Below are 54,238 nucleotides of genomic sequence, written 5' to 3' on the forward strand. Positions count from 1 at the left end.
CTCACGCTCGCCGCGTGACCAATAACCGCGTGCCCACCTTCGTGGGGGAAGGCCCGCTCTCGCCCGGCCCTCTCGGCGTCGGTCAAGCCACCGCCCTGCGGATATCTCACCCCACCAGGACTACCTAAGCCACCCGCATGCTGTCCGGCGAACAGCCCGACATCACCCGATCAAGTTCAATACTGGAACCTGACAGCGGTCCCTGGCGACTGATGACCTGCCCCACGTCCCTGCGCGAGGTGGAACCGCCGATCCGGCTGATCTTCTCCGGTGAGGCCGCGGTCGAGGGGGACGAACCACCCTTCGCCCCCGCCCCCGCCCCCAGCCCGACGACAGCGCACCCTCAAGCGACCCGGACCCGTAAGAGAACGCATGACCAGCCCCGCCCCTCAGGCTCTGCGCGTCGGGGAGCTTCGCCCCAGTCAGCTCCTCCACACTTATGGCATCGGCGCCGTTACCGATCTGCCAAACCTGTCCACCATGGTCATGGGCCTGGACGACTGGGATCCGATCCGGGCCCGGGTACTGTCGGAGGACCGGCTCCTGGCCGCCGTCCGCCGCCGTCTCGGCACCCAGGTAGCCGTACTGCGTACGCCACCCCACCTGCCGGAGAATCCAGCCGATCCGTACGGTGACTGGACTAGGACGGGGGTACCGGTCGGCCTCTTCCCCCGGTGGCTGCGCTGTTCACGCGAGCGGTGCAATCAGCTCGCCCCGGCGAGCAGCGGCCTCTTCCAGCTCCGCCCGAACCTCTACCGCCCCGAGAAGACCAAGTATGTGCACACCAACTGCGGCGGCGGAGGCAAGGGCCAACCCACCGCGTGGCCTGCACGCTTTCTGGTCGCCTGCCCCGACGGGCACATGGACGACTTCCCCTGGGTCTACTTTGTTCACGGCGGCACGGCCCCCTGCGAGGGCGGTACGCTCACGCTCACTGAGTCCGGCACCACCGGCGAAGCCGCCAACGTCTTCGTCCGCTGCACCTGCGACAGGGTCCGCTCCATGGCGGACGCCCTCGGACAGGCCGGTGAGCGCAATCTGCCCGCGTGCCGGGGTCACCATCCGCATCTCGGCACGTTCGCCCAGAATGGCTGCGGAGAACACGCCAGGACCATGGCGCTGGGCGCCACCAACAGCTGGTTCGCCTCACAGCTGCGGGTCTTCAGCATCCCCCGCGCCGACGAACCACTCGATCAGGCCGTGCGAGAACACTGGGCACTGCTCTTTCCCTCGGCAGCGGTACCTGCCGATGCGGCCAAGATGCTGCTCGCCACTCAGGCCTGCTGGCCGGAGCTGGAGCAGTACGGAACCGACGCGGTGTGGACCGCGATCACCAAAGAAGCCCGAACACTCAACACCGGGCAGGAGGACGAGGCCGATGAATTCGACCTCAGTACCCCCGAGTGGAAGGCATTCACCCAGCCACGCGACCAGGCGCTGCCCAACTTCACGACCGTACGCGAACGCCAAGTACCAGAGGGGACAACGGACTGGCTGGACAGCGTCGTCCTCGTTCACAGACTCCGCAAGGTCTCGGCTCTCACCGGCTTCACTCCTATCGAAGCTCCCGAATGGCTGCCGGAGGAGGAGTCTCAGACGCGTGGGGGCGCTCCGCTCAGCCGCACGGACCCCACCTGAGTCCCATGTGCCGAACTCCGCGGCGAAGGCGTATTCCTCGCTCTCAACGAAGAGAAGCTCGCCGAGTGGGAGCGGCAAGGATCCGCGCTCGCCCGTGAGCGTGTCCTCCAGGCAGCTCACGTGGACTGGTGTCTCGCGCGCCGTGTGGAGCCTCGCTGGCCTGGCATCCGTTACGTACTCCTGCACACACTGGCGCATGTACTCAATCGCCAATTCGCCCTGGAACGCGGCTATGGGGCCTCAGGAATAGCGGAGCGTATCTACGCACGCTCCGGTCCTGATCCCATGTCGGGGATCCTGCTGGACACGGCCGCGCCGGATAGCGAGGGAACCCTGGGCGGGCTGGTCTCCCTCGGTCGTAGTGACCGCCTCGGGCCGACTGTCTCCCAGGCTCTGGACGAGGCGAGGCTGTGCGGTTCGCCCCCATGTGCGCCGAGCACGATCCACGTGTACACGCTCGGCTACACGGGCCGCATGCCACGCCTGCCTGTTCGCGGCGGAGACCTCCTGTGAGCGGGGCAACCACTACTTGGACAGGGCTCTTCTGGTCGAGACGCTGGCGGACAACGCTTGCGCGTTCCGCCCATGAGCGAGAACTTTCCCGGACAGCGCAGTTCATCCGATTCGCTCCCCGTCCCCCGAGAGTGGCTTGGTTCTCCGCGGTTGCCCCACCTCCTGGCCGCGCTGCACGATCGGCTGCCCCGTGAGCAAGCGATCGCTTGGGAAGGCGTTCTGGAGCAGGCCATTGGACCGGAAGACCCCGAGCTTTCACGCTTCGCCTTCGCTCAGCCGGCGGCTGGGCTCGCCGAGCAGCTGGGCACAGCGATACGCGCCTGGGCCGCAGAGTGCCCCGACCTACCAGGTGCCGCACTGTCCCTTGCCATGAAGGCCATCGGCGAAACCGCGCATCCGCCTCTGGCGCAGCCAGTCGTCAGCGGACCTGTCAGTCCCTCAGTTCCTGCACGGCTGACGAGCGGTATAGCCCTGGAAGTCATCCGGTCGGCATCCTCTTCGCTGTTGATTTCCAGCTTCGCCGCCCGCGACGCAGAAGCGATCATCGCCGAGATCACCGATGCGGCTCGCCGTGGGGTGCAGGTAGATCTGCTCCTCGAAGAGACCACCTCTGCAGCACGCGCCTTCGTCGCGCTGCCGAGTGACGTCCGCGTCTGGCACCGACTCAGCGGCTCCGGCGTGCTTCACGCCAAGCTCATAGCCGCCGACCGAGACACTGCAGTCCTCGGTAGCGCGAACCTCACCGACCGCGCGTCGACGGACAACATCGAGTTGGGGATCATTTTGCGTGACCCTGCTGTAGTGGGACCGCTGGTCGATCATTTCCGCTGGCTCATCTCACCGCAGGCACACATCATGCGCCGCTCCAACGCGTAAACACTCGCTGTATGCAGCTGCCCCCGCCCCCTCGCGGGTGAACAGAACATGTACGCGCATGGAACCCGACGCCCCGCCCGCCCCTCTAGCCAGGTGAAAAACCTGAACAGAGGCGCGCGACAGACCGACCGCTGCCTCGCCAGCGGACGGAGTGAGCGTCACCGTGCGGAAGCGACCTGCGATATCTGGGTCCGAAAAGCCCCTTAAGAGAAGTTCCGAGCAGGGGCTCGTGCCGGGTCTGTCGCGGCGCGGGCTGCTCGCCGGCGGCGCCCTCGCCGCGGTCGGCTCCCTCAGCGCCTGCTCCCGCGTCGCCCCCGCACCCCCGCCGCACACCACCGCCCCCTCCCCCGCGACCGGCCGCCCCGCCGCCCAGGCCGAGCGCGCCCTGCTCCTCCAGGTCCTCGCCCACCCCGACGACGACCTGTACTTCATGAACCCCGACACGCAGCACTCGCTCGACGCCGGCACCCCGCTCGTCTGCGTGTACGTCACGGCCGGCGAGGCCAACGGCATGAACAAATCGGCGACCGACCGCGCGCCCCGCCCCGACAAGGCGGCCTACTCCGCGGCCCGCCACCAAGGCCTGCGCCAGTCGTACGCGACCCAGCTCGGCCTGCCCGTCTTCACCCGCTGGAACACGAGCGTCACCCGCTTCCGCAACGGGTTCCAGGCCGAGGTCAGCACCCTGGAGAACCGGGGCCGCCGCGTCGAGCTGGTCCATCTCAACCTCGCGATGCACACCCCGGCCGGACACATGGGCGTACCCGCTCTGTGGCGCGACCGCGGTCTGCTGCTGCGCACCCTCCTCCCGGAGGGCTCGCCGCTGCGCACGGTCCAGACGTACGACTACGAGTCCCTGGTCGGCGTCCTCGTGGAGCTCTTCGAGCGCTACCGGCCGACGCTCGTGCAGACCCTCGACCCGGATCCCGACATCCAGGACAGCGACCGGATCACCCAGATCCGCGACAGCGAGCAGATCGGTTTCTCCGACCACGCCGACCACACCGCGGTGGCCTGCTTCAGCTGGGCCGCGCTGATCCGCTGGGCGCAGCAGACGAAGGGCGGCCCGCCCGCGTTCGTGGCCACCGCCTTCCGCGGCTACTACAACCACCACTGGCCGAAGAACCTCCCGCCGCAGGTCCTCGACCAGAAGGCCGCGCACCTGGTCCCGTACGGCGCGGCGCCCGACTGGAGCTGCGGCAACCCGGCGGGCTGCGGCGACTACAACGTCGGCGGCGACCGCCCCCTCACCAACCGCAAGGGCTGGGTCCGCTCGACCCACTACCGCTACCCCGGCCCGCGCCTCGCCCTCGCGCCGGACGCCGACGGACGGCTCACCGCGTACGGCGTCCTCGGCCTGCGCGCGGTCCGCTACGACGAGCAGGCGGACGGGGCGTTCGGCGCCCCGGTCGACCTCGGCGGCGGCCCCCTCGCCCCGGTCCTGGGCAGCACCGCGCTCCCCGACGGCCGCACGCTGCTGTTCGGGCTCCGTCTCTCCGCGATCGAGGGCAGGGGCGCGAGCGACCTCCGCGAGATCGTGCTCCTGGAGCAGCGCGGCCCGCGCAAGTACGGCTCCTGGACGAGCCTGGGCAACCCCGAGGCCGACGCCGACCGCGGCCGCCGCATCGGCGTCCCGGTGGCGGTCACCGCTCCCGACGGCCGCGTCCACCTCTTCGTACGCAACGCCGACCAGGGCATCAGCACGCGGATCCGCGAGACGTCCGGCACCTGGTCGCCCTGGCGCGACCTCGGCGGCGGCCCGGTCCAGGACGGCCTCACGGCCGTGATCGGCGACGACCGGCAGGTGCACGTGTACGCCCCCGGGCACTACACCGTCCACCACTGGACCCCGGAAGGCCCCGACCCGCTCACCGGCCTGCCCACCCCGGCGGACGCGATAGCCGCGGCGGGCGACCGCCTCTACTACCGCCCGCCGGCCTCCGCCCGCCTGCTCTCCCCGGGCGGCCCTGCCGTGCACTTCCCCGGCTACGGCCCGGTGACCGCGGCAGGCCCCTACCTCCTCGGCCGCGACACCACCGGCAGCGTCCAGCTCCTCCACAACGGCCGCACCACGCGCCCGGCCACCGCCCCGACCACCCTGGACGGCCCGGCACTGAGCGCGGGCCGACGCGGCCCCACCGCCGCCGGCCTCTCCCCGGACGCCCGCCCGTGGCTGTGGCGCCCGACGCAGGCGAAGGCCTGACAGGTACACGGTTTGCAACACAACGGTGACGCTCCGGGGGCTCCCGCGGCCGCCGTCCTGCTGCCATGGTCGCTTGATGATCCGTCACGGGGGCGGACGACAAGGGGGACGCCATGTCATTCGACGAGGAGTGGGCCCAATTGAAGGCCGACGCCCAGGAGCGGCGCTCGACCGGGATGCGGCTCAACCATCTGCCGCCGGAGGCCGGAGCAGACGGCGCCCCGGCGGCGGGCACGCTCATCGCCAAGGCCACGTCCATCAACGGCAACGCGAACCTGCTGATCGAGATCGCCGGCCTGCTGCACGAGGGCCGGCCCGACGCCGAACTCACCACGCTGGCCCGCGACCCCCGGGCCCACGAGGACGTCGCCGCGCAGGTGACCCGGTTCGCCGCGTTCGCCGGTGACCAGTACCTGGACGCCGTCGCCCTGTTCGCGGCCCTGTCCACCAAGCTGCGCACCGCCGGCGGCGACTTCGTGAAGATCGAGGACGACACGGCGCAGCGGTTCCTGCAGCAGGTCCTCGACGGCAGCTACCTCTCCCCGGAGGCGCGATGAGCCAGGGCATCAGTCACCGCAAGGACGTCGAGTTTTTGGAGAGCTGCAGCCCGGCGCTCGTCGAGCGCAACGCCGATGAGTTCAAGCGCGTACACGACCTGCTCACGTCGACGGACCCCGCCGCCGAGCGGGCCGAGAAGCACACGCAGTGGAAGAGCGAGGGCAGCACCCACTACGAGGGCCGTCTCCGCGAGAGCCGCAAACTCCTGACGCTGCTCGCCGACGGCTACGAAAAGGCGGCGACCGCCCTGCGCGACTACGCGACCGCGCTGGAGGCCGCCAAGAGCCACTACTCCAACGGCAAGTCGAACGAGCAGGCTCTCGCCGACCTGATCCACACCAAGGGCACCGCCATCACCCGTGAGGCCCAGGAGGCCGAGCCCATGCGGCAGTGGGAGGACATGCGGGCCACCACCGGCGTCATGGACTTCTTCGCCGAACTCACCATGGACATCGACGACATCAAGGACGAGGCGAACCGGCTGCACGACGCGGCGGGCGGCGACTTCCACCTGGCCGGGACCACCGAGAAGGAGGCCCGCGACCTCTGTGTGCACCGGCTGAAGCAGGGGTACGACATGCTGCCGGAGTTCCGTACGTACATGACGGGCCGCGCCGACCTCGTGGCGGCCATCCCCGAGCTGCGCCGGGAGGCGGCCGAAGCGAGCTCGAACCCGCTCATGCACCTGCCCGGCAGCGGCCCCAAGCAGGACTACTACCCCATCGCCGGGGACGAGATCGTGTCGCCGACGCTGCGCGACATCCGCCTCCAGGTCGCAAGCCTGCCCGGCGCCCGCGACAACTACTGGAACCCGCCGGGCAGCGCGCAGGAGCGCGCCGATTGGATCACGGCGAACAAGGACATCATCAACGCCGCGGCCCGCAACTCGGGGCTGCCGCCCGACATGGTCGCCGGTATCGCCTGGCAGGAGATCGGTGGACAGCCCGGCATCCTCGACGACCTGACCGACACCATCCGCGAGCAGGCCGACTCCCCGCTGAGCCCGATCACCCCGGAGAACCTGCCCTGGCGGCTCGGCGGCGACCCCGACAACACGTCGATGGGGCCCATCGCCATCCAGGTGCGCCGCGGCGCCGAGGTCCTCGGCTACGATCCCGACCACCTCACCGACCAGCAGCGCGGCATGGTGGAGGAGGCGCTCCAGGACCCCGCGCAGAACATGTTCATCGCCTCCGAGTACCTGGCCCAGCTGAAGGCGGAGAGCGAGTTCGCGAACGTACCGCCGGAGGAGATGACCCAGGCCCAGTACCAGGAGCTCGCCGCCCGTTACAACGGCGGCCCGTACTGGGAGTCCGACGACGCCCAGGCCTACGGGCGGGGCTTCAGCAACGATCTGGACGACGCGAGGAGAGCGCTGCGCCCATGAGCCACCCCGACGCCCACCCGGACGACGCCGACCGCGGCTGTCTGCGCGTCGTCCTCGCCGTCCCCTTCGCCGCACTCACGCTGCTCGCGGCCTGGTTCTGCTGGATGGCCGTGACGATCCGCCCGTCGGGCGCCTGGGACGACGACGCCTACCGCGGCATCGAGGTGTCGTGTCTCGCCACCCTGGCCCTGGCCGGCGCGGTCGCCGTCCTGTGGCTGCTGCCCTCGGTGCGCCGGGTCATGGCCTGGCCGTGGGTGGTGCCGGCCGCGGCCCTCGTGGTGATCGCCGCGGTGCGCTGGGCGACGGGCACCTGAGCCGGACCGGCCGAACATGCGAAAGGGCCCGTACGACCGAAGTCGTACGGGCCCTTTCAGAGCTCTTGGGAGCTACCAGGCAACAAGCCCAGCAAGTAAGCGGACTTACTTGTTGATCTTGGTGACCTGGCCGGCGCCGACGGTCCGGCCACCCTCACGGATGGCGAACTTCAGGCCCTCTTCCATGGCGACGGGCTGGATGAGCTCAACGGTCATCTCAGTGTTGTCACCCGGCATGACCATCTCGGTGCCCTCGGGGAGGGTCACGACGCCGGTCACGTCCGTGGTACGGAAGTAGAACTGCGGGCGGTAGTTGTTGAAGAAGGGGGTGTGACGGCCACCCTCGTCCTTCGACAGGATGTACGCCTGCGCCTCGAACTCGGTGTGCGGCGTGACCGAACCCGGCTTGATGATGACCTGGCCGCGCTCGACGTCCTCGCGCTTGATGCCACGGAGGAGCAGACCGACGTTCTCACCGGCCTGGCCCTCGTCGAGCAGCTTGCGGAACATCTCGATGCCGGTGACCGTGGTGGTGGTCTTCTCCTGCTTGATGCCCACGATGTCAACGGTCTCGTTGACCTTGAGGATGCCGCGCTCGATACGACCGGTGACGACCGTGCCACGACCGGTGATCGTGAAGACGTCCTCGATCGGCATCAGGAACGGCTTGTCGACGTCGCGCTCGGGCTGCGGGATGTTCTCGTCCACGGCCTTCATGAGCTCGAGGACCGAGTTGCCCCACTCCTTGTCGCCCTCAAGGGCCTTCAGAGCGGAGACCTTGACGACCGGCAGGTCGTCGCCCGGGAACTCGTACTCGGAGAGGAGCTCACGCACCTCGAGCTCGACGAGCTCCAGGATCTCCTCGTCGTCCACCATGTCGGCCTTGTTCAGGGCGACGACGATGTACGGAACGCCGACCTGGCGGGCCAGGAGCACGTGCTCCTTGGTCTGCGGCATCGGGCCGTCGGTGGCGGCGACCACGAGGATGGCGCCGTCCATCTGCGCGGCACCCGTGATCATGTTCTTGATGTAGTCCGCGTGACCGGGGCAGTCGACGTGCGCGTAGTGACGCGTCTCCGTCTGGTACTCGACGTGCGCGATCGAGATGGTGATACCGCGCTGGCGCTCCTCGGGAGCCTTGTCGATCTGGTCGAAGGCCGAGGCCTCGTTCAGGTCCGGGTACGCGTCGTGCAGCACCTTGGTAATGGCGGCCGTGAGGGTCGTCTTACCGTGGTCGATGTGACCGATGGTGCCGATGTTGACGTGCGGCTTAGTCCGCTCGAACTTTGCCTTCGCCACTGAATCCTCCTGCGGAGTGGTTCTGTACGCCTTGCTTCATCGGCGCCAGGTGATCTTTGCTGGAAAGCCCGGGCCCCGGGGCATTTCCCGATGGTTGTCGGCAAATGCCCCAAGAGGCTCCGGAGTCAAGCCTAAAGCGTGAACTCGATTGAGTTACTCGCCCTTGGCCTTCGCGATGATCTCCTCGGCGACGTTCCGCGGAACCTCGGCGTAGGAGTCGAACTGCATTGAGTAGCTTGCGCGACCCGACGTCTTGCTGCGGAGGTCTCCGACGTAGCCGAACATCTCCGAGAGGGGCACGAGGCCCTTCACGACGCGAGCGCCGCTGCGCTCCTCCATGGCCTGGATCTGGCCACGGCGGGAGTTGATGTCACCGATGACATCGCCCATGTAGTCCTCGGGCGTGGTGACCTCGACGGCCATCATCGGCTCGAGCAGCACGGGCTTTGCCTTGCGCGCACCCTCCTTGAACGCCTGCGAACCGGCGATCTTGAAGGCGAGCTCGGAGGAGTCGACCTCGTGGTAGGCACCGTCGAGAAGCGTGATGCGCACACCAGTCATCTCGTACCCGGCGAGGATGCCGAACTGCATGGCCTCCTGCGCACCGGCGTCCACCGACGGGATGTACTCCCGCGGGATACGGCCACCGGTGACCTTGTTCACGAACTCGTACGCCGGGCCGTCGGCCTCGGTGATGGGCTCGATCGCGATCTGCACCTTGGCGAACTGACCGGTACCACCGGTCTGCTTCTTGTGGGTGTAGTCCACGCGCTCGACGGCCTGACGGATCGTCTCGCGGTACGCGACCTGCGGCTTGCCGACGTTCGCCTCGACGCGGAACTCGCGCTTCATGCGGTCGACGAGCACCTCGAGGTGAAGCTCGCCCATACCACCGATGATGGTCTGGCCGGTCTCCTCGTCCGAGTGAACCTGGAAGGAGGGGTCCTCCTCCGAGAGACGCTGGATGGCGACACCCAGCTTCTCCTGGTCACCCTTGGACTTCGGCTCGATGGCGACCTGGATGACAGGCGCCGGGAAGTCCATGGACTCCAGGATCACCTGCTGCTTGTCGTCACAGAGCGTCTCGCCCGTGGTGGTCTGCTTCAGACCCATGACGGCGACGATGTCACCGGCGCCCACCGACTCGATCTCCTCACGCTTGTTCGCGTGCATACGGTAGATCTTGCCGATGCGCTCCTTCTTGCCCTTGACGGGGTTCAGCACAGCGGTGCCGGACTCCAGGCGGCCCGAGTAAACCCGGACGAAGGTGAGCTTGCCGAGGTGCGGGTCGCTCATGATCTTGAAGGCCAGAGCGGCCAGCGGCTCGTCGTCCGACGGCTTGCGCTTGACGACCAGCTCGGGGTCCTTCACGTCGTGGCCCTCGATGGCCTCGACGTCGAGCGGGGTCGGCAGGTAGCGCACGACGGCGTCGAGCAGGGGCTGAACGCCCTTGTTCTTGAACGCGGTGCCACAGAAGACGGGGGTGACGGTGGTGTCGCCGCCCTTGCCCGAGGCGATGGTGATGCGACGCACGGCGGCGTGCAGCTGCTCCACGGTGGGCTCGGTGCCCTCCAGGAACAGTTCCATCATCTCCTCGTCGTTCTCCGCGACGGCCTCGAGCAGCTTGCCGCGGTACTCCTCGGCAGCCTCGACGTGCGTGGCGGGGATGTCGACGATGTCGTAGGCCTCGCCCTTGGCGGCCTCGGCCGACCAGACGAACGCCTTCATCGTGACGAGGTCGACGACACCCTGGAAGTCGGCCTCGGCACCGATGGGCAGCTGCATGACGAGCGGGGTCGCACCGAGGCGGTCGACGATCATGTCGACGCAGCGGTGGAACTCGGCACCCGTACGGTCCAGCTTGTTCACGAAGCAGATACGCGGCACGCCGTAACGGTCGGCCTGACGCCACACCGTCTCGGACTGCGGCTCAACGCCGGCGACACCGTCGAACACCGTCACGGCACCATCGAGGACACGCAGGGAACGCTCCACCTCGACGGTGAAGTCGACGTGCCCCGGGGTGTCGATGATGTTGATCGTGTAGTCGTTGTCCTCGAGCGGCCAGTGACAGGTGGTGGCAGCAGAGGTGATCGTGATGCCACGCTCCTGCTCCTGCTCCATCCAGTCCATCGTGGCAGCGCCGTCGTGAACCTCACCGATCTTGTACGACACGCCGGTGTAGAACAGGATCCGCTCGGTCGTCGTCGTCTTGCCCGCGTCGATGTGGGCCATGATCCCGATGTTGCGGACCTTGGCCAGGTCAAGTGAAGTGGTAGCCATAAGGCTTCGGTCTTCTCTCGGTCTCGATGTGGGTAGCGACTACCAGCGGTAGTGCGCGAAGGCCTTGTTGGACTCGGCCATCTTGTGCGTGTCCTCGCGCTTCTTGACGGCCGCGCCGAGGCCGTTCGAGGCGTCGAGCAGCTCGTTCGTCAGACGCTCGGTCATCGTCTTCTCGCGACGGGCGCGGGAGTAGCCGACGAGCCAGCGGAGCGCGAGGGTGCTGGCGCGACCGGGCTTGACCTCGATCGGCACCTGGTAGGTGGCGCCACCGACACGGCGGGACTTGACCTCGAGGGTCGGCTTGATGTTCTCCAGCGCGCGCTTCAGCGTGATGACCGGGTCGTTGCCCGACTTCTCACGCAGACCCTCCATGGCGCCGTACACGATGCGCTCGGCGGTGGAGCGCTTGCCGTTCAGCAGCACCTTGTTGATGAGGGAGGTCACCAGAGGAGAACCGTAGACCGGGTCGATGATGACCGGGCGCTTCGGGGCGGGGCCCTTACGAGGCATTCTTACTTCTCCTTCTTGGCGCCGTAGCGGCTGCGGGCCTGCTTGCGGTTCTTGACACCCTGGGTGTCAAGCGAGCCGCGGATGATCTTGTAACGAACACCGGGCAGGTCCTTCACACGGCCGCCACGCACGAGCACGATGGAGTGCTCCTGCAGGTTGTGTCCCTCACCCGGGATGTAGGCCGTGACCTCGATGCCGGAGGTCAGACGCACACGCGCGACCTTACGGAGGGCCGAGTTCGGCTTCTTCGGGGTGGTCGTGAACACACGCGTGCAGACGCCACGGCGCTGGGGCGAACCCTCGAGCGCGGGCGTCTTGTTCTTCTCGACCTTGTCCTGCCGGCCCTTCCGGACCAGCTGCTGGATCGTAGGCACTACTTCTCCGGTTTCTGTGTGCCGAATAGTAAAGCTAACCTGGAACGCCCTCCGACCCACGCGGTCGGGTGTGTCGAACACTGCAGACCCCCGCGCAATGGCGGGAAGGCGGCAGATTGCGGTGACCTTGATCGAAATCGATCGGGACCCGCGGTGCGGTTGAAGACACGCACGCGAGCCCAGGCACACCCCAGGCACAAGGTCTGAGCGTACCTATCTCATACGCTGTGGTCAAAACAAATACCCCACAGCCAGGACACGCCGGGCGCAGCTCAGGCGCTGCCCGCGCTCGCGGCCACGATCACGAGCGTGAGGAACACCACCCAGATCGCGATCACGAGCCACCCGAGCACGATCCCGGCCACCGCCAGCCCGTCGCCCTGCTCGCCGCTCCGCTTGATCTCTTTGCGCGCCATGTGCCCGAGGACCACCGCGGGAATCGCGGTCGCGCCCACCGAAAAGAACGTCGACACCCCGCACACGAGCGCCCCCACGGCCTTCCCGTTGGTCGGCGCGGGCAGCGGCGGCGCCGGCAGGAACGTGCGCGGCACGGGCGCCATCATCGGCATCTGCTGCTGCGGTACGGGCCCCTGCGGCAGATCCGCGACCAGCACGCTCAGCTCACCCACGGTCCGCGCCTGATAGGCCCGCTCGACCCGCTTCTCGTACTCCCCCTGCGGCATCCGCCCCTCGGCGAAACCGGCCCGCAGCACATCGACGGCCCGCTCCCGGTCGGCGTGCGCGGCGAGCATCGACGGCTGCTGCCCCTGCTGCGGCGGCCAGGGCGCCGGCTGCCACGAAGAATTCGACACGAGACCACTCCCCCGGGACCCGGACACTTTGTGCATTCCATCATGCGGCAACGCGCCGCAGGGCGGCCACCCCGGGAAATCCCGGAGTGACCGCCCTGCGGTTCAAGCAGCTGCTCGCCTACTGGTTGTACGGACCGTAGTCGTAGTCCTCCAGCGGAACGGCCTGGCCGGAGCCGGTGCCGAACGGCGAGTAGTCGATGTCGTCGTAGCCGACGGCCGAGTACATCGCGGCCTTGGCCTCCTCGGTGGGCTCCACCCGGATGTTGCGGTAGCGGGACAGACCCGTACCGGCCGGGATGAGCTTACCGATGATGACGTTCTCCTTGAGGCCGATGAGGCTGTCGGACTTGGCGTTGATCGCCGCATCCGTCAGGACTCGGGTCGTCTCCTGGAAGGAGGCGGCCGACAGCCAGGATTCCGTCGCCAGCGAGGCCTTGGTGATACCCATCAGCTGCGGACGGCCGGAGGCGGGGTGACCGCCCTCGGTGACCACACGACGGTTCTCGGTCTCGAACTTCGAGCGCTCGACGAGCTCGCCCGGCAGCAGCTCCGCGTCGCCGGACTCGATGATCGTCACGCGGCGCAGCATCTGCCGGATGATGATCTCGATGTGCTTGTCGTGGATCGACACACCCTGCGAGTTGTAGACCTTCTGGACCTCGCCGACCAGGTGGACCTGGACGGCACGCTGGCCCAGAATGCGCAGCACGTCGTGCGGGTTGGTGGCACCCACGGTGAGCTTCTGGCCCACCTCGACGTGGTCGCCCTCGCCCACCAGCAGACGGGCACGCTTCGAGATCGGGAACGGCGTCTCGTCGCTGCCGTCGTCGGGGGTGACGACGAGCTTCTTGGTCTTCTCGGTCTCCTCGATGCGGACACGGCCCGCGGCCTCGGAGATCGGGGCGACACCCTTCGGCGTACGAGCCTCGAAGAGCTCGACGACACGGGGCAGACCCTGGGTGATGTCGTCACCCGCCACACCACCGGTGTGGAAGGTACGCATCGTCAGCTGGGTACCGGGCTCACCGATGGACTGGGCGGCGATGATGCCGACCGCCTCACCGATGTCGACCAGCTTGCCGGTGGCCAGCGAGCGGCCGTAGCAGTAGGCACAGGTGCCGACCGCGGACTCGCAGGTGAGCACCGAGCGGGTCTTGACGACCTCGACGCCGTGCGCGACCAGCTGGTCGATGAGCACGTCACCCAGGTCGACGTTGGCCGGCGCGATGACCTTGCCGTCGACGACGATGTCCTCGGCGAGCATACGGGCGTACACGCTGGTCTCGACGTCGTCCGTCTTGCGCAGGACGCCGTCGGCGCCGCGCTCGGCGATCGCGAGCTTGAGGCCACGGTCGGTGCCGCAGTCCTCCTCACGAATGATGACGTCCTGGGAGACGTCGACCAGACGACGGGTGAGGTAACCCGAGTCGGCGGTACGCAGAGCGGTGTCCGCCAGACCCTTACGAGCACCGTGAGTCGAGATGAAGTACTCGAGCACCGACAGGCCTTCACGGAAGGAGGCCTTGATGGGGCGCGGGATCGTCTCGTTCTTGGCGTTCGACACCAGACCACGCATACCGGCGATCTGACGCATCTGCATCATGTTTCCTCGGGCACCCGAGTCAACCATCATGAAGATGGGGTTGGTCTTCGGGAAGTTCGCGTTCATCGCCTCGGCAACCTCGTTGGTCGCCTTGGTCCAGATCGCGATGAGCTCCTGAGTGCGCTCTTCCTTCGTGATGAGACCGCGCTCGTACTGCTTCTGGACCTTCTCGTCCTGGGCCTCGTAGCCCTTGACGATCTCGACCTTCGCCTCGGGAACGACGATGTCGGAGATGGCCACGGTGACGCCGGAACGGGTCGCCCAGAAGAAGCCGGACGCCTTCAGGTTGTCGAGCGTCGCCGCCACGATGACCTTGGGGTAGCGCTCGGCCAGGTCGTTGACGATCTCGGAGAGCTGCTTCTTGCCCACCGAGTAGTCGACGAACGGGTAGTCCTCGGGCAGCAGCTCGTTGAAGAGCGCGCGGCCCAGGGACGTACGCAGCCGGAAGCTGTCGCCCGCCTGGTACTCCGGCTCGCCTTCCTCGGCGGCCGGCGGAGTCCAGCCACGCGGCGGGATGGTGCCCACCGGGAAGCGGATGTCCACCTGCGACTGCAGCGCGAGATCACCGGCGTCGAACGCCATGATCGCCTCGGCCGTGGAGCCGAACGACCGGCCCTCGCCCTTGGTGTCGCGCAGCTCGCCGTCCGTGGTGAGGAAGAACAGACCGAGGACCATGTCCTGGGTCGGCATCGTCACCGGGCGGCCGTCGGCGGGCTTCAGGATGTTGTTGGAGGACAGCATCAGGATGCGGGCCTCGGCCTGCGCCTCCGCGGAGAGCGGCAGGTGCACGGCCATCTGGTCACCGTCGAAGTCCGCGTTGAACGCGGTGCAGACGAGCGGGTGGATCTGGATGGCCTTGCCCTCGACCAGCTGCGGCTCGAAGGCCTGGATGCCGAGGCGGTGCAGCGTCGGCGCACGGTTCAGCAGAACCGGGTGCTCGGCGATGACCTCTTCCAGGACGTCGTACACGACCGTGCGGCCGCGCTCGACCATGCGCTTCGCCGACTTGATGTTCTGCGCGTGGTTCAGGTCCACCAGGCGCTTCATCACGAACGGCTTGAAGAGCTCCAGCGCCATGGCCTTCGGCAGACCACACTGGTGCAGCTTCAGCTGCGGGCCGACGACGATCACGGAACGCGCGGAGTAGTCCACACGCTTACCGAGAAGGTTCTGACGGAAACGGCCCTGCTTGCCCTTGAGCATGTCGCTCAGGGACTTCAGCGGACGGTTACCGGGACCGGTGACCGGGCGACCACGACGACCGTTGTCGAAGAGGGCGTCCACGGCCTCCTGGAGCATGCGCTTCTCGTTGTTCACGATGATCTCGGGGGCGCCGAGGTCGAGAAGCCGCTTCAGGCGGTTGTTGCGGTTGATCACGCGGCGGTACAGGTCGTTCAGGTCGGAGGTCGCGAAGCGGCCACCGTCCAGCTGCACCATCGGACGCAGGTCCGGCGGGATGACCGGCACGCAGTCGAGCACCATGCCCTTGGGGCTGTTGCTGGTCTGCAGGAACGCGGAGACGACCTTGAGGCGCTTGAGCGCACGGGTCTTCTTCTGGCCCTTGCCGGTACGGATGATCTCGCGGAGACGCTCGGCCTCTTCGTCGAGGTCGAAGGACTCCAGGCGCTTCTGCAGCGCCGCGGCACCCATCGAGCCGTCGAAGTACGTGCCGAAACGGTCACGCAGCTCGCGGTAGAGCAGCTCGTCGCCCTCGAGGTCCTGGACCTTGAGGTTCTTGAAGCGGCTCCACACCTCGTCGAGACGGTCGATCTCGCGCTGCGCACGGTCACGCAGCTGCTTCATCTCACGCTCGGCACCCTCGCGCACCTTGCGGCGCACGTCGGCCTTGGCACCCTCGGCCTCGAGCTCGGCCAGGTCGGTCTCGAGCTTCTTGGCGCGGGCCTCCAGGTCGGAGTCGCGACGGTTCTCGACCTGCTGACGCTCGACCTGGACGTGCGCCTCGAGGGAGGGCAGGTCACGGGTACGGCGCTCTTCGTCGACGAACGTGATCATGTACGCCGCGAAGTAGATGACCTTCTCGAGGTCCTTCGGAGCCAGGTCAAGGAGGTAGCCGAGCCGGCTCGGGACACCCTTGAAGTACCAGATGTGCGTGACGGGAGCGGCGAGCTCGATGTGGCCCATCCGCTCACGACGCACCTTGGCGCGGGTGACCTCGACGCCACAGCGCTCGCAGATGATGCCCTTGAAGCGGACACGCTTGTACTTGCCGCAGTAGCACTCCCAGTCCCGGGTGGGGCCGAAGATCTTCTCGCAGAAGAGCCCGTCCTTTTCCGGCTTGAGCGTGCGGTAGTTGATGGTCTCGGGCTTCTTGACCTCGCCGTGGCTCCACTGACGGATGTCGTCAGCGGTTGCCAGACCGATCCGGAGCTCATCGAAGAAGTTGACGTCGAGCACTATGCGTCAATCCCTCTCAGGGTTGTAAGTCTGTGGTCTGAAACGGGGGTCCTGGGGTCGGCCGGGGGCTCGTGGAAAGCCCCCGGCCGGACTCCCGTCAGACCTCTTCGACGCTGCTCGGCTCGCGCCGGGACAGGTCGATGCCGAGCTCCTCCGCTGCGCGGAAGACGTCCTCGTCGGTGTCGCGCATCTCGATGGACATGCCGTCCGAGGACAGCACCTCCACGTTGAGGCACAGGGACTGCATTTCCTTGATGAGGACCTTGAAGGACTCAGGAATGCCGGGCTCGGGGATGTTCTCGCCCTTGACGATGGCCTCGTAGACCTTCACGCGGCCGGTCACGTCGTCGGACTTGATCGTCAGCAGCTCCTGGAGGGCGTACGCGGCGCCGTATGCCTCCAGCGCCCACACCTCCATCTCACCGAAGCGCTGGCCACCGAACTGGGCCTTACCACCCAGCGGCTGCTGGGTGATCATCGAGTACGGACCGGTCGAACGGGCGTGCAGCTTGTCGTCGACCAGGTGGTGGAGCTTGAGGATGTACATGTACCCGACCGAGATCGGGTCCGGGAACGGCTCACCGGAGCGGCCGTCGAACATCCGCGCCTTGCCGGACGGAAGCACCATGCGCTCGCCGTCGCGGTTCGGGATGGTGTGCTGCAGCAGACCCGCGAGCTCGTCCTCACGCGCACCGTCGAAGACGGGGGTGGCGACGTTCGTGCCCGGGGCGACCTGGTCGGCACCGATGGCCTGCAGGCGCTGCGCCCAGTCGTCCGCGAGACCGGAGACGTCCCAGCCGCGGCTGGCGAGCCAGCCGAGGTGGATCTCCAGGACCTGTCCCGGGTTCATTCGGGACGGCACACCCAGCGGGTTCAGGATGATGTCGACCGGAGTTCCGTCCTCGAGGAACGGCATGTCCTCGATCGGAAGGATCTTCGAGATGACGCCCTTGTTGCCGTGACGGCCGGCGAGCTTGTCACCATCCGTGATCTTGCGCTTCTGCGCCACGTAGACCCGAACCAGCTGGTTCACGCCCGGCGGCAGTTCGTCGCCCTCTTCACGGTCGAAGACGCGGACGCCGATGACCTTGCCGATCTCACCGTGCGGCACCTTCAGCGAGGTGTCGCGCACCTCGCGCGCCTTCTCACCGAAGATCGCGCGGAGCAGGCGCTCCTCCGGCGTCAGCTCGGTCTCACCCTTGGGCGTGACCTTGCCGACGAGGATGTCGCCGGCGACGACCTCGGCACCGATACGGATGATGCCGCGCTCGTCGAGGTCGGCGAGGACCTCCTCGGAGACGTTCGGGATGTCCCGGGTGATCTCCTCCGGGCCCAGCTTGGTGTCACGGGCGTCGACCTCGTGCTCCTCGATGTGGATCGAGGAGAGGACGTCGTCCTGTACGAGGCGCTGCGACAGGATGATCGCGTCCTCGTAGTTGTGACCCTCCCAGGGCATGAACGCCACGAGCAGGTTCTTGCCGAGGGCCATCTCGCCCTCTTCGGTGGCGGGACCGTCGGCCAGGACCTGGCCCTCGATCACACGCGCGCCCTCGTCCACGACAACCTTCTGGTTGACCGAGGTGCCCTGGTTCGAGCGGGAGAACTTGTGCAGGCGGTACGTGGTGTACGTGCCGTCGTCGTTGGTGATGGTGATGTAGTCCGCGGAAACCTCCTGGACCACACCGTCCTTCTCCGCCTTGAGCACGTCGCCCGCGTCGGTGGCGCAGCGGTACTCCATGCCGGTGCCGACGAGCGGCGCCTCGGACTTGATGAGCGGAACGGCCTGCCGCATCATGTTCGCGCCCATGAGCGCGCGGTTGGCGTCGTCGTGCTCGAGGAACGGGATCATGGCGGTCGCGACCGACACCATCTGGCGCGGCGAGACGTCCATGTAGTCGACGTCGTCACCGGGGACGTAGTCGACCTCTCCGCCACGACGGCGGACCAGGACGCGGGCCTCCTCGAACCGGAACTCGTCGCTCAGCGGCGCGTTGGCCTGAGCGATGACGAACCGGTCCTCCTCGTCGGCCGTGAGGTAGTCGACCTCGTCGCCGACGACACCACCGGTGACCTTGCGGTACGGCGTCTCGATGAAGCCGAACGCGTTGATCCGGCCGTACGAGGCGAGCGAACCGATCAGGCCGATGTTCGGGCCTTCAGGGGTCTCGATCGGGCACATGCGGCCGTAGTGGGACGGGTGCACGTCGCGGACCTCGAAGCCGGCCCGCTCACGGGAGAGACCACCCGGGCCCAGGGCGTTGAGACGACGCTTGTGCGTCAGGCCCGAGAGCGGGTTGTTCTGGTCCATGAACTGGGACAGCTGCGACGTACCGAAGAACTCCTTGATCGACGCCACGACCGGGCGAATGTTGATCAGGGTCTGCGGCGTGATCGCCTCGACGTCCTGGGTGGTCATGCGCTCACGCACGACGCGCTCCATACGGGCGAGACCCGTACGGACCTGGTTCTGGATGAGCTCGCCGACGTTACGGATACGACGGTTGCCGAAGTGGTCGATGTCGTCGGTCTCGACGATGATCGAACGACCGGACTCGCCGACCGTCTCCGTCTCACCGGCGTGCAGCTTCACCAGGTACTTGATCGTGGCGATGATGTCGTCGGTGGTGAGCACGCCGGCGTCCAGCGGCTCTTCCGCGCCGAGCTTCTTGTTCACCTTGTAGCGGCCGACCTTCGCGAGGTCGTAGCGCTTCGGGTTGAAGTAGAGGTTCTCGAGCAGCGTCTGAGCAGCCTCACGCGTGGGCGGCTCGCCCGGGCGCAGCTTGCGGTAGATGTCGAGGAGCGCGTCGTCCTGGCCCTGCGTGTGGTCCTTCTCCAGGGTGGCGCGCATGGACTCGTACTCGCCGAACTCCTCCAGGATCTGCTCGGTCGTCCAACCGAGAGCCTTGAGCAGGACGGTGACGGACTGCTTGCGCTTGCGGTCGATGCGGACACCGACCATGTCGCGCTTGTCGATCTCCATCTCCAGCCAGGCACCCCGGGACGGGATGACCTTGGCCGAGAAGATGTCCTTGTCGGACGTCTTGTCGATGGAGGAGTCGAAGTAGACACCCGGCGAACGGACCAGCTGCGACACGACGACACGCTCGGTGCCGTTGATGACGAAGGTGCCCTTGTTGGTCATGAGCGGGAAGTCGCCCATGAAGACCGTCTGGGACTTGATCTCGCCGGTCTCGTTGTTGGTGAACTCGGCGGTGACGAAGAGCGGGGCGGCGAACGTGAAGTCGCGCTCCTTGCACTCGTCGATCGAGTTCTTGGGAGGCTCGAAGCGGTGGTCGCGGAAGGTCAGAGACATCGACCCGGAGAAGTCCTCGATCGGAGAGATCTCCTCGAAGATCTCCTCCAGACCGGACTTGGTGGGGACGTTCTGTCCGCTTTCGAGAGCCGCCTCGACACGAGCCTTCCACGCGTCATTGCCGAGCAGCCAGTCGAAGCTTTCGGTCTGCAGCGCAAGAAGGTTCGGAACCTCGAGGGGCTCCTTGATCTTTGCAAAGGAGATGCGCAGCGGGGCGGTGCTGGCGCCGTTGTTCGTATTCGCGGTCGAGGCGTTGCGCGAGGCGGCCAAGAGGGGGTCCTTCCGAGGGCTCGGACTCACTACGCGCGTACCGGTCCCAAGCGGGGCAGAGCGACAGAGCCTTCCCCAGCTTGGCCGTTTGGCCAGGTCAGGGCTGATTCAGTCCACTGTGCTCAAGCGAGGGCATGCCCCTGGTGACGGGCAGGGAGCAGCTAACAGGCAGCGCAAAGGGACAGTGTAGCCAGAAGGCCCACTGATGTCCAGTGCGGGTTTTTTGACACCCTCGTTGTTCTCAACCGTCCACCGTCTGCGGCATGCCTTGTGCGCTGAGCGCACATCCTTACTGCCCTCTTCGTCGTCGATCCATGCCTCGGATCCGGATCGTTGTGACGACGCGTCCTGAGAATTGCGCGCTGCGTGCGGTTCGTCAAGGCCCCCTCTTGACCGAACAGGAGTGGCCTGAGGCACAACGAAGATCACCATACTCTGCGGGACCGACAGTGCAAGGCACCGTTGACGCGCGAGCCAGCGAACGCCGAAGGGCGACCACCCAGTTGGGTGATCGCCCTTCGGTACGTCAGCGTTACAGCCCCCGAGGGAGCAGTTTCACCGAAAAGGAGTCAGCAGACTCGCAAGGTCACTTGACCTCGACGGAGGCGCCGGCGGCCTTGAGGGACTCGGCGGCCTTCTCGGCGGCCTCCTTGGCGACCTTCTCGAGGACCGGCTTCGGGGTGCCGTCGACGAGGTCCTTGGCCTCCTTCAGGCCGAGGGAGGTCAGCTCACGCACGACCTTGATGACCTGGATCTTCTTCTCGCCGGCACCCGTGAGGATGACGTCGAACTCGTCCTGCTCGGCCTCGGCCTCGACCGGGGCACCGGCGGCGGGACCGGCAACGGCGACGGCCGCGGCGGCGGTGACGTCGAACTTCTCCTCGAAGGCCTTCACGAACTCGGAGAGCTCGATGAGGGTCATCTCCTCGAACTGGGCGAGCAGGTCTTCCTGGCTGAGCTTCGCCATGATGGGCGATCCTTCCACTAATTCGGCTGGTGCCGGATGTACATGTGAAGCGGGCGTACATTCGGCCCGCTACGACCTCCGCCGCCTATGCGGCGAGGGTCAATGTGCGAGCCGAATTACTCGGCACCGCCCTGCTCGGCCTGCTTGGCACGAAGCGCCTCCGCGGTGCGGACGAACTTCGTGGGCAGCGCCTGGAAGAGCTGAGCAGTCTGCGTCTGCTTACCCTTGAAGGCACCGGCCAGCTTGCTGAGCAGAACCTCGCGGGACTCGAGGTCCGCGAGCTTCTTGATCTCGTCGGCGGACAGCGCCTTGCCGTCAAGGACACCGCCCTTGATGACGAGGTTGGGGTTGTCCTTGGCGAAGTCACGAAGACCCTTCGCCGACACCACCGGGTCACCGGTGACGAAGGCAACCGCCGTCGGACCCGTGAAGAGGTCGTCCAGCGTGTCGATCCCGGCCTCGTTGGCCGCGATCTTGGTCAGCGTGTTCTTCACCACGGCGTACTCGGAGTTCTCACCGAGGGAGCGGCGCAGCTGCTTGAGCTGGGCCACGGTGAGACCCCGGTACTCGGTCAGCACGGCGGCGTTCGAGCTGCGGAACTTGTCCGTGAGCTCGGCTACCGCGGCAGCCTTGTCGGGCGTCGGCATAGAGCGTCGGCCTCCTTCCGGGTGATGAGGACCGCTCAGAAGGAGACTGGGAAAACGAAACGCCCCGGCGCAGGCGCCAGGGCGTGAACTCAACCGGAATCCATGAGAATCCGGGAGCACTTCCACAGTCACCTACGCGGGTCGTCCGCAATTTCAGCGGATCCTTCGGCCACCGCACACTCTGACGAGCACACGGCAACGACCAGCGGTCTTTGGCTTCTGTGGAAGGTTACGTGAAAGGAGCGGCGGCAGGCAAATCCGCTCAGACGGCGCTGTCCAGCCCCGAATCGGCCGCGTCGGCGCCGGTGCCGGAGCCCGCCGCCGCGCCGATCTCCTTCAGCATCTCCATGAAGTCGAAGGTCTGTCCGGCGGGCGGCACGTCGACCTTCACGGCGGCACCGTAGTCCGAGTACCGCATCGACATGTCGACGGCGCCCTGGGAGCTGTCCATGGTGACGTCCATCCGGACCGGCAGATCGTCGTCGTTGATCCACAGCTCGGTGTCGTAGTCGTCGATACCGGCCTTCTTGACGTTCTTCAGAAGCTGGCTGCGCTCGGACTTGCTGAGGACCTTCAGCGAGTCGTTCTTCGCCATCATCTCGTCGACGGTCAGCTTGCCCTTGTAGTGCTGGGTCTGTACGCCGTCGATCTCGGCGGAGCCGATGTGCTTCAGGTTCGGGGAGTCGAGCAGGACCGCGATCTGCTGGGCCGGGTCCTGGTTCATGCTGTCCACGCTGCCGGTCAGCTGGCTGGTGAGGTTCTCGTCGCCGGACTGCTTCGCGGCGGCGCCGAGGTCCATCTTCATCCAGCGCTTGCCGTCCATGTCCTTGGCCGCGGCCGCGCCCATGTCCATGTACATCACGTTGTCCTGCCAGACCATGCGCACATTCTTGGGCGCGTCCGGATCGGCGGCGGTGAAGGCGGAGCCGCTCATCGTCATATCCATGACGGTCGGGTCCCAGCCCATGGTGCCGGACATCGTCATGGTGCCGCCGCCCAGCGCGGCCGGCGTCTTCATCGTCATCTCGACCTTGGCGGACTTGGCCTCGGCGGTCTTCTTGTACGCGGCCGTCAGCACCTGCGTCACCTGCGCGTGCGACTGCGGCGCCTCCTCGGCCGCCTTGTCGGATCCACCCCCGCAGGCCACGGCCCCGGTACACAGCAGCACGGTCGCGGCGGCAGCGCCGAGCGCGCGTCGTACGACAACAGTCATCTCAATCCCACCCCTAGGAACACCTGTACTGATCGCACGATAACCGACGCCTCCGACAACAGGCCGGGGATATACGGGCCGTTGATGTCCGGCCCGGGTCAGCCGTCCTTCGTGACGTCCTTGAAGTCGACCGTGTCGTGCAGGGGCGGGCGCTCGGCGGCCGCGGCGCTTCCGTAGTCGCGGTAGTGGACGGTGCTGGTGAAGTCGCCCGCGCGCTGGGTGCGCCGCACCAGAAGGTGCCGGGCGTCTATCCAGACGTCGATGCGCTGCCCGCCGGAGGTGCCCCGGTAGTGGCTGGCCCGGGTACCGCGCACGGTCTCCTTGCCCACCCTGCGGAGGTCGCGCGCGGCGACAAGCGCCTTGAGGGAATCGGCCGGGGTGAGGTCGCTGCCGGCGTCGTACGGGTGGCGGATCCAGTGCCGGCCGCCCTGGAGAGCGGCGAACGCGTCGGTCATCCGCGTGTAGTAGGCGTCCCCCAGAAAGCGCGTCTGGGACGGGTCTCCGCCGAACTTACGGGTGTCGGCCGCCAGTTCGCCGCCGGTGACGCGCACCGTGAGCGTGCCCTCGACACCGTCGGACCAGCTGAGCGTGCCCGCGCTGCGTGAGGCGAGCCGGTCGCCGGTGTCCATCGTCGCCTCGACGCGCGCCGAGCCCGCCGCGGCGACCTTCTCCTGGGCGGTGCGCAGCGCGTCGACGGCGCCCTGGTCCGCCGCCTGCTCGCCTCCGCAGGCCACGAGCAGCGCGCACACCGCCGTGACGCCCAGGACCTTTCGTACGTACGTCATCCGCTCCCCCGGTCGGTCACGGCGACGCTAGCGCAGTGCCGCGCCCGTACGGAGCGGAAAAGAGGAACGGGCCCCGCACCTCGAAAGGTGCGGGACCCGTCGCCGACTTGGGCGAGCTGTGACAGCTCAGACCGCGGCCGGGTCCTCCTCGGTGAGGAGGTTGCGGGTGCGGTTCGGGTCGACCGGAATGCCGGCGCCGATCGTGGTGCTGATCGCGGCCTTCTTGATGTAGCGACCCTTGGCGGCGGACGGCTTCAGACGGAGGATCTCCTCCAGCGCCGCGCCGTAGTTCTCCACCAGCTGGGTGTCGTCGAAGGACGCCTTGCCGATGATGAAGTGCAGGTTCGAGTGCTTGTCGACGCGGAACTCGATCTTGCCACCCTTGATCTCGTTCACGGCCTTGGCCACGTCCGGGGTCACGGTGCCGGTCTTCGGGTTCGGCATGAGGCCACGGGGACCGAGCACGCGGCCGAGGCGGCCGACCTTGCCCATGAGGTCCGGGGTGGCGACGACGGCGTCGAACTCGTTCAGGCGGTTGCCCTTGGAGATCTCGTCGATGAGCTCGTCGGAGCCGACAATGTCGGCGCCGGCGGCTTCCGCGGCCGCAGCACGGTCACCGGTCGCGAAGACCAGGACCCGGGCGGTCTTGCCGGTGCCGTGCGGAAGGTTCACGGTGCCACGGACCATCTGGTCGGCCTTGCGCGGGTCAACGCCCAGGCGGAAGGCGACCTCGACGGTGCCGTCGAACTTCGACGCGGAGGTCTCCTTGGCGAGACGGACGGCCTCGAGCGGGGCGTAGAGCTTGTCCCGGTCGATCTTGGCGTCCGCAGCGCGGAGATTCTTGCTGCGCTTGCTCACTACTGCTCCTGTGTGTTCTGAGGAGTCGTGGTCCGGGCCGAGCAGGCCCTTCCACGGTTGGCCTTACGGGGGTGAGGTCAGCCCTCGACCGTGATGCCCATGGAGCGGGCGGTGCCGGCAATGATCTTGGACGCGGCGTCCAGGTCATTGGCGTTCAGGTCGGTCATCTTGGTCGTGGCGATCTCGCGGACCTGCGCCTCGGTGATCTTGGCGACCTTGGTCTTGTGCGGCTCGCCAGAGCCCTTCTCGACACCGGCGGCCTTGAGGATCATCTTCGCGGCCGGCGGGGTCTTGGTGATGAAGGTGAAGGAGCGGTCTTCGTAGACCGTGATCTCCACCGGGATGACCCAACCGCGCTGCGACTCGGTCGCGGCGTTGTAGGCCTTGCAGAACTCCATGATGTTGACGCCGTGCTGGCCCAGCGCGGGGCCGACCGGCGGAGCCGGGTTGGCAGCGCCGGCCTGGATCTGGAGCTTGATGAGCCCCGTGACCTTCTTCTTCTTGGGAGGCATGTGCTCTCTCTCCGGGTCTTAGTGAGAGTGTTCAGCCGCCATCGTGGTGAATGATCGTCCGGATCATCCGGATGGAGGCATACCGCACAACGATAACGGGTATCCATGCGCGGCTAAAAACCGAGCAGGTCAGACAGGCTTTTGAGAGCCCGTCTGACCTGTTCGGAAGCGGTGTGTCCAGAAGGTACCGGGAGGTACTAGTTCTTCTGGATCTGGTCGAAGCTGAGCTCGACCGGGGTCTCGCGGCCGAAGATCTCGACGAGGCCCTTGACCTTCTTCGAGTCGGCGTTGATCTCGTTGATCGTCGCCTGCAGCGTCGCGAACGGGCCGTCGGTGACGGTGACCGAGTCGCCGACCTCGAAGTCCAGGACCTGGACCTCGACCTTGCGGGACGGAGCCGGCTTGCCCTCGGCCTCGGCGGCCTCACGGGCGGCCTTCTCCTCGGCCTCCGGGGCGAGCATCTTGACGATCTCGTCCAGGGTCAGCGGGTACGGGTCGTAGGCGTTGCCCACGAAGCCGGTGACGCCGGGGGTGTTGCGGACGACGCCCCAGGACTCGTTCGTCAGATCCATGCGGACGAGAACGTAACCGGGCAGCTTGTTCTGCCGGACGTTCTTGCGCTCGCCGTTCTTGATCTGGACGATCTCCTCTTCGGGGACCTCGGCCTGGTAGATGAACTCCTCGACGTTCAGCGAGACGGCACGCTGCTCGAGGTTGGCCTTCACGCGCTTCTCGTAGCCCGCGTAGGTGTGGATCACGTACCACTCGCCGGGCAGGCCGCGCAGTTCCTCGCGGAGCGCGGTGATCGGGTCGACCTGCTCCTCGACGGCTTCCTCGGCGTCGGTCTCGGCCTCGACGGCCGTGTCCTCGGCGCCTTCTGCGTCCTCGGAGGCCTCGTCGTCTTCGGAGGCCTCGGCGTCGGTGCCGCCGTCGGTCTCGACCTCAAGGGCCGCTTCCTCGGCGGGCTCACCGGCGGCGATGTCGGCAGCCTCGGCCTGGTCCGGCTCCTCGGCGTCCGCCGCCTCGACGATGTCGGTCTCGTCCTCAACGGACTCGACCGGCTCGATCGCCTCGTTCAGGTTCGGGTCAGACACTGTGGCTGCTTCTTCCTGGATACATAGGGGTGGAACATGCGAAAGGGACGCCGTGGTCCGGCGCCCTCCGCTGTCGGCTCAGCCGAAAACGTACTTGACGAGATGGTTGAACCCATAGTCAATCACGGTCACCAGGCCGATCATGATGACGACGAACACAATCACCACGGTGGTGTACGTGGTGAGCTGGTTGCGAGTCGGCCAGACGACCTTGCGGAGCTCCGCGACGATCTGGCGGTAGAAGAGAGCGAGGCGGCCGAAGGGGCCCTTCTTGCCGCGCTTGCCGCCCTTGCGGGCCTTCTTCTTGGACTCCGGCGCCTCATCCTGGGCATCAGGCATGTCGATGGAGCCCACGGCGTCCGTCACGCGTCCTCACCTGATTCCGGGTCGTGGCCGTGCCGCGCCCGGTTGAGCCGCACGGCGGTGCAATGCAGTACGTACAATCCGCACACATCCTGGCGAAGGAGTGTGAGCAGGGCCGGAGGGACTTGAACCCCCAACCGCTGGTTTTGGAGACCAGTGCTCTACCAATTGAGCTACGACCCTTTGTTTCCCCCAACGTACCGCATCCGCCCGGCTGCACGGAGTGCGGTCGGAAGGTGCGGCCGGTGAAGGCCAACGAGCAGTGAGTGTACGTGTTCCGTGGCCCTCCGTCGAACAGATCCGGACCACCAGTGGATCAAGAGCGGATCGGATGGTCTTCGAAACCCGTGTGCCGGGCGGGTTTCGGGTCTGGAACGATGGGGTTATGAGCGCTGCAACTCCTTCTCCGTCTGCTGGTTCCTCTCCTACTGAGCGTCGGGTCTCGGCCCGCGTCGGCTCCATCTCCGAGTCCGCGACCCTCGCCGTCGACGCCAAGGCCAAGGCCCTCAAGGCCGCAGGGCGTCCGGTGATCGGCTTCGGCGCCGGTGAACCCGACTTCCCGACCCCCGACTACGTGGTCGAGGCGGCCATCGAGGCCTGCAAGAACCCGAAGTTCCACCGCTACACGCCGGCCGGCGGCCTGCCCGAGCTGAAGGCCGCGATCGCCGCGAAGACCCTGCGCGACTCCGGCTACGAGATCGACGCCTCCCAGGTCCTCGTGACGAACGGCGGCAAGCAGGCGATCTACCAGGCGTTCGCCGCGATCCTCGACCCGGGCGACGAGGTCATCGTCCCGGCGCCGTACTGGACCACGTACCCGGAGTCGATCCGGCTCGCGGGCGGTGTGCCGGTGGACGTCGTGGCCGACGAGACGACCGGGTACCGCGTCTCCGTCGAGCAGCTGGAGGCGGCGCGCACCGAGCGCACGAAGGTCGTGCTCTTCGTCTCGCCGTCGAACCCGACGGGCGCCGTGTACAGCGAGGCCGACGCGGAGGCCATCGGGCGCTGGGCGCTGGAGCACGGCCTGTGGGTCATGACGGACGAGATCTACGAGCACCTCGTGTACGGGGACGCGAAGTTCACGTCGCTGCCGGCGATCCTTCCCGAGCTGCGTGACAAGTGCATCGTGGTCAACGGGGTCGCGAAGACGTACGCGATGACCGGCTGGCGCGTGGGCTGGATCGTCGGCCCGAAGGACGTCGTGAAGGCGGCGACGAACCTCCAGTCGCACGCGACCTCGAACGTCTCCAACGTGGCGCAGGCGGCCGCGCTCGCCGCCGTGTCCGGCGACCTGACCGCCGTGGAGAAGATGCGCGAGGCCTTCGACCGGCGCCGCAAGACGATCGTGCGGATGCTCAACGAGATCGACGGCGTCGTCTGCCCGGAGCCGGAGGGTGCCTTCTACGCGTACCCGTCCGTGAAGGGGCTGCTCGGCAAGGAGATCCGCGGCAGGCGTCCGCAGGACTCCGTCGAGCTGGCGGCGCTCATCCTGGAGGAGGCCGAGGTCGCGGTGGTTCCCGGCGAGGCCTTCGGTACGCCGGGTTATCTGCGGCTTTCCTACGCGCTGGGCGACGAGGACCTCGTCGAGGGTGTCTCCCGCATCCAGAAGCTGCTGGCCGAGGCGCAGGACTGACTTTTCGCGTCCCTGTAGTCGTCAGTAGTCCCTGTTGGGCGGGCCGTCTCCTTACGGAGGCGGCCCGTTTCTTCGTTCGGTCGAGACCCCGAAAGGGGAAAGGCGCTACCGGTACTACACGTGTGTGCGGCAGGATCTTGGGATGGAGCGTGTACTACGTGATGTCCGTCAGTTGCCGAAGGCCCACCTGCATCTGCATTTCACCGGGTCGATGCGGCCCACGACACTGCTCGAACTCGCCGACAAGTACGGCGTACGGCTGCCCGACGCGCTGACCGGCGCGGAGCCCCCGAAGCTGCGGGCCACGGACGAGCGCGGCTGGTTCAGGTTCCAGCGCCTCTACGATGCGGCGCGTTCCTGCCTGCGGGCCCCCGAGGACATTCAACGTCTTGTACGGGAGGCCGCGGAGGAGGACATCGCGGACGGGTCCGGGTGGCTGGAGATCCAGGTCGACCCGACGTCCTACGCGCCCCGGCTCGGCGGTCTGATCGCGGCAATGGAGGTCATCCTCGACGCCGTCGACAGGGCCGCGCGGGACACCGGGCTCGGGATGCGCGTGCTCGTCGCGGCCAACCGCATGAAGCACCCTCTGGACGCCCGTACGCTGGCGCGGCTCGCGGTGCGGTACGCGGACCGGGGCATCGTCGGGTTCGGCCTCTCCAACGACGAACGGCGCGGAATGGCGCGCGACTTCGACCGGGCCTTCCACATCGCGCGGGAGGGCGGGCTGCTGTCCGCGCCGCACGGCGGCGAGCTGACCGGCCCCGCGTCCGTACGGGACTGCCTCGACGACCTGGACGCCACCCGGATCGGGCACGGCGTGCGCGCCGCCGAGGACCCGCGGCTGCTGAAGCGGCTCGCGGACCGGGGGGTGACGTGCGAGGTGTGCCCGGCCTCGAACGTCGCGCTCGGCGTCTACGAGAAGCCCGAGGACGTGCCGCTGCGCACACTCTTCGACGCCGGGGTGCCGATGGCGCTGGGCGCCGACGACCCGCTCCTGTTCGGCTCGCGCCTGGCCGCCCAGTACGACATCGCGCGCCGCCACCACGACTTCTCCGACGCCGAACTGGCGGAGCTGGCACGGCAGTCCGTACGCGGCTCGGCCGCGCCCGTGGACGTCCAGGAGAAGCTGCTGAGCGGCATCGGGGAGTGGCTGGCCGGTGAGCCCTAGGGCTGTTCCGGGGCGGGTGTCACGCCGGCGGCCAGCATTCTGACCGCCGCCGGCAGCAGTTCCGCGTCGAACATGGCACCGCGCAGGTGGTCCGGCACGATGTCGCCGTTCACCGCGAACGTCGGGGTGCCGGGGGCCTTGTCCTGCTCGTACGCCGTCTCCGAAGCGGTCACGAAAGCGCGGTACTTCATGGTGCGCACCGCGGTGTCGAACTCCTCGCCCCGCAGGCCCTTCACACGGGACGCCATGCGCAACAGGAAGGCGTCGGTGTAGCCGTCGACGACCTCTTCGGGCTGATGGCTGAAGAGGACGTCGTGGAACTCGATGAACTTGCCCTGCTCCAAGGCGGCCCGCAGTGCGTTGGCGGCGCGCTTCGAACCGCTGCCTCCCACCCGGTCGTCGAGGAAGGAGGCCAGCGTGTACTCGGCTCTGACCTCGCCCTTCAGAGCGAGCGTGCGCAGCGCCTCGCCCCCGCCGTCGACCTCGTACTCCTCGCACACGGGGCAGCGCATGTCCTCGTAGAGTCGCACCGTCGTAGGGGCCGTCGGCGAACCGACCACGACGGTTGTGCCGTCCGGGGCCAGCCGTTCGGGCAGCTGACCGACGGTGGTGTACGCGGCCGTGTCACGCTGTCCGTGGTCGTCTTCCCCGTTGTCGTCCCCGGACTGCGCGGCCCGGCCGCATCCGGCTGTCGCGAGTATCCCCACCAGTACCGTGCTCACCGCGGACACGGCAGCACGGCGTGCCACTGCACGCATGAATGATCCCCTCCCCAGGAAATGGGGAGACCTTATGCGATTCCTGTGAGCAGGGTGTGCGCGATATGCGCCGCGAACACGTCCACCGGCTGCGGCGGCTTGCGGTCCGGGGACATCTCGTAGGCGAAGGCGCGCTGCGCGCAGGCTCCCAGGAGGAGGGACGCGGCCGCATATGTGTCGGCGTCGGGGCTGATGCGCCCCGCCCCCTGTTCGGCTCGCAAGTAGGCGTCGAGTCCCTGGATCGGCCGGTGCGGCCCCGAGCCCATCTCGCGCAGGACCTCTTCATGGCGGCGCTTCAGCTGGGGTTCCGCATACAGGGATGCGGCCATCGGGAACGTCTGCTCGTAGAAGAGTGCCGCTTCGTGGGCGATGTCGGTGAGGTTCTCCTCCACCGTACGGCCCGGGTCCCCCGCGCCTTCTGCAAGGAGGCGGCCGAGGAGTGAACCCAGCTTCGGGAGGCGCTCGTTGAGCACCGTCACGAAGAGCTCCTCCTTGTTGGCGAAGTACTTGTAGAGCGCCGCTTCGGAGCAGTCCGCCGCTTTGGCGATCTGCTTGGTGGTGGTGCGGGCGAGGCCGATGGTCAGCATGAGGTCGTGGGCCGCGTCGACGATGCGGTCCCGGGCCGGTTTCTGGTCCATGCAGTCTCCAAGCAACCTTGACGCGAGGGTGAGTACTCACTCACCCTAAGGGCGAGCGGGGGTGAGTGAGTACTCACCCACCACGTGGAGCGCACCTGGAGGTACGCCATGAAGCTCACGGTTTTCGGTGCTACTGGTGGCATCGGGCAGGAGATCGTCCGGCAGGCCCTGGTCTCCGGCCATCAGGTCACCGCGGTCGTACGGGACCCGGCGCGGTTCACGGTCACCGGCGAACGCCTCAAGGTGTTCCGCGGCGACCTCTCGGACCCGGGGTCGCTGCGTCCGGCGGTCGCGGGCCGCGACGCCGTGCTCTCCGGTCTCGGCGCCCGCAGGCGCGCGGACGCGGGGATCGCGGCGGAGCTGACCCGTTCGGTCCTGAGGGCGATGGACGCGGAGAACGTGCGCCGGCTCCTGGTGGTCAGCGCGGCCCCGGTGGGTCCGCAGCCGGCGGACTCACCCGTGGCCGACCGCATGATGCTGAAGACGATCGGCGTGATCCTGAAGGCCGTCTACGACGATCTGGCCGCCATGGAGGCCGAGTTGGCGAGCAGCGCGACGGACTGGACCTCGGTGCGGCCCCCGCGCCTGCAGGACAAGCCGCTGACGGGCTCGTACCGCAAAGTCGTGGGCGGCTTCCCGCGCTCGGGCCGCTTCATCGGCCGCGCGGACGTGGCGCACGCGATGCTGGCGATGACGGACGACCCGGCGACGGTCAAGCAGGGGGTCGGGGTCGCCTACTAGGCGGCATCGCGAGCACCCGGCTCAGAGGCTTGCGCCGACAGTGACCGGCTCGTTGACCAGCGTCACCCCGAACGCCTCGTGCACACCCGCCACGACCTCCCGGGCCAGGGCGAGCAGGTCCTCGGTGGTGGCGTGGCCGCGGTTGGTGAGGGCGAGCGTGTGCTTCGTGGAGATGCGGGCCGGGCCGGTGCCGTAGCCCTTGGTGAAGCCCGCCTTGTCGATGAGCCAGGCCGCCGAGGTCTTCGTCAGCCCCTCCCCCGCCGGGAACGCGGGGGCCTTCGCGTCAGGGCCGAGGCGCTCGGCCACGCGCGCGCGGAAGGCGGAGAACTCCGCATCCGTAAGGATCGGGTTGGTGAAGAACGAACCGGCCGACCATGTGTCGTGGTCCTCCGGGTCGAGCACCATGCCCTTCCCGGAGCGCAGCTTCAGGACGGTCTCGCGCGCGGTGGCGGCGGGGACCCGGTCGCCCGCCTCGACACCGAGGGTGCGGGCGGTCTCGGGGTACTTGATGGGAGCGCTCAGGCCGCCCGCGTCCTCCAGCTCGAAGCGCACCCGCAGCACTACGTAGCGGTCGGGTTCGGCCTTGAAACGGCTGTGGCGGTACGAGAAGGCGCACTCGGCGTTCGGCATCGTGACCGTCTCACCCGCCGTGCGGTCGTAGGCGACCACCTCGGTGATCGTGGCGGAGACCTCCTGGCCGTACGCCCCCACGTTCTGGATCGGCGTCGCGCCCGCGGAGCCGGGGATCCCGGCGAGGCACTCGATGCCCGCGAGCCCCGCCTCGACGGTGCGCGCCACGGCGTCGGTCCACACCTCACCGGCCGCCAACTCAAGCTTCGTACCGTCGAGTTCGAAGCCCTTGGTGGCGATGCGCAGGGCCGTTCCTTCGAAGCCCCGGTCGCCGATGACGAGGTTGCTGCCGCCGCCGATGATCAGCAGCGGGGTGCCTGCGGCATCGGCCTCGCGCACCGCGTCGATCACCTCGGCGTCGGTCGTCGCGGTGAGCAGCCGGGTGGCGGGGCCGCCGAGCCGGAAGGTGGTCAGGGGGGCGAGGGGGGCGTCGTGGAGTTCCTGCACGCGGTCCAGGGTACGAGAACGGCCCCGCCACCCGGGCGGGGCCGTCGCCGTACCGGGAAACGTCAGGCGCTTTCCAGCACCGGGGCGGCGGGCTCGGTGTCCCGGGCCACGGTCGGTGTGTGCCGTGTCCGCGGGATGAGCATCGCGGCGACACCGCCGACGGCGACCACCGCGGCGCCCACCCACAGCGCGGGCTCGATGCCGCTCACGAAGTGCTGCGCGCTGTCGTAGCCGCCCTGCGCCGAGAAGATCGACGCCATGATGGCGATACCGAGCGCGCCGCCGACCTCGCGCAGTGCGTTGTTGGAGCCGGAGGCGATGCCCTGCTCCTCCGGGCGGACGCTGGACATGACCAGGTTGGAGGCCGGGGCGAAGTACAGGGCCATGCCGACGCCACTGATGATCAGGGCCGGCAGCTGGGCCGCGTACGAGACGTCGGCGGAGATCACACTGGCGAACCAGCCGAGCCCGATCGCCTGCAGGAACAGGCCGGTAGCGGCGATCGTGCGGCCGCTGATCCGGTCGGAGAGGTATCCGGCGATCGGCGCGACCAGCATCGGCATCCCCGTCCAGGGCAGCATCCGCAGCCCCGCCTCGGTGGGCGAGTAGCCGAGCACGCCCTGCAGGAACTGACTGAGCAGGAAGATCGAGCCGAACATCCCGAGGAACATCAGCAGGCTCGCGGCGTTGACCCCCGCGAAGGCGCGGGAGCGGAAGAGCCGCATGGGGAGCATGGGGTTCTTGCCGCGTATGCCGTGGTGCACGAACCCGATGAGCAGCGCCGTACCGGCGAACAGTCCGGTGAGGACGACCACGTCCGTCCAGCCGACGATGGGCGCGCGCACGAGTCCGTACACGATCCCGAAGAGGCCGCCGCTGGCGAGCAGGGTGCCCACGATGTCGAGCGGGGCGCCGGTGCCGTGGGACTCCTTGAGGCGCAGACGGGCGAGCGGCAGCAGGGCGAGGCCCACCGGGACGTTCACCCAGAAGATCCAGTGCCAGGAGACGTGCTCGGTGAGGGTGCCGCCGATGAGCGGCCCGGAGGCGACCGCCAGGCCGTTGGCCGCGCCCCAGATGCCGAACGCCATGCCGCGCTTGGCCGCCGGGACCGCCGCGCTGAGCAGGGTCAGCGTGAGCGGCATCATGATCGCGCCGCCGACGCCCTGCACCGCGCGGGCGGCGATCAGGGCGCCGATACCGGAGGACATGGCGGCCCCGGCCGAGGCCACGGTGAAGATCGTGATGCCGACCAGGAAGAGCCGCCGGCGCCCGAACCGGTCACCGAGTGCGGCGCCGAACATCAGCAGCACGGCGAAGGTGAGCGTGTAGGCGCTGACCGTCCATTCCAGGTCGTCGAGGGCGCCGCCGAGGTCCTGGCGGATGGACGGCAGGGCCGTGGTGACGACGAGATTGTCGAGAGCCGCCATGAATCCGGCGACGCTGGTGATGACGAGGGCCCAGACGGCTCCCCCGCGCTGTGATGTCGCTGTCCCCTGTGACATCTTTTTCCCCTTGAGGTCTCTAGGTTAGTTATTGATGACTAACTTTTGCGGCGACAAAGGTACGCACCCCCGTGGCGCCAGCGCTGCCTTACATGTCTTGCCCGACTTGCTTACCTGTCCCGCATGGCTTGTCGATCTGTTTGCCCTCCGGCGACTTGAAGCAGCCGGCCCAGACCCGGTGATCGGACGGGAAGCCCATCGACACCAGGACGTTGATCAGCATCCCTTCGGCGAGGAACGTGCTCGTCTCGTCGACGTCCGCACCCATGGCCAGCAGGACCGTGTCGTACATCTCCATCCACAGACCGCGGATCTCGTCGCCGAACGCCGCTTCACCCGACGCCTCCGCGGCAGCCACCGCCACGTAGAGCTGCATCTGCATGAGCAGCATGTCGGGGTCATCGGCGATGAGGGACAGATAGGCCGCACCCAGGGCCTCCGAGACTTCGACCCCCTCCAGCCCCTCGGACGCCTTGCGGAACACCTCGGTGGTCTGCTCGCAGCAACGGCGGGCCGCCGCGAGGAAGATGGCCTCCTTGCCCGGGAAGAGCCGGAAGAGATACGGCTGCGAGACACCCACCCGCTTGGCGATCGCCTCGGTGGACGTCCCCTTGTAACCGCCGCGGGCGAACTCGATCACCGCCGCACGAACGACGCTCTCACGCCGCTCCTCCGCACTCATCCTGACCATGCGAGTAAGTTAGTGGCCAATCACTACCCTAGTCAACCCCGGAATGTGCCGGAGGACACAGTAAGGGGCGCCCTCCATCGAGGACGCCCCTTACTCACAGCTACGTAGTCCTGCGTCGGACTGGGCCGGACCGGATCGGGTTCGAGCTCAGACGAGCTGGACGATCGCCCGCGACATCCCGAGTACCTTCTGTCCCGCACTCATGGCGGTCAGGTCGACCCGTACGCGGTTGTCGTCGAGCTTGGCCGCGACCTTGGCGCTGACCTGGATCTCGGCGCCCTTGTCGTCGTTCGGGACGATCACCGGCTTGGTGAAGCGCACGCCGTACTCGACGACGGCGGCCGGGTCGACGGTCCAGTCGGTGACGACACGGATCGCCTCGGCCATGGTGAACATGCCGTGCGCGATCACGTCCGGCAGGCCGACCTCGACCGCGAACTTCTCGTTCCAGTGGATCGGGTTGAAGTCACCGGAGGCGCCCGCGTACTGCACGAGTATGGCGCGCGTCACGGGGAAGGTCTGCGCCGGCAACTCGGTGCCGACCTCGACCTCCGCGTACTTGATGGTCGTCGCCATGATCAGGCCTCCTCGGCGGCGCGCGAGACGAGCTTCGTCCAGGCGGTCACGACGTGCTCGCCCGACTCGTCGTGGACCTCACCGCGGACGTCGATGATGTCGTTGCCCGCGAGGGACTTGATGCCCTCGATCGTCGAACTGATGGTCAGCCTGTCGCCCGCGCGCACCGGGCGCGTGTAGGCGAACTTCTGGTCACCGTGCACGACTCGGCTGTAGTCGAGCCCCAGCTCCGGGTCGTGAACGACCACACCGGCGGCTTTGAAGGTGATCGCGAACACGAAGGTGGGCGGGGCGATCACATCGGGATGGCCGAGCTGCCGGGCGGCCTCGCGGTCGACGTAGGCGGGATTGGTCTCCCCCACCGCCTCGGCGAACTCGCGGATCTTCTCCCGGCCGACCTCGTACGGGGCGGTGGGCGGGTAGCTCCGCCCCACGAAGGACTGGTCGAGCGCCATGGACTCGGCACCTCCTGGGTGTGTCCTGGGTATGTCAACGACACGAGGCCGCCCCCTAACGGGGACGGCCTCGTGTACGAGCCTGAAACTATCGCGTTTCGCGGTGCGCGGTGTGCGCATTGCAACGCGGGCAGTGCTTCTTCATCTCCAGTCGGTCCGGGTCGTTACGCCGGTTCTTCTTGGTGATGTAGTTCCGCTCCTTGCACTCCACGCAGGCCAGCGTGATCTTCGGGCGGACGTCGGTGGCAGCCACGTGAGTGCTCCTTGACGAACGGATGGGACAGGGTTCAACGCATAAAAGAGTAGCCGATCGAAGGACCGACCCCACAATCGGCTACTGTCAGTAGCGGTGACCGGACTTGAACCGGTGACACAGCGATTATGAGCCGCTTGCTCTACCGACTGAGCTACACCGCTGTGATGCAATGACCCCTCACCCGAAGGTGAGGGAACTTCACACCAGAGCCCCAATGCGGAATCGAACCGCAGACCTTCTCCTTACCATGGAGACGCTCTACCGACTGAGCTATTGGGGCGAGCGATGAAGACATTACACGGTCGCGCGCCGATCGCCCAAATCCGTTTCTGGTGATCAACACAGGTGCCTCACGGACCCCATCTGTACGACTATTTCGGGTTCCTCGAAGGTCTCTCGCCGTCGTCCTAGGCTCGTCCCATCCTGCGTGATCTTGCCCGCAGCACCAGGGCCCTCCTGATGGGGCCCGGCCCTCGACGAGCCCTCTGGAGCGCGATGCCCGACAGCCCGCCTCAGCAGCCCCCTTCCCCCGGTTCCCCGGACGACGCGCCCGACAGCTCCGGCCTGTTGCTGTGCGGGGCCAGGCTCACCGACGGCAGGACCGTGGACGTGCGGCTGGGCGGCGGGCGTATCAAGGCGGTGGGTACGGCCGGCAGCCTCGCCGGCCACACCGCGCGCGTGGACCTCTCCGGGTACCTCCTGCTGCCCGCCCCGGCGGAGCCGCACGCGCACGGCGCCACGGCCCTGTCCGCGGAGTGCGACGGCCCCGTCAACCACGACGCCGAGGACGTCCAGCGCCGCGCCACCGAGTCCGCGCTGCTGCAACTCGGGCACGGCGCCACCGCGTTGCGTTCCCATGTGCGGATCGGCGACATGGAGGGGCTCGGTTCGATGGAGGCCGCTCTGCAGGCGCGGCGTTCGCTGGTGGGGCTCGCGGACCTGCGGACGGTCGCGATGCCCCGGCTGCTGACCGGGCTCGCCGGTGCGGACGGGCTCGCGATGCTGCGGGACGCGGTGAAGATGGGCGCGTCCGTAGTAGGCGGTTGTCCCGATCTGGACCCCGACCCGACGGGCTACGTGGAGGCGGTACTCGAAGTCGCCGCCGAGCACGGCTGCCCGGTCGATCTGCACACGGAGGGGACCGACCCGGCGCGGCTCGGCCGGCTCGCGGCGGCCGCGGGCGGGCTGCGCTCCGGTGTCGTCGTAGGACCGCTCGGTGGTCTCGCGCGGGTGCCGGGCGAGGCGGCTCGGCGGGCCGTGGACCGGCTCGCGGCGGCCGGGGTGACGGTGGCGTGCCTGCCGCAGGGCGGGTGTGCGGGGGTGGACAGCCGTGACGTGGCGCCGGTCCGGCTGCTGCGGGCGGCCGGAGTGCGGGTGACAGCGGGCAGCGGTGCGCTGCGCGACGTCTCGAACCCGGTGGGCCGGGGCGATCCGCTGGAGGCCGCGTACTTGCTGGCCTCGCGGTACGGGATGCGGGCCGAGGACGCGTACGAGGCGGTGAGTTCGGTGGCCAGGGCCGCTCTGGGGCTGCCGGAGGTGCGCCTGGAGGCGGGTTTCCCCGCGGAGTTGCTCGCGGTGCGGGGCGAGAAGCTGGCGGCGGCGCTCTCGCTCGCGTACAGCCGGATCGTCGTGCACCGGGGGCGGGTGGTGGCGCGGACCAGCGCGGTGCGGGAGTACTGCGACTCGGCGGCGGCGGTCGCGCTCGATCTGCCACGGCAGGGCCGGGCCGCCAAGCACAAGGGCGGCGGCCTGGCTTGAGGCGCTCCTGTGGCGCTCTACGCGCGCGTGGAGGCGTATTGGCCTTCACGCGCGCGTCGTCGGCCGGACTTGCTGGACTTGGTTGCGCGGCGAACCTTCGCTGCCCGGCGTACGGTCGGAAGCATGCGCATTGTCATTGCTGGGGGTCATGGTCAGATCGCACTGCGGCTTGAGCGGGTGCTGTCCGCGCGCGGCGACGAGGTGGCGGGGATCATCCGCAACGCCGAGCAGGGTGACGACCTGCGCGCGGCCGGTGCGGAACCGGTCTTGTGCGACCTGGAGTCGGCGTCGGTGGAGGAGGTCGCCGCGCATCTTCAGGGTGCGGGCGCTGCCGTCTTCGCGGCGGGCGCGGGTCCGGGCAGCACCACGGCCCGCAAGGACACCGTGGACCGGGACGCCGCCGTGCTCTTCGCGGACGCGGCGGAGCGGGCCGGGGTGCGCCGGTACGTCGTGGTGTCGTCGATGGGCGCGGACTCGGCGCACGAGGGTGACGAGGTCTTCGACGCGTATCTGCGGGCCAAGGGCGCGGCCGACGACGACGTACGCCGGCGTACCGGCCTGGACTGGACGATCCTGCGGCCCGGATCCCTGACGAACGACGCGGGCACCGGCCTCGTCCGCCTGGAGGCCTCGACCGGGCGCGGGACGGTGCCGCGCGACGACGTGGCCGTCGTCCTCGCCGAGCTGGTGGACACGCCCGCCACGGCCGGGCTGACGCTCGAACTCGTCTCCGGGGCGGCGCCGGTGACGGTGGCCGTGAAGTCGGTCGCCGGGAACTGATCCACGTAGGCGAGCGGAGGAGCGCGTACCGGGCGGGCCGTACTCAGAAGAGCGGCAGCTGGCCCGGTACGTGTGGGACCGCGTATCCGTCGAGCGCGTCCTGTACCGCGCCCAGCTGGGCGCGGCGGCGGGAGCCGGGGCAGGAGACGAGTTCGCCCGCGTCGCGGGCGCCGGGCGGGTCGTGGCGGGCGAAGCGGCCCCCGACGACGGCGATGTCGCGGCGGCACTCGGGGCAGTTGCGGCGGCGGGACGCTGAAGACACGGTCGACGTGGATGACATGGGTTCAGTCTGCGTCGTGATCGTCGCGAGCACACGGTGAGACCCTCACAGAGATGACAGGACCTCTTCGAGCGACGGTGGCATCCCCTCAGGAGCGGCCCTGAGGGGGCCTCCCGGGCGCTGCGGGCGCCTCGGGTGCCGCTGGGACCGGGACTTCCGTTTCGCCCCGTACGGGCGCCCACAGCGTGGCGGCGGAAACGAGCGCGACCGCCGCGGAGCCCAGCAGGACGGGTACGTTGCCGAGCCAGGCGGCCAGGGCGCCGCCGCCGAGCGCTCCGACCGGCACGGTCGTCAGGAGCACGGACTGCACGAGCCCGGCGACACGGCCCTGCAGGTCGCTCGGGGTGACCCGTTGCTGTGTCGTCGTCATGGAGATCATCCAGACGGTTCCGGAGAGCCCGTACGTCACTTGATAGGCGAGCAACAGAGCGAAGCCGGGGCCGAGCGAGGCGGCCGGGATCAGGAACACCGCGGCGCCCGCCACGAGCCCGCGCATCTGGGTGGCCCGCCACAGGCCCGTGGTGCGGGCGAACCGGCCGGCGAGCAGTGCGCCCGCGACGGTGGCCGCACTGTAGGTGGCGTAAGTGGCCCCCAACTGCCAGGGGCTGAGCGCCAGTTCACGGGTGGCATAGAAAACGTAGAGGGCGGTGGCGGCGCCGCTGCCGAGGTTGAGGCCCGCGCCGGACAGGATCATCCGGCGCAGCCGCGGCTGGGCGCGGACGACGGCGAGGCCGGAGCGCAGCGCGTCCAGCGGGGTACGGGCGGCTTGCTTCCTACGTATGTTGAGCGCGGCCGGCAGGGCGAGGACGAGCAGCGCCTCCACTGCGTAGGCCGAGCTGCCGGCGAGCAGGGCCCGGGCGGGGCCGACGAGCCCGACCAGGACGCCGCCGAGCGCGGGGCCGCCGATCTGCCCGCTCGTACGGGCCGCGGTCAGCGCGGAGTTGGCGCCGAGCAGCCGGCCGGTCGGGACCACGCGGGGCAGGGCCGCCTGGAGTGCCACCGAGAGCGTGAAGGTCAGGGTGCCGGATACGACGGCGACGGCGTACAGGTGCCAGCGGGTCAGGTGTCCGGCCAGGTCCGCGAGCGGGACCGAGCCGACGACGAGGGCTTGCGCGGCGGTGACGGCGACGAGCAGGTTCCGCAGCCGCACCCGGTCGACGATGACCCCCGCGAGGGGGCTCAGCACAGCGCCCGGCAGGTAGGTCAGCGCGAGCACCGCGGCCGCTCCGAACGGCCCCGCGCCCAGCCCCGTCACCGCCAGCAGTGCCAGGGCGAGGGCCGTGATCTGCCGCCCCAGGGAACTGGCGATCTGCTCGCCGCACAGCAGGACGAACGGACGGTGCCGCCACAGCGGGGTGCCGTCCGTGGCCGTGGTCACCCGTCAGATCCCCGTGCAGGGCACGGGCCAGCGGCGCAGGCGCGGCGGCAGCGCCACCGCCCAGCCGTCGACGATCAGCGCGAGCCGCTCGCCAGCCAGCAGTTCGGCGGCCTCACGGCTCACGGGGGTGAGCGCGTCCAGGGGCGTCGCGTCGTGCAGCGCGTCGAAGGCGGCCAGCAGATCGGGGTGGTCGAGGGTGAACCGGGCCGAGGCCGGGCGTTCCCTGCGGTCCATGACGGTGACGAAGCCGGGGCCCCGGCGGTGATAGAGCATCCCGTAGGTGTGTGTGGTCCGCCAGCGTGTCAACTCGGCCGCCTCTTCCGCCTGTTCGGCGGGCGGAGGCAGGTGGCGCAGAGAGCGGAGGCCGTACGGGTCAGACGGGTCACACCTAGGAGGTTCGGAGCCGGGGGCGGGGCGCGCGACCTCATATGTGACGCGCAGCCCGTGGCTCAGGCACTCGCGCAGGAACTGGACCGCCTGTGTGGTGGTGCGGCCGTCGCCCTGTAGGGGCAGCGGTTCGCTTACGTAGACGTCGGTGCCGGTGAGGCGGTGGGCCACGGTGGGGGGCAGGGCGGCCGGCAGGGTGGCGGGGCGGGCGATGGGCCGCGTGGTCATCATCCGGCCACCGCCTGCGGTGCGGGCTCCCCGTCGGGTGCCCCGTCGGCTTCGCGGTCGATGCGGATCGGTACGGTCCGCGTCGGCAGGGAGACGTACGTGCGGCCGTCACTGAAGAGCAGGCCGAGCGCGACGGCCTCGGCGAGCCACTGCGTCACTTCCTCGGCGGAGACGGCGTGCTGGTCAGCGGTCAGTCGCCGGTGGAGGGCGGGTTCCGTACGGCCGTCCTCCAGGTGGCGCAGGGCGGCGGCCTGCCAGCCGTTGAACCAGTAGGTGCGAGGGGGCCAGCCGTGGCGCTGATCGTGCACCAGGAGGGCCTCCGCGTCCTCGCCCGTCGCCTGCATGACGAGGGTCGAGGCGGCGTGCCCGGCCCGCCACTGCGCGACGGCCCGCATGAGTCGGTCTTCGATGTCACCGCCGATACCGGCGTCCTCGGTGTCGAACAGGTAGACCAGGTCAGCCAGTTCTTCCTCGGGCAGCTCGTATACGTGGCCGTACATCTCGGCGGGGCGGCGCTTGCCGAAGCCGAGGCCCGGGTTCGTGAAGTGCGGGCTGAAACGCTCAAGTTGGATGCGGTGGGCGCCACCGGGCGGCTGGAGGTGGACGAGCGCCGGCATCTGGTCGAGCACGCGCGCGTAGTCCTGCGCCGTCTCGCCCGGGAAGCCGTACAGGTAGTTCCACGTGCAGGTGATCGCGTGGTTGTCGAACTCGCGCAGCGTACGGATGTTGCGGGCGCCGGTGACGCCCTTGTCCATGAGGTCGAGGACGCGGTCGCTGAGGCTCTCGATGCCGGGCTGGAGCAGGACGGCTCCGGCCGCGCCGAGCAGGGCGATCTGGTCCCGGCTGAGGTTGGACTTCACTTCGTAGTGCATCCGCAGGTCCCAGCCGCTCTCGGCGGCGCGCGGCAGGAAGTCCTTGAAGTACGCCATGTCGATGATGTTGTCGACGGTGACGACGTCGAGGATGCGGTGGCGGCGCACGAGCCGCTCGATCTCGCTCCACAGCCGCTCGCCGGGCTTGGCGCGGAAGGCCATGGCGGTGCCGTTGAGGCCACAGAAGGTGCAGTGGTGCTTCTCGCCCCACCAGCAGCCGCGGGCTCCTTCGACGACCAGTTTCGGATACACGTACTCGATGACCGGGGACGCCTCGATCTCCGCATGCCACTGGTCGTAGTCGGGCGAGGGTATGTCGGCGGGGGCCACGGTTCGGCGGGTCTCGGTGTTGGCGCGGGACACCTGGGTTTCTCCGGAACCGTCCCACCAGCACAGGCCCGGCACATCATCGGGCGGGGTACCCGCGTCGAGGTGGGCGAGGAGGGCCGGGAAGGCGTACTCCCCCTCGCCGCGCACCACGTGGTCGACGTAGGGGTGGTTGCGGTGCAGGGCGTGGCCCATGGGGCCTTCGCAGTTGCTGCCACCGAAGACAACCTTCAACTGCGGTCTGCGGCGCTTCAGTTCGCGGGCGAGGGCGAGCGAGGGCACGTTCTGCATGAAGGTGCTGGTGAACCCGACGACGTCCGGGTCGTGGGCGAGCACCTCGTCGGCGCAGCGGTCGATGTACTCGGCGGCGTGCAGCCGCATCTCGGAGACGGTGTCGAGGGTGTCGGCACACAACTGCCGCCCGCGCGCGTACGCATGGAGCTTCGTTACGCCCCAGTTCTCGTCCTCGTACAGCACGCCGGAGAAGACCCAGTCGCCGAGCCCGTGGAAGATCGAATCGCTGCCGACCGCCTCGTAGTCGCCGGGCCGCAGCCGGCCACCGGAACGTTCGAGCAGGAACTCCGCCCAGCGCAGCGAGCCGTGGAACTCGCGCACCTCGTCGCCCGGGCGGACCTGCCGCAACAACTGGTGCAACAGGCCCACCTGCAGGGAGGGCAGATCGATCGGGTGCCAGGGCATGGTCACCAACTGAACGCGCATGCCGCCCTTTTCCTGGTAGTTCAGCGAGTCGGCCGCTTCTCCATGACGGCCGGCCTGCGATTGGTGCGCTCTTCCTCACGGATCACGGTCTTCTTGATCTCCATGCCTCCCCCTCGGAAACTCAAGCTCGAACACCCTTACGCAATAAGGCGGTTCACCCTAGAGCTGCACCATGCGTCACACAAGGGCTCTGCTTGCTCAGGAATGATCCGGCAAAGGGTGTGGACGGGGGCGCGGGCCCGCCGGTAGACCCGTACGGCATGAATGATCACGCGCCGCATCCCGGCCGCCCCGGCCCGCCCGTCCCGGCCGCCGCCGCGCCGGCCGACCAGGCTCTGAGGCTGCTCGCGGAGCGCCACCCGGACGCTCTGGGCGCCGTACTCGGTGGCTCGGCCGCCCGGGGTGAGGCGGGGCCGACCAGCGACCTGGATCTGGCCGTCCTGCTGCCCGACACCGACACCAGCCGCCGCGAGGTGCGCCGCCACGAGGGGCGCCCGGCGGAACTGTTCCTGCACACCCTCCGCGACCTCCCCGGCCTCTTCGAACGGGACCGCTCACTGCGCCGGGGCACGATCCTGTTCATCTACGACCAGGGAATCCCGCTGCTCGACCCGCACGGACACGTCGCCCACGCGCGGGCGCGGGCGCGCGGGCTCCTCGCGGCGGGCCCGGCCCCGCTGACCACGGCTGAGCGGGAGCGCAGCCGCTTCGTCCTGACCTGCTTCCTGGACGACCTGCTCGACACCCCGCCGACCGAGCGGTACGAACAGCTGGCGACCGCCGACTTCGCTCTCCGTGAGGCGGCTCATCTCCTCACCGCGCATCACGGCGCCTGGACGGGCATCGGCCGCTGGCTCCCCCGCCGCCTGCTCATCGCGGACCCCGAACGCGGCGCCGCCCTCCTCGCCGGCCACCGCACGCTCGCGGAACACGCCGACCCGGCACCGCTGGCCGCCGCGGTGGAGAAGGTGCTGGAGCTGGACGGAGGGCCGCTGCGAGAGGGGTACGTGCAGCGGTCCTGAGCAGCCCTGGGCGCGCGACGAGGCGCATGGGGCCTCCATCGGTGTCATCCGCTTCCCCGCGCCGTCCACGGCCGTCCACGTGCCGTCCAGGAGACGCTCAGGATCGGGCCGTCCCGGGGCGCCTTCGACGCTCGGAGAGCGCACGTCGGACATGGATGGCAGCCGTTAGGACGGCCCCGATCAGAGCTCCTGCGGCGATGATCGCCAGGCAGGCGAGCGTGGGATTCACCCAGCCCGGGACGAGGTCGTACGAGGCATTGCACATGTTGTGCAGCGGAAAGGGACCTGACGGCTGCTGCCCGAGTTCCTGGCGGTAGTTCCCGTCGAAGCGTTGCCCCTCCACGACGGTGCATGTCTCTGCCACGTCCAGGCCACCGGACAACGCCCCCCACAGCCAGGTGAGGACGAGCACGACGCCTGCCGTGATCGACAGGCCGAACCAGAAGCCCGGATTCATCCGGAGCCGGACGCCACCGAGGAGCTTGCTCATGCCGTACTAACCCCCCACCAGTGACGAGCGCGCACACAGGTCCCGGATACGACGAAGCCCCCTCCGGAATCCGGAGGGGGCTTCCCCCAAGTGTGGCGGCGCCAGGATTCGAACCTGGGAAGGCTGAGCCGGCAGATTTACAGTCTGCTCCCTTTGGCCGCTCGGGCACACCGCCTGGGGTTCGCTGCCTTGTGCTCCGCTGTGTGGCGGTGCTCGCTGGCAACGTCGTAAACAATACCTGATGCACAGGGGTGCTTCGCCACCCGATTGATCGCCTGTGGGGCCCGGGGCGGTGACTAGGCTTTGCATGCGGCGCAACGCCTCGCTGCGCGCCCGACCAGAACCCGATCGCAGCCCGATCGGTTCCCGACGCAACCCCGATACAAGGAGCCACAGGACATGGCCGACTCCAGTTTCGACATCGTCTCGAAGGTCGAGCGGCAGGAGGTCGACAACGCCCTCAACCAGGCCGCCAAGGAAATCTCGCAGCGCTACGACTTCAAGAACGTGGGCGCATCCATCTCCTGGTCCGGCGAGAAGATCCTGATGGAGGCCAACTCCGAGGAGCGGGTCAACGCCATCCTCGACGTCTTCCAGTCCAAGCTGATCAAGCGGGGCATCTCGCTGAAGGCGCTGGACGCCGGTGAGCCGCAGCTCTCCGGCAAGGAGTACAAGATCTTCGCCTCCATCGAGGAGGGCATCTCCCAGGACAACGCCAAGAAGGTGGCGAAGATCATCCGCGATGAGGGCCCCAAGGGCGTCAAGGCACAGGTGCAGGGCGAGGAGCTGCGGGTCAGCTCCAAGAGCCGTGACGACCTGCAGGCCGTGCAGGCGCTGCTCAAGGGGCAGGACTTCGACTTCGCGCTGCAGTTCGTGAACTACCGCTAGAGCACCTGTAGAGCGCTGACAGTCGCTTACGTAGATGAAGGGGCGGTACCCGGTCGGGTACCGCCCCTTCTCACTGCTGGCTGCCGGCTGCTGCTCAGCGGCGACTACGGGAGTCGCCGAAGAAGATGCGGTAGACGATCAGGAGGACGAGGGCGCCGCCGATCGCGGAGACCCACGTAGCGGTGTCGTAGAAGTCCTTGCTGATCGGGCGGTCGAGCCAGCGGGACGATATCCAGCCGCCGATGAAGGCTCCCGCGACACCTATGAGCGTGGTGCCGATCAGGCCGCCCGGGTCGCGGCCCGGGAGCAGGAACTTGGCGATGGCACCGGCGAGCAGGCCAAGGATGATCCAGCTGATGATGCCCATGCCGTGTTCTGCCCCTCTGCTGTGCTTAGTTGCGCGATATTGTCTCGCTGCACTGTTGCCCAGAAGGACGAGGTGTAGGCGCCGAGCGGTTGCGACGGCCTCGAAGGTGCGGCGCACGCCACAGGCCGGGACGCCCCGGCGCGGCGGCTGTGCTCAGCGCGCCGCGAACGGCTGGTCCGTGCTGACGATTTCGCGGCCCAGCGGCATCAACGACACGGGGATCAGTTTGAAGTTGGCGATGCCGAACGGGATGCCGATGATCGTGACGCACAGGGCGACGCCGGTGACGATGTGCGCCAGGGCGAGCCACCAGCCCGCGAGGATCAGCCACAGCACGTTGCCCACGCAGGACGGCGCTCCCGCGTCCCTGCGCTCGACCGTCGTGTACCCGAAGGGCCACAGGGCGTAGACGGCGATCCTGAACGCCGCGACGCCGAACGGGATGCCGATGATCGTGATGCACAGCAGCAGTCCCGCGAACACGTAGCCGAGGAACAGCCAGAAGCCGCTCAGGATCAGCCAGATGACGTTCAGGATTGTCTTCACTGTTGGCGACCTGCCATCTGCTCGAGCCGGGAGATCCGCTCCGCCATGGGCGGGTGGGTGGAGAACATCTTCGACATTCCCTGGCCCGGGCGGAAGGGGTTGGCGATCATCATGTGGCTCGCCGTCTCGATGCGCGGCTCGGGCGGCAGCGGGAGCTGCTTCGTACCGGCGTCGAGCTTGCGCAGGGCGCTGGCCAGGGCCAGTGGGTCCCCGGTCAGCTGGGCGCCCGAGGCGTCCGCCTCGTACTCCCTGGAGCGGCTGATGGCGAGCTGGATGAGGGAGGCGGCGAGCGGGCCCAGGAGCATGATCAGGAGCATTCCGAAGATGCCGGGGCCCTCGTCGTCATTGGAGCGGCCGACCGGGATCAGCCACGCGAAATTGACCAGGAACATGATCACGGAGGCGAGGGCTCCGGCGACCGACGAGATCAGGATGTCGCGGTTGTAGACATGGCTGAGCTCGTGCCCGATGACGCCGCGCAGCTCGCGCTCGTCCAGGATGCGCAGGATTCCCTCGGTGCAGCACACCGCCGCGTTGCGCGGGTTGCGGCCCGTCGCGAACGCGTTCGGTGCCTCGGTCGGGGAGATGTACAGGCGGGGCATGGGCTGGCGGGCCTGCGTGGAGAGCTCGCGGACCATGCGGTAGAGGGCCGGCGCCTCGAACTCGCTGACCGGGCGGGCCCGCATCGCGCGCAGGGCCAGCTTGTCGCTGTTCCAGTACGCGTACGCGTTCGTCCCGATCGCGATGACGAGTCCGATGACGAGCCCCATGCGGCCGAAAAAGCTGCCGATGACGATGATGAGGGCGGACAGCCCCCCAAGGAGTACGGCTGTCTTCAACCCGTTGTGCCGGCGGTGCACGGTACGCCCTCCTGATGGTGCGGCAGGGGAACCCACTGCTTGCTTTCTCACTGCTTCCACTGGACCCGCGCATCGGTGCGGGTGGCTGGGGTGCCTGCCTCCAGTGGACCCTCCCGTACTGGTCAACGCCAGACGAGCGGGACGAGTTCCCTTGTGCACGCTCGGCGAGCGGGGCGCGCGTGTAGGCCGTCCGGGTCAGCGCTGGCTGGGCATCAGGCCCGCGATCTCCAGGGCCTTCTCGTCGGCCTCGATCTCGCTGGTGCAGTTCGGGCAGCGGGTGGCGACACCGGGGATCTGGCTGAAGCAGCGGGGGCAGTCGCGCAGGGCGGCCTTGATGTCGATCGGCTTGTTCCGGTCGGCACGCGCCGTGATCTTCATCATCGGCAGGACGATCAGGAAGTAGAGCACGGCGGCGGTGATCAGGAAGGCGATACCGGCGTTGATGAGCTTCCCGTAGGGGAACCTGACTCCTTCGAGCGTGAAGTAGGCGTCCGAGTAGTTGCCGATGGAGCCGGTGGCCCAGCCCAGGAGCGGGGTGATGAACGCGGCGGTGAAAGCGGTCACCAGGGCCGTGAAGGCCGATCCGATGGCGAGGCCGACGGCCATGGTGACGATGTTGCCGCGAAGGATGAAGTCCTTGAAACCGCTCAGCACGCTGCTGCTCCTGGGAAGGGTGATGGTGGGGGGAGTGTCTGTTTGTGGCGACCCAGAAACGTACCAAATAGGGGCTTTGACAGTCTGCCGCGTCACGAGAACAGTCCACTGTCCACAAAGTGAAGGATCAATTGTGGAGCCCCGGACAGAACCGCTCCGATGACGGCTGTGACGGCGATCGCGGCGGTGAGCGGCCAGGAGGCGCGGTATGCGGCCGGCTCTCCTTCAGGGGCGCGGAAGAGGGCCGCGGTCCACTGGAGGTAGTAGAAGAGCGCGATGACGACGTTCACGGCCATGACGACCGCGAGCCAGCCCAGCCCCGCGTCGACGGCCGCCGAGAAGACCGTGACCTTCGCGAAGAGGCCGATGATGCCCGGCGGCAGGCCGGCCAGGCACAGCAGGAAGAAGCCGAGGACGAGCGCGGCGAGCGGGCGTGAGGCGTACAGGCCGCGGTAGTCGCTCAGGCGGTTCAGCGGCTTGGTGCGGGCGACGAGGGCGGCCACCGCGAAGGCGCCGAGGTTCACGGCGGCGTACATGAGGGCGTACGCGAGGGTGGAGCCGATCGACTTCTGCGGGTCGTCGGAGTACGCGGCCGCGGCGATCGGCACCAGGAGGTAGCCGGCCTGCCCGACGGAGGACCAGGCGAGGAGGCGCACGGCGCTGTACGCGCGCGTGGCCTGCTGCCGCAGGGCCGCGACGTTGCCGATGGTCATCGTCAGGGCGGCGAGCGCGGCGAGGGCCGGGCCCCACACGTCGGCGTACGACGGGAACGCGATGACCGTGACGAGGATGAGGCCCGTGAAGCCGACCGCCTTGCCGATGACCGACAAGTAGGCGGCGATCGGCAGCGGTGCGCCTACGTAGGTGTCGGGCACCCAGAAGTGGAACGGTACGGCGGCCGTCTTGAAGGCGAAGCCGATGAGGGTGAGGGCGACGCCTGCCTGGGCGAGGGTGTGGAACTGGCCGTCCACGTGGGTGAGTTCGGTGGCGACCTTCGTGAGGTGCAGAGTGCCCGTGGTCGCGTAGACGAAGCTCACGCCGAGGAGTGTGACCGCGGTCGCGGTGACCGACGACAGGAAGAACTTCAGGGCCGCGTCGGAGGACCGCTTGTCGTCCCGCTTGAGGCCCACCAGCGCGAAGGCGGGCAGCGAGGCGACTTCCAGGGCGACGACGAGCGTGGCGAGGTCGCGGGAGGCGGGCAGGAGGGCGGCGCCCGCTGCGGAGGACAGGAGAAGGAACCAGAACTCCCCTTCGGGGAGCGGCTTCTTCGCGTTCTTCGCGTCCTTCAGGGTGCTGATCGAGAGCAGCGCCGTGAGCAGGGCGCCCGCCAGCACCAGGAACTGGACGACGAGCGTGAAGCGGTCCGCCGTGTAGCTGCACGCTTCCTGGGAGGACGCGAGGCAGAACGTCGAGCGCTCGTCGCCGATCAGCGGAATCAGGGCGAGTCCGGCGGCGGCCAGGCCCGCCACGGAGATCCAGCCGAGGACCGGCTTGCGCCGTTCGCCCACGAACAGGTCGGCGACCAGGACGACGAGGGCGACGACCGCCGCGATCGTCGGCGGGGCGATCGCGAGCCAGTCGACGGACTGGACGAGGGACGCCACGGAGGGCGCGGCGACGGCGGTCACTGGAGGCCTCCTGCGAGGAGCTTCTGCACGGCCGGGTTCGTGAGGCCGAGCAGGGCGGCGGGCCACAGACCCGCGAGGACGGTGAGGGCGACGAGCGGGGTCCAGGCGGCGAACTCGTATCCCCGCACGTCGGCGACGTCCGGGGCCTCGCGCGTGCGCGGGCCCATGCAGACGCGGCGGACCACGATGAGCATGTACGCGGCAGTGAGCAGGGTGCCGAGCGCGGCGATCGCCATGAACACGAGGAAGGCCGGGCGGCTGAGGCCGTCGGCGGGCCTGAACGCGCCGAACAGGGCGAGCATCTCGCCCCAGAATCCGGCGAGTCCGGGCAGTCCGAGCGAGGCGACGGCGGCGAACGCGAGCAGGCCGCCCAGCCGCGGGGCCTTGCCGTACAGCGCCATGCCGCCCTGCTCGGCGAGGGTGTCGAGGTCGCTGGTGCCGGCCCGGTCCTTGAGCGCGCCGACGAGGAAGAAGAGGAGGCCGGTGATGAGGCCATGGGCGATGTTGGCGAAGAGCGCGCCGTTCACGCCGGTCGGGCTCATCGTCGCGATGCCGAGCAGGACGAAGCCCATGTGGCCGACGGAGGAGTACGCGATGAGGCGCTTGAGATCGCCCTTCGCGCCCTGCTTCGCGAGGTTCAGGCAGGCCAGGGATCCGTAGATGATCCCGACGACGGCGAGCGCGGCGAGGTAGGGCGCGAAGGTCCGCATCCCGTCGGGGGCGATGGGGAGCAGGATCCGGACGAACCCGTACGTACCCATCTTCAGCAGGACCCCGGCGAGGAGGACGGAGCCGACGGTCGGGGCGGCGGTGTGCGCGTCCGGCAGCCAGCTGTGCAGCGGCCACATCGGGGTCTTCACGGCGAGCCCGATCCCGATCGCCAGAACGGCGATGACCTGCACGGACGAGGTCAGGCCCCGGCCGTTGTCAGTGGCGAGTGCCATCATGTCGAACGTGCCCGACTTAACGCCGATAAGGAGAATTCCGAGCAGCATCACGACCGAGCCGAGCAGGGTGAAGAGGATGAACTTCCAGGCAGCGGCCGTACGTTCGGCGCCGCCCCAGCGTGCGATGAGGAAGTACATCGGGATGAGCACGATCTCGAACGCGAGGAAGAAGAGAAGGAGGTCGAGCACGGCGAAGGTGGCCAGCGTGCCCGATTCCAGAACGAGGATCAGGGCCACGAAGCCCTTGGGGGAAGGTCCGCTTGCCCGCGGCGTCAGCCGCTCATGTTGTTGCTTGAAGTAGGAGTACAGCGCGCAGAGGAACGTCAGCAGCGCCGTGAGCACCAGAAGGGGGAGGGAGATGCCGTCGACGCCGAGGTGGATACGCACGTCGAGCGCGGGGATCCAGCTGATGTCGGTCGTGGCCTGCATCCTCGACGGATGGTCGTGGTCGAAGCCGAGCGCGAGGACGATCGCCGCGATGAGGATCACGCCGGTCACGGTCACGCCGTGGCGGAGCACGGCCTGGTCCGGTGACTTCCCCTTCAGCCCGGGCGGGGCGGGGAGAAGAGCGGCGACCGCGCCGATGAGCGGTCCGACGACGATCAACGCGAGAAGGAACTGCATCACGGATTCGCTGATATCGATCACGGCTGCTCACGCTCCGGCGGTGGCGACGAGGACGACGGCGACCACCAGGACGACGGTGCCTGCGAGCAGTGCGCTGAGGTAGGTCTGCACGTTTCCGGTCTGGGCGCGGCGCACGGCCCAGCCCAGTGCCTTGGGGGCTTCGGCGGCCGCGCGTACGTAGGTGTCGACGACCGTGCGGTCGAGGAAGCGGACCAGCGTTGCCGCGCCCTGGACCGGGCGGACGAAGAGCGTCGCGTAGAGCGCGTCGAGGTGGAAGCCGACGGCGGCGTGCCGGTGCAGCGGGCCGAGCAGGAGACGGCCCGGGTCGGCCGGGTCGGAGGCGCCCGCGATGTTCCCGTACGCGGCCGTGTGCGTGGCGATGGCCTCGGCCTCGACCAGGCCGCCGTCGCCGGACTCGGTGTCGACGGCGACCGCTCCGATCGGGGTCCGGCGCACGGCCATCGCGGTGGTGTGGCGCCAGGCCGCGTAGGTGACCAGGCCGCCGACGAGCGCGAAGCCGGTGCCGAGGACGGAGGTGGTCACGGTCGGGGTGAGCGAGCGGCCGTCGAACCAGTCGGGCAGGACGCCAGTGGCCAGACCGAAGGCGAGGGAGGGGATCGCCAGGACCCACAGCACGACGTTCATCACGGCCGGCTGCCTGCCGTGGTCGGGGACCTCCGTGCCCCGGCCGTTGAAGGCGAGGAGCCACAGGCGGGTCGCGTAGGCGGCGGTGAGCAGGGCCGTGACCAGGCCCGCGACGAGGACGATCCAGCCGGCCGCGGCCGGGATGCCGTTCTCATGGCCGGTGGCCGTGTGCTCGGCGGCGCCGAGGACGGCCTCCTTGGAGAAGAAGCCGCTGAAGGGCGGGATCGCGGCGAGCGCGAGCAGCGCCACGGTCATCGTCCAGAAGGCGTCGGGGACGCGGTCGCGCAGGTTGCCCATGCGGGACATCGCGGCGAGTGAGTTGGTGCCGGCGGCGTGGATGATCACGCCCGCCCCGAGGAACAGCAGCGCCTTGAAGGCGCCGTGCGCGAGGAGGTGGAAGACGGCGGCGCCACGGTCGCCGACGGCGAGGGCGCCGGTCATGTAGCCGAGCTGGCCGACCGTCGAGTAGGCGAGGACGCGCTTGATGTCGTCCTGGGCCAGGGCGGCGAGGGCCGAGCCGGCCATGGTCACGGCGGCCATGACGGCCAGCACGATCAGGGCTGCCCGCGAGGCGGCGAAGACCGGGAGGAGGCGGGCGACGAAGTAGACGCCGGCGGCGACCATCGTCGCGGCGTGGATCAGCGCGGAGACGGGTGTGGGGCCCGCCATCGCGTCGGGCAGCCAGGTGTGCAGTGGGAACTGCGCGGACTTGCCCGCCACGCCGGCCAGGAGCAGCAGGGCGATCAGGGTCGGGTGGTCGAGGCCGCCCTCGCTCGTGACCTTGCCCAGGATCGTCGTGATGCGGAAGGAACCCGCGTCCGTGGCGAGGGCGAACAGACCGATCAGGAAGGGGACGTCACCGAGTTTCGTGACGAGGAAGGCCTTGAGGGAGGCGGCCCGTGCCTCGGGGGTCTCCCAGTAGTGGCCGACGAGGAAGTACGAGCAGATGCCCATGACTTCCCAGCCGACCAGCAGCACCATCAGGTCGCCCGAGTAGACGACGAGGAACATCGCGGAGGTGAAGAGCGAGACGAGAGCGGCGTACGAGGGGTAGCGCGGGTCGTCGCGCAGGTAGCCCGTCGAGTAGAGCTGGACGCAGGTCGCGACCAGGCCGACCACGACGGCGACGAGGGCGGCGAAGCCGTCGATGTGCAGGGCGAGTTCGATCGGGACGGAGCCGGTCGGGGTGAGTTCGGTGTGCGCGTCGAGGGCCGCGGTGCGGTTGCCGGTGCCGCCGCCCTGCTGGACGGCGACGACGACGGCGAGGACCAGTGCGGCCAGCGTCGGCAGCACGGCCAGCGGCCGGACGAAGGCGGGAGCGGTGCGGCCGAGCAGGAGACCCGCGGCGGCGCCGAGGAACGGCAGGAGGGGGACGAGGACGGCGAGGGTCGTGGTGGTCACGCGGTGGCCTCGGCCTTCTTGTCCGCCGGCTTCTTGTCCGTCGCCTTCTTGTCCGCCGGACCGGCCGGGTCGTCGGCTGTCGCGCCGGCGTCGTACGGGTCGTGCGGGTCGTCGTCCGGGTCGCGGGGCTCGGCGGCGTCGCGGAGCTTGTCGATGTCCGCCGTGCCGCGGTTGCGGTGGACGGCCAGGACGATCGCCAGGCCGATGCCGATCTCGGCGGCGGCGATGGCGATGGTGAACAGGGTCAGGGCCTGTCCGGAGTGCAGGGCGTCGCGCAGCCAGACGTCGAAGGCGACGAGGTTGAGGTTGACGGCGTTGAGCATCAGCTCGACGGACATCAGGACGAGGATCGCGTTGCGGCGGGCCAGGACTCCGTACAGGCCCGTGCAGAAGAGGAGGGCGGACAGGACGGCGGGATAGACGAGGTGCATCAGCGGTTGCCCTCCCGGACGGCGGCGGCCTCGGTGGCGGCGGCCTCGGCCTCTGTCTCGGCCGCGTTCTTCTTGCGGGACAGGACGATCGCGCCGACCAGGGCCGCGAGGAGCAGGACCGAGAGGGCCTCGAAGGGCAGCACCCAGTGCCGGAACAGGATCGATCCGGTCACGGCCGTGTTGCCCTGGGCGGCCGCGTCCAGATCGATCCAGGTCGTGCGGAAGGCGTCCACGACGACCCAGACCAGGGCCGCCGCGGAGGCGAAGGCCACGGTGAGGGCGGCCCAGCGGTTGGGGCTGTCCGCGTCCGGTGACCGGCCGATGGGGGCGCGGGTCAGCATCAGCCCGAACAGGAGGAGGACCACGACGGAACCGACGTAGATGAGGACCTGCACCCAGGCGATGAACTCGGCGGTGAGCAGGAGGTATTCGACGGCGATGCCACCGAGGGCGACGACCAGCCACAGGGCGGCGTGCACCAGTTGCTTCGTGGTGACGGTGACGAGCGCGGCGCCGAAGGTGACCAGGCCGACGAGGAGGAAGGCGATCTCGACGCCCGTCGGGGAGAGGAACCCGTGGCTCTCGGCGGCCGTGGTGACGGCGGCCGAGGCCGTCGAGGCGGTGGGGGTCATGCGGGTGTCTCCTCTCCGGGGCCGTGGGAGGTGGCGGAGTCGTCGGGGCCGGTCGCGTCGTCAGA

Annotated in this window: 50 protein-coding genes and 4 tRNA genes; 13 read left to right on the forward strand and 41 right to left on the reverse strand. The window is 68.6% G+C overall.

All coding sequences use genetic code 11. From position 1 onward, the window contains the following. Positions 1-372: 372 nt before the first annotated feature. From drmB to AB0J02_RS07460, 6 genes are all read left to right on the forward strand, one after another. Entirely contained in the window at positions 373-1,638 is a 1,266-nt protein-coding gene (gene drmB, locus AB0J02_RS07435) for a DrmB family protein (protein ID WP_363192633.1), read from the forward strand. A gap of 585 nt (positions 1,639-2,223) precedes the next feature. After that, the gene (gene drmC / locus AB0J02_RS07440; RefSeq protein ID WP_363192634.1) at positions 2,224-3,027 is read left to right on the forward strand and encodes a DISARM system phospholipase D-like protein DrmC; all 804 of its coding nucleotides are present in this window, start codon (positions 2,224-2,226) and stop codon (positions 3,025-3,027) included. Between the two features lie 229 nt (positions 3,028-3,256). Next, complete coding sequence (locus tag AB0J02_RS07445) at positions 3,257-5,230, forward strand: PIG-L family deacetylase (protein ID WP_363192635.1); 1,974 nt, start codon at positions 3,257-3,259, stop codon at positions 5,228-5,230. A gap of 113 nt (positions 5,231-5,343) precedes the next feature. After that, the gene (locus tag AB0J02_RS07450; protein ID WP_363192636.1) at positions 5,344-5,787 is read left to right on the forward strand and encodes a hypothetical protein; all 444 of its coding nucleotides are present in this window, start codon (positions 5,344-5,346) and stop codon (positions 5,785-5,787) included. Further along, entirely contained in the window at positions 5,784-7,175 is a 1,392-nt protein-coding gene (locus AB0J02_RS07455) for a hypothetical protein (RefSeq protein WP_363192637.1), read from the forward strand. Before AB0J02_RS07450 ends, AB0J02_RS07455 begins: the two co-directional genes overlap by 4 nt. Continuing rightward, positions 7,172-7,489 (forward strand): hypothetical protein, encoded by a 318-nt coding sequence (locus AB0J02_RS07460; RefSeq protein ID WP_363192638.1) that lies wholly within the window; start codon positions 7,172-7,174, stop codon positions 7,487-7,489. Before AB0J02_RS07455 ends, AB0J02_RS07460 begins: the two co-directional genes overlap by 4 nt. Positions 7,490-7,594: 105 nt before the next feature. Here AB0J02_RS07460 and tuf read toward each other — a convergent pair whose 3' ends face one another. The 16 genes from tuf to AB0J02_RS07540 all read right to left on the reverse strand — a co-directional run bounded on the left by tuf (position 7,595) and on the right by AB0J02_RS07540 (position 26,990). Beyond that, positions 7,595-8,788 carry an elongation factor Tu gene (gene tuf, locus AB0J02_RS07465; RefSeq protein WP_363192639.1) on the reverse strand — a complete coding sequence of 398 codons (1,194 nt, stop codon included), beginning with the start codon at positions 8,786-8,788 and terminating at the stop codon, positions 7,595-7,597. Positions 8,789-8,941: 153 nt separating this feature from the next. Beyond that, on the reverse strand, positions 8,942-11,071 hold the full coding sequence (gene fusA / locus AB0J02_RS07470) for an elongation factor G (protein WP_363192640.1): 2,130 nt from the start codon (positions 11,069-11,071) through the stop codon (positions 8,942-8,944). 39 nt (positions 11,072-11,110) lie between these two features. Further along, on the reverse strand, positions 11,111-11,581 hold the full coding sequence (rpsG, locus tag AB0J02_RS07475; RefSeq protein WP_363192641.1) for a 30S ribosomal protein S7: 471 nt from the start codon (positions 11,579-11,581) through the stop codon (positions 11,111-11,113). A gap of 2 nt (positions 11,582-11,583) precedes the next feature. Next, positions 11,584-11,955: a 30S ribosomal protein S12 gene (gene rpsL, locus AB0J02_RS07480; protein WP_003948652.1), complete on the reverse strand. Its 372-nt coding sequence runs from the start codon at positions 11,953-11,955 to the stop codon at positions 11,584-11,586. Positions 11,956-12,227: 272 nt separating this feature from the next. Continuing rightward, the gene (locus AB0J02_RS07485) at positions 12,228-12,707 is read right to left on the reverse strand and encodes a DUF1707 and DUF4190 domain-containing protein (protein ID WP_363193027.1); all 480 of its coding nucleotides are present in this window, start codon (positions 12,705-12,707) and stop codon (positions 12,228-12,230) included. 178 nt (positions 12,708-12,885) lie between these two features. Continuing rightward, positions 12,886-16,785: a DNA-directed RNA polymerase subunit beta' gene (locus AB0J02_RS07490; protein ID WP_363192642.1), complete on the reverse strand. Its 3,900-nt coding sequence runs from the start codon at positions 16,783-16,785 to the stop codon at positions 12,886-12,888. A 97-nt stretch (positions 16,786-16,882) separates the two neighbouring features. Then, entirely contained in the window at positions 16,883-20,368 is a 3,486-nt protein-coding gene (rpoB, locus tag AB0J02_RS07495) for a DNA-directed RNA polymerase subunit beta (RefSeq protein WP_363192643.1), read from the reverse strand. Positions 20,369-20,954: 586 nt separating this feature from the next. Next, complete coding sequence (rplL, locus tag AB0J02_RS07500; RefSeq protein ID WP_363192644.1) at positions 20,955-21,335, reverse strand: 50S ribosomal protein L7/L12; 381 nt, start codon at positions 21,333-21,335, stop codon at positions 20,955-20,957. A 116-nt stretch (positions 21,336-21,451) separates the two neighbouring features. After that, positions 21,452-21,982: a 50S ribosomal protein L10 gene (rplJ, locus tag AB0J02_RS07505; protein ID WP_363192645.1), complete on the reverse strand. Its 531-nt coding sequence runs from the start codon at positions 21,980-21,982 to the stop codon at positions 21,452-21,454. Positions 21,983-22,244: 262 nt separating this feature from the next. Continuing rightward, positions 22,245-23,195 (reverse strand): hypothetical protein, encoded by a 951-nt coding sequence (locus tag AB0J02_RS07510; protein ID WP_363192646.1) that lies wholly within the window; start codon positions 23,193-23,195, stop codon positions 22,245-22,247. Positions 23,196-23,293: 98 nt separating this feature from the next. After that, positions 23,294-23,980, reverse strand: coding sequence for a hypothetical protein (locus tag AB0J02_RS07515; protein ID WP_363192647.1), 687 nt, complete (start codon positions 23,978-23,980; stop codon positions 23,294-23,296). 126 nt (positions 23,981-24,106) lie between these two features. Then, positions 24,107-24,838, reverse strand: a complete 732-nt coding sequence (gene rplA / locus AB0J02_RS07520) for a 50S ribosomal protein L1 (RefSeq protein ID WP_363192648.1) — start codon at positions 24,836-24,838, stop codon at positions 24,107-24,109. Positions 24,839-24,915: 77 nt separating this feature from the next. Further along, positions 24,916-25,350, reverse strand: coding sequence for a 50S ribosomal protein L11 (gene rplK / locus AB0J02_RS07525; protein ID WP_363192649.1), 435 nt, complete (start codon positions 25,348-25,350; stop codon positions 24,916-24,918). 197 nt (positions 25,351-25,547) lie between these two features. After that, entirely contained in the window at positions 25,548-26,444 is an 897-nt protein-coding gene (gene nusG, locus AB0J02_RS07530) for a transcription termination/antitermination protein NusG (RefSeq protein WP_363192650.1), read from the reverse strand. Between the two features lie 78 nt (positions 26,445-26,522). After that, complete coding sequence (gene secE / locus AB0J02_RS07535; RefSeq protein ID WP_324772782.1) at positions 26,523-26,810, reverse strand: preprotein translocase subunit SecE; 288 nt, start codon at positions 26,808-26,810, stop codon at positions 26,523-26,525. Between the two features lie 107 nt (positions 26,811-26,917). Beyond that, a tRNA-Trp gene (locus AB0J02_RS07540) sits at positions 26,918-26,990 on the reverse strand. Positions 26,991-27,192: 202 nt separating this feature from the next. Here AB0J02_RS07540 and AB0J02_RS07545 point away from each other — a divergent pair. Next, on the forward strand, positions 27,193-28,440 hold the full coding sequence (locus AB0J02_RS07545; protein WP_363192651.1) for a pyridoxal phosphate-dependent aminotransferase: 1,248 nt from the start codon (positions 27,193-27,195) through the stop codon (positions 28,438-28,440). Between the two features lie 142 nt (positions 28,441-28,582). Next, positions 28,583-29,611 carry an adenosine deaminase gene (locus tag AB0J02_RS07550; RefSeq protein WP_363192652.1) on the forward strand — a complete coding sequence of 343 codons (1,029 nt, stop codon included), beginning with the start codon at positions 28,583-28,585 and terminating at the stop codon, positions 29,609-29,611. Here AB0J02_RS07550 and AB0J02_RS07555 read toward each other — a convergent pair. Then, positions 29,608-30,333: a thioredoxin domain-containing protein gene (locus AB0J02_RS07555; protein ID WP_363192653.1), complete on the reverse strand. Its 726-nt coding sequence runs from the start codon at positions 30,331-30,333 to the stop codon at positions 29,608-29,610. The genes AB0J02_RS07550 and AB0J02_RS07555 overlap by 4 nt on opposite strands. Positions 30,334-30,401: 68 nt before the next feature. Next, complete coding sequence (locus AB0J02_RS07560; protein WP_363192654.1) at positions 30,402-31,007, reverse strand: TetR/AcrR family transcriptional regulator; 606 nt, start codon at positions 31,005-31,007, stop codon at positions 30,402-30,404. A gap of 108 nt (positions 31,008-31,115) precedes the next feature. On the opposite strand from AB0J02_RS07560, the gene AB0J02_RS07565 reads away from it, so the two are divergent. Beyond that, positions 31,116-31,748 carry an NAD(P)H-binding protein gene (locus tag AB0J02_RS07565; RefSeq protein ID WP_363192655.1) on the forward strand — a complete coding sequence of 211 codons (633 nt, stop codon included), beginning with the start codon at positions 31,116-31,118 and terminating at the stop codon, positions 31,746-31,748. Positions 31,749-31,769: 21 nt separating this feature from the next. Here AB0J02_RS07565 and AB0J02_RS07570 read toward each other — a convergent pair whose 3' ends face one another. From AB0J02_RS07570 to AB0J02_RS07605, 8 genes are all read right to left on the reverse strand, one after another. Continuing rightward, complete coding sequence (locus AB0J02_RS07570; protein WP_363192656.1) at positions 31,770-32,825, reverse strand: UDP-N-acetylmuramate dehydrogenase; 1,056 nt, start codon at positions 32,823-32,825, stop codon at positions 31,770-31,772. A gap of 62 nt (positions 32,826-32,887) precedes the next feature. Further along, a complete protein-coding gene (locus AB0J02_RS07575; protein WP_363192657.1) occupies positions 32,888-34,327 on the reverse strand; it encodes a DHA2 family efflux MFS transporter permease subunit in 1,440 nt (479 codons plus the stop codon). An 88-nt stretch (positions 34,328-34,415) separates the two neighbouring features. Further along, positions 34,416-35,018 carry a TetR/AcrR family transcriptional regulator gene (locus AB0J02_RS07580; RefSeq protein WP_363192658.1) on the reverse strand — a complete coding sequence of 201 codons (603 nt, stop codon included), beginning with the start codon at positions 35,016-35,018 and terminating at the stop codon, positions 34,416-34,418. Positions 35,019-35,165: 147 nt separating this feature from the next. After that, on the reverse strand, positions 35,166-35,594 hold the full coding sequence (locus AB0J02_RS07585; protein ID WP_363192659.1) for a MaoC family dehydratase: 429 nt from the start codon (positions 35,592-35,594) through the stop codon (positions 35,166-35,168). 2 nt (positions 35,595-35,596) lie between these two features. Continuing rightward, a complete protein-coding gene (locus AB0J02_RS07590; protein ID WP_363192660.1) occupies positions 35,597-36,049 on the reverse strand; it encodes a MaoC family dehydratase N-terminal domain-containing protein in 453 nt (150 codons plus the stop codon). 88 nt (positions 36,050-36,137) lie between these two features. Beyond that, on the reverse strand, positions 36,138-36,302 hold the full coding sequence (gene rpmG / locus AB0J02_RS07595) for a 50S ribosomal protein L33 (RefSeq protein ID WP_004571794.1): 165 nt from the start codon (positions 36,300-36,302) through the stop codon (positions 36,138-36,140). Between the two features lie 91 nt (positions 36,303-36,393). Beyond that, positions 36,394-36,466, reverse strand: a tRNA-Met gene (locus AB0J02_RS07600). A gap of 46 nt (positions 36,467-36,512) precedes the next feature. Then, a tRNA-Thr gene (locus tag AB0J02_RS07605) sits at positions 36,513-36,585 on the reverse strand. A gap of 215 nt (positions 36,586-36,800) precedes the next feature. Here AB0J02_RS07605 and AB0J02_RS07610 point away from each other — a divergent pair. Both AB0J02_RS07610 and AB0J02_RS07615 read left to right on the forward strand, forming a co-directional pair. Beyond that, a complete protein-coding gene (locus AB0J02_RS07610) occupies positions 36,801-38,063 on the forward strand; it encodes an amidohydrolase family protein (protein ID WP_363192661.1) in 1,263 nt (420 codons plus the stop codon). A gap of 123 nt (positions 38,064-38,186) precedes the next feature. Continuing rightward, positions 38,187-38,843, forward strand: a complete 657-nt coding sequence (locus AB0J02_RS07615; RefSeq protein ID WP_363192662.1) for an SDR family oxidoreductase — start codon at positions 38,187-38,189, stop codon at positions 38,841-38,843. Positions 38,844-38,886: 43 nt separating this feature from the next. Here AB0J02_RS07615 and AB0J02_RS07620 read toward each other — a convergent pair whose 3' ends face one another. The 4 genes from AB0J02_RS07620 to AB0J02_RS07635 form a co-directional block, all read right to left on the reverse strand. Next, positions 38,887-39,123, reverse strand: coding sequence for a hypothetical protein (locus tag AB0J02_RS07620; RefSeq protein ID WP_363192663.1), 237 nt, complete (start codon positions 39,121-39,123; stop codon positions 38,887-38,889). Positions 39,124-39,211: 88 nt separating this feature from the next. Further along, positions 39,212-40,501: an MFS transporter gene (locus tag AB0J02_RS07625; RefSeq protein ID WP_363192664.1), complete on the reverse strand. Its 1,290-nt coding sequence runs from the start codon at positions 40,499-40,501 to the stop codon at positions 39,212-39,214. Between the two features lie 3 nt (positions 40,502-40,504). Further along, complete coding sequence (locus AB0J02_RS07630) at positions 40,505-41,116, reverse strand: DUF5825 family protein (RefSeq protein ID WP_363192665.1); 612 nt, start codon at positions 41,114-41,116, stop codon at positions 40,505-40,507. After that, positions 41,116-43,035: a RiPP maturation radical SAM C-methyltransferase gene (locus AB0J02_RS07635; protein ID WP_363192666.1), complete on the reverse strand. Its 1,920-nt coding sequence runs from the start codon at positions 43,033-43,035 to the stop codon at positions 41,116-41,118. The genes AB0J02_RS07630 and AB0J02_RS07635 overlap by 1 nt, the downstream gene beginning before the upstream one ends. Positions 43,036-43,295: 260 nt before the next feature. Between AB0J02_RS07635 and AB0J02_RS07640 the strand changes: the two genes are divergently transcribed. Further along, the gene (locus AB0J02_RS07640; RefSeq protein WP_363192667.1) at positions 43,296-44,057 is read left to right on the forward strand and encodes a nucleotidyltransferase domain-containing protein; all 762 of its coding nucleotides are present in this window, start codon (positions 43,296-43,298) and stop codon (positions 44,055-44,057) included. Positions 44,058-44,154: 97 nt separating this feature from the next. On the opposite strand, the gene AB0J02_RS07645 is transcribed toward AB0J02_RS07640, so the two are convergent. Both AB0J02_RS07645 and AB0J02_RS07650 read right to left on the reverse strand, forming a co-directional pair. Next, on the reverse strand, positions 44,155-44,547 hold the full coding sequence (locus tag AB0J02_RS07645; protein WP_363192668.1) for a hypothetical protein: 393 nt from the start codon (positions 44,545-44,547) through the stop codon (positions 44,155-44,157). Positions 44,548-44,640: 93 nt separating this feature from the next. Beyond that, positions 44,641-44,722, reverse strand: a tRNA-Tyr gene (locus AB0J02_RS07650). A 224-nt stretch (positions 44,723-44,946) separates the two neighbouring features. On the opposite strand from AB0J02_RS07650, the gene AB0J02_RS07655 reads away from it, so the two are divergent. Next, positions 44,947-45,435, forward strand: coding sequence for a YajQ family cyclic di-GMP-binding protein (locus tag AB0J02_RS07655; protein ID WP_363192669.1), 489 nt, complete (start codon positions 44,947-44,949; stop codon positions 45,433-45,435). 94 nt (positions 45,436-45,529) lie between these two features. Here AB0J02_RS07655 and AB0J02_RS07660 read toward each other — a convergent pair whose 3' ends face one another. From AB0J02_RS07660 to AB0J02_RS07700, 9 genes are all read right to left on the reverse strand, one after another. Beyond that, a complete protein-coding gene (locus AB0J02_RS07660) occupies positions 45,530-45,802 on the reverse strand; it encodes a GlsB/YeaQ/YmgE family stress response membrane protein (RefSeq protein ID WP_363192670.1) in 273 nt (90 codons plus the stop codon). A gap of 153 nt (positions 45,803-45,955) precedes the next feature. Next, the gene (locus AB0J02_RS07665; RefSeq protein WP_363192671.1) at positions 45,956-46,348 is read right to left on the reverse strand and encodes a YccF domain-containing protein; all 393 of its coding nucleotides are present in this window, start codon (positions 46,346-46,348) and stop codon (positions 45,956-45,958) included. Then, positions 46,345-47,208, reverse strand: coding sequence for a zinc metalloprotease HtpX (htpX, locus tag AB0J02_RS07670; RefSeq protein ID WP_363192672.1), 864 nt, complete (start codon positions 47,206-47,208; stop codon positions 46,345-46,347). The genes AB0J02_RS07665 and htpX overlap by 4 nt, the downstream gene beginning before the upstream one ends. 195 nt (positions 47,209-47,403) lie before the next feature. After that, positions 47,404-47,862 carry a large conductance mechanosensitive channel protein MscL gene (gene mscL / locus AB0J02_RS07675; protein ID WP_363192673.1) on the reverse strand — a complete coding sequence of 153 codons (459 nt, stop codon included), beginning with the start codon at positions 47,860-47,862 and terminating at the stop codon, positions 47,404-47,406. Positions 47,863-47,954: 92 nt separating this feature from the next. After that, positions 47,955-49,490, reverse strand: a complete 1,536-nt coding sequence (locus AB0J02_RS07680; RefSeq protein ID WP_363192674.1) for an NADH-quinone oxidoreductase subunit N — start codon at positions 49,488-49,490, stop codon at positions 47,955-47,957. Beyond that, positions 49,487-51,085 (reverse strand): NADH-quinone oxidoreductase subunit M, encoded by a 1,599-nt coding sequence (locus tag AB0J02_RS07685; protein ID WP_363192675.1) that lies wholly within the window; start codon positions 51,083-51,085, stop codon positions 49,487-49,489. Before AB0J02_RS07685 ends, AB0J02_RS07680 begins: the two co-directional genes overlap by 4 nt. A 6-nt stretch (positions 51,086-51,091) precedes the next feature. Further along, a complete protein-coding gene (locus AB0J02_RS07690) occupies positions 51,092-53,110 on the reverse strand; it encodes an NADH-quinone oxidoreductase subunit L (protein ID WP_363192676.1) in 2,019 nt (672 codons plus the stop codon). Beyond that, a complete protein-coding gene (gene nuoK / locus AB0J02_RS07695; RefSeq protein WP_363192677.1) occupies positions 53,107-53,541 on the reverse strand; it encodes an NADH-quinone oxidoreductase subunit NuoK in 435 nt (144 codons plus the stop codon). The genes AB0J02_RS07690 and nuoK overlap by 4 nt, the downstream gene beginning before the upstream one ends. Beyond that, positions 53,541-54,173 carry an NADH-quinone oxidoreductase subunit J gene (locus AB0J02_RS07700; RefSeq protein ID WP_363192678.1) on the reverse strand — a complete coding sequence of 211 codons (633 nt, stop codon included), beginning with the start codon at positions 54,171-54,173 and terminating at the stop codon, positions 53,541-53,543. The genes nuoK and AB0J02_RS07700 overlap by 1 nt, the downstream gene beginning before the upstream one ends. Positions 54,174-54,238: the final 65 nt, after the last annotated feature.

The sequence above is a fragment of the Streptomyces sp. NPDC050264 genome, assembly GCF_040655895.1.
GTDB lineage: Bacteria > Actinomycetota > Actinomycetes > Streptomycetales > Streptomycetaceae > Streptomyces.

Excerpts from the sequence above, each read along its gene's own strand:
- AB0J02_RS07565 (WP_363192655.1), top strand. The coding sequence starts at position 31,116 with ATGAAGCTCACGGTTTTCGGTGCTACTGGTGGCATCGGGCAGGAGATC.
- AB0J02_RS07645 (WP_363192668.1), bottom strand. The coding sequence starts at position 44,547 with ATGAGCAAGCTCCTCGGTGGCGTCCGGCTCCGGATGAATCCGGGCTTC.
- rplJ (WP_363192645.1), bottom strand. The coding sequence starts at position 21,982 with ATGCCGACGCCCGACAAGGCTGCCGCGGTAGCCGAGCTCACGGACAAG.
- AB0J02_RS07655 (WP_363192669.1), top strand. The coding sequence starts at position 44,947 with ATGGCCGACTCCAGTTTCGACATCGTCTCGAAGGTCGAGCGGCAGGAG.
- AB0J02_RS07455 (WP_363192637.1), top strand. The coding sequence starts at position 5,784 with ATGAGCCAGGGCATCAGTCACCGCAAGGACGTCGAGTTTTTGGAGAGC.
- drmC (WP_363192634.1), top strand. The coding sequence starts at position 2,224 with ATGAGCGAGAACTTTCCCGGACAGCGCAGTTCATCCGATTCGCTCCCC.
- AB0J02_RS07515 (WP_363192647.1), bottom strand. The coding sequence starts at position 23,980 with ATGACGTACGTACGAAAGGTCCTGGGCGTCACGGCGGTGTGCGCGCTG.
- rplK (WP_363192649.1), bottom strand. The coding sequence starts at position 25,350 with ATGCCTCCCAAGAAGAAGAAGGTCACGGGGCTCATCAAGCTCCAGATC.
- AB0J02_RS07635 (WP_363192666.1), bottom strand. The coding sequence starts at position 43,035 with ATGCGCGTTCAGTTGGTGACCATGCCCTGGCACCCGATCGATCTGCCC.
- AB0J02_RS07485 (WP_363193027.1), bottom strand. The coding sequence starts at position 12,707 with ATGCTCGCCGCGCACGCCGACCGGGAGCGGGCCGTCGATGTGCTGCGG.
- AB0J02_RS07560 (WP_363192654.1), bottom strand. The coding sequence starts at position 31,007 with ATGGACCAGAAACCGGCCCGGGACCGCATCGTCGACGCGGCCCACGAC.
- AB0J02_RS07640 (WP_363192667.1), top strand. The coding sequence starts at position 43,296 with ATGAATGATCACGCGCCGCATCCCGGCCGCCCCGGCCCGCCCGTCCCG.
- AB0J02_RS07510 (WP_363192646.1), bottom strand. The coding sequence starts at position 23,195 with ATGACTGTTGTCGTACGACGCGCGCTCGGCGCTGCCGCCGCGACCGTG.
- AB0J02_RS07545 (WP_363192651.1), top strand. The coding sequence starts at position 27,193 with ATGAGCGCTGCAACTCCTTCTCCGTCTGCTGGTTCCTCTCCTACTGAG.
- rplL (WP_363192644.1), bottom strand. The coding sequence starts at position 21,335 with ATGGCGAAGCTCAGCCAGGAAGACCTGCTCGCCCAGTTCGAGGAGATG.
- AB0J02_RS07630 (WP_363192665.1), bottom strand. The coding sequence starts at position 41,116 with ATGACCACGCGGCCCATCGCCCGCCCCGCCACCCTGCCGGCCGCCCTG.
- AB0J02_RS07575 (WP_363192657.1), bottom strand. The coding sequence starts at position 34,327 with ATGTCACAGGGGACAGCGACATCACAGCGCGGGGGAGCCGTCTGGGCC.
- AB0J02_RS07450 (WP_363192636.1), top strand. The coding sequence starts at position 5,344 with ATGTCATTCGACGAGGAGTGGGCCCAATTGAAGGCCGACGCCCAGGAG.
- AB0J02_RS07590 (WP_363192660.1), bottom strand. The coding sequence starts at position 36,049 with ATGGCGCTCGACCAGTCCTTCGTGGGGCGGAGCTACCCGCCCACCGCC.
- AB0J02_RS07585 (WP_363192659.1), bottom strand. The coding sequence starts at position 35,594 with ATGGCGACGACCATCAAGTACGCGGAGGTCGAGGTCGGCACCGAGTTG.
- rpsG (WP_363192641.1), bottom strand. The coding sequence starts at position 11,581 with ATGCCTCGTAAGGGCCCCGCCCCGAAGCGCCCGGTCATCATCGACCCG.
- AB0J02_RS07620 (WP_363192663.1), bottom strand. The coding sequence starts at position 39,123 with ATGTCATCCACGTCGACCGTGTCTTCAGCGTCCCGCCGCCGCAACTGC.
- AB0J02_RS07660 (WP_363192670.1), bottom strand. The coding sequence starts at position 45,802 with ATGGGCATCATCAGCTGGATCATCCTTGGCCTGCTCGCCGGTGCCATC.
- AB0J02_RS07550 (WP_363192652.1), top strand. The coding sequence starts at position 28,583 with ATGGAGCGTGTACTACGTGATGTCCGTCAGTTGCCGAAGGCCCACCTG.
- fusA (WP_363192640.1), bottom strand. The coding sequence starts at position 11,071 with ATGGCTACCACTTCACTTGACCTGGCCAAGGTCCGCAACATCGGGATC.
- AB0J02_RS07615 (WP_363192662.1), top strand. The coding sequence starts at position 38,187 with ATGCGCATTGTCATTGCTGGGGGTCATGGTCAGATCGCACTGCGGCTT.
- AB0J02_RS07700 (WP_363192678.1), bottom strand. The coding sequence starts at position 54,173 with ATGACCCCCACCGCCTCGACGGCCTCGGCCGCCGTCACCACGGCCGCC.
- AB0J02_RS07610 (WP_363192661.1), top strand. The coding sequence starts at position 36,801 with ATGCCCGACAGCCCGCCTCAGCAGCCCCCTTCCCCCGGTTCCCCGGAC.
- AB0J02_RS07580 (WP_363192658.1), bottom strand. The coding sequence starts at position 35,018 with ATGGTCAGGATGAGTGCGGAGGAGCGGCGTGAGAGCGTCGTTCGTGCG.
- drmB (WP_363192633.1), top strand. The coding sequence starts at position 373 with ATGACCAGCCCCGCCCCTCAGGCTCTGCGCGTCGGGGAGCTTCGCCCC.
- AB0J02_RS07460 (WP_363192638.1), top strand. The coding sequence starts at position 7,172 with ATGAGCCACCCCGACGCCCACCCGGACGACGCCGACCGCGGCTGTCTG.
- nuoK (WP_363192677.1), bottom strand. The coding sequence starts at position 53,541 with ATGCACCTCGTCTATCCCGCCGTCCTGTCCGCCCTCCTCTTCTGCACG.